The organism is Microcoleus sp. ARI1-B5 (assembly GCF_036705795.1).
Classification (GTDB): Bacteria; Cyanobacteriota; Cyanobacteriia; order Cyanobacteriales; family Microcoleaceae; genus Microcoleus.
Genome location: NZ_JAUBVK010000002.1, coordinates 298935 through 356605 on the forward strand (window position 1 = coordinate 298935; position 57671 = coordinate 356605).

The window sequence follows — 57671 nt, forward strand, 5'->3', positions numbered from 1 at the left end:
AGAGCTAATACCGTAGAAAGATGTCTTTTTAGGCGGAAAGGGGGAGGATCAGCTTGTAATCATAAGACAAGGAAAACCAGAAAAATGAATCCTTCATTCAACTGGATTTGGGCGCGATCGACTTTAAGTCAAGTTTGAGCCGAGAAGAGCAACGATTATTTTTGCTTATACCTTGACCGCCCTTGTTTTATAGTCTTTCACTGGCCTGCTTTGCAGAGCCCAAATCTGCTTAAACGACTGCTGCTACCTCAGTAATTGGTAATCGGTGAAAATCTCATCCGTCCCTGTTACCTGTTAGATATTCCGAGCAGCGGCTAGGATGGCTCTAAAAGTTTAATTTGGGATGTTGGCGAATTACCGTTACTGTAAAAACTCTGGAGTGTTAAAAATGCTAAAACAAATGTGTTGGTTGCCCAGATTGGGAGGCAATGGAGAAAAGATATTGCACTTGCGCACCGAAGCCCGTCAAGCGTGGCGGCCTTATACAGCTTTTCCGCAGTTCGCTGCCTCCGACTACCGAGAACCGGACGGTTCTAAGGGATGGTCAACTTTTCAGAAGCTGACAACTCAAGGGTGGAATTTAATATCGACTGAAGAAGGGCAGCAGTCGTTTTTTGACCAACAGAAAAGTGCTTAAAAAGACAGAAACCGCAGCAAAAAAAGAAGAGGTAAAATCCTCTTCTTTTTATTAGTGTCTTGGACGAAGTATCAGGGTTTTTTTAACCCTGATATCGTGTCCGATCGATTACCATAACAAAAAGGAACGCACGTGCGGACTTAAGTCCGCTCTCATGCTGCGGACTTAAGTCCGCACGTGCGGACGGCGCGAGATCCCTTTCTATGCTGCAATTGCTACCTTATCCAACACCGGCTGGCGAGTTTTCAAATTAAACCGATATCCGTGGGGGAGGATGTGCAACTTCGCCCCGCAAATCGCCAAAGCCTCATCCTTCAAAAGTCCATCGATATTGTCGTGGAGTTTTTCCGACTCGTCGATGACAGTTACAGCGCCTTCGCCAATGACTTCAACCTCGTCACCGCTGACTAAAATAGCTGTATTTTCGTCAATCCCAAATCCCAAGACTGCTGGTTGCAGCAACAGTGCCGAAACTAAGCGTCCCAGACGGCCTCGCTGGGCGAAATGCTGGTCGATCACAACTCCCGGCAGGAAACCCATTCCCGGGCCCATTGCTACCACATCAACGCGGGGATTTGTCTCGGAGTCTCCTTCAATAATCATCATGTCTGGCATCATCGCCGCGCCGGCACTGGTGCCGCCAACGATCGCCCCTTCCGAGTAGCGTTTGTGCATAGCTGCGTCGAGTTTGGTGTCTTTCAAGCAGCTAATAATCCGCGCTTGGTCACCGCCGGTAAAGAATATGCCAGTCGCTTGTTCTATCGCTTCTAAATAATCTGGATTCCTGGCATCTTCGGGTTTCTGGGTGTCAACAACTCGCACGTCTTCAGCGCCGAGCCGCTCAAACACTCTGATGTAATTATCTCCTACTTCTCCCGGCAGACTTGTCGCAGCCGTCATCACTACAATGCGGGCTTTAGTGCCTCCGGCGCACCGCAAGAATTCCCGCAGAATTTTGCAGTCCCCTTCTTTGTCTTCGGCGCCGCCAATAATTAGCAACTTTCCCTGATTTTCGCTGCTAGCCATATTATCTCCACTTTTAATTCCTTATATTTCAATAAACCATAATCTTTTTTTTCCCGAAAACTGCCAAAAGGTAGAGATTGATACAGAAAGTTTTATTACTTTTATCTTTCCTGGACTCACAAAACTCAAGGGTTCCGGGTTTTTTTTTACTCTTGCCCCGGGCTGTAACGATGTTTTTGGTAAAAAAAAACGAACCCCTCCTGACACATAAAGGAGGGATCAAAAAATGAGTTTACATTACAGTCCTAGACGCGCGCGGGGTCATCAACCGGGTTTCTGACTGGAGTCTTCGCCGATCCTCCTGTTAGTTTCTCCGAGAAACCGGGCTGATGAGCGCAAGTCCTAAATTAGCCCGATCGCCAGTTTAGTGCGATCGCTCGATCAAATTGCTCAATACTGTACGCGCCCGTTCCAAAGGCAGGTGTCGGGGTTTGCCGTTCCAGACAATCTGATACTCGTTGCTGTGTTGACCGTCGCCGTAGCCTGAAATCAGCTTCCGGTGAAATGCTTCCTCAGCTAATTGGTGAACTTGATCCCTGAGAGCAGTTTGTGCGATTTTCATAATTTGCTGCCTCTTAAATCCTTTTTTCCAGTCATAGCCAATTTTAGTTGGCCATGTACCTCTCAAAAGTTATAGCTTTTTTTCCGTAAAGGGCAAGAAAGTAGTCATGAGTAATTTCGTCCTCAGTCATTAGTTATTATTAATTATTAGTCATTAGTACCTAGTCATTAGTCAGGTGTTGAAGGAAGATTTTGCTCCTCTCCCTCTCTTTACCCTGAGCGAAGCCGAAGGGCCCTCCCCATCTCCCCATCTTTACCCTGAGCGAAGCCGAAGGGCCCTCCCCCTCTCTCCCTCTCTCCCCCTCTCCCCCTCTTTACCCTGAGCGAAGCCGAAGGGCCCTCCCCCTCTGCAATATCTATGCCTGCAGGTAGTATCCCATGCACCGACAAGAGAGTTACTGTCAAAAGTTAGCTAAAAGGAGGTTAGAAAATGCTGCAAGAAAAAAGCACCGAGACAGCCCGCGTCAATGCTCGAAAAACCGATGTTTTTGATGTTTTCAACTTCAAACACTATATGGGGCCAAACCCTTATTTAGAAACAGCGGCTTTAGTTTTCGATTTTGCGGTGCCGGGCGATCGCGAACCAAAGCCGATCGCACATTACCATGAAATTATCGGCGATCGCTACCCGCAACTGCTGCACGAAACTTTCTCGAACCACGCCCAACTGTTCGGCCGTACCGCATCAGAAGTAGCAAAACTCGACATGGGTTTGCACTTCCAACACTGGAACGTCAAGCCGTTTTCTCACTTTAGCAGAATCAGCATAGAAGCACTTCACGCCCGCAGCGCCAGAGCCGTAGTTTACGCTGTTTGGGATTGGTTTGAAGCCATCAATCAAAATCAAGATTTCCCCTTAGAAGCACAAATCGGCACGCTGCAAAATATGTTCCGGCAGTCTGTTTACGGAGGCCCGACAGTTTATTCATTAATGCGATCGGCATCCCAAAAAGGCATTCCCGCATTTTATTTGTGGGACGAAGGATTGATGCAATACGGTTACGGCAAAAAACTGGTGCGCGGCTCTGCGACTACCTTTGATTCCGACAGCCATTTAGACTCAGATTTTACCACGCGCAAAGACGATTGTAAAGCTTTTCTCGCTACCTTAGGATTTCCAGTTCCCAAAGGCGATATCGTCTCCACAGAAAACGGAGCTCTGGCAGTTGCGAGAGAAATTGGCTACCCAGTTGCTATCAAACCAGTAGTCGGTCATAAAGGCATTGGCGTCACCGCAGATGTGCGAGATGCAGAGGAATTGCAGGCGGCTTTTAAAAGAGCAGTTAACGCAATTCCCGAAACAGAAGCGGTGCGAGTAATTGTGGAAAACAGCATCAAAGGAGCGGATTTTAGGCTGCTGTGCGTTGACGGCAAGTTTGTTTCTGCAACTGAACGCCGGCCCGCTTGGGTAACAGGGGACGGCGAATCAACAATTCGCGAATTGATCCGCCGCGAAAACCGCAAACCCGAACGTTTGGACACGCCAACTTCGGCCCTGAGCAAAATTCAGTCCGACGAAGCGATGGAAATGTATCTGGAAGAACAAGGGCTGTCATTGGATAGCGTCCTGGAGCGCGATCGCACTGTGTCTCTGCGCAAAGTCGCCAATCTTTCCGCAGGCGGCGTCAGCATCGACGCTACCCGCAATATTCACCCGGATAACATTGTTTTGGCTCAAGATATTGCCCTGCATTTTCGGTTAACTTGCTTGGGGATTGATGTGGTAACAGAAACTCTCGCCAAATCTTGGAAAACCGGCAATTTTGGGATTCTCGAAATCAATGCCGCGCCGGGAATTTTTATGCACCTCAACCCGGCTGTCGGAGAAGGAGTTGATGTGCCTTCGCATATTATCGAAACTTTCTTTGACTCAGGAAAATCAGCCAGAATTCCGATTATTACTTTCAACCGAATTTCGGTTCACGAACTGCAAGAAACAATCGACCACATTCTATTGCAGCATCCGGATTGGACGATCGGTGCTGTTTGTCGCGCTGGACTTTTTGTCAACCGTTCTGAAAAAGTTTTGCATAAGAATTACAATCTTAACGTGCAAACTTTGCTGCGGAATCCCAAGCTCGATTTGTTGATTGCTGAATATCCCGAAGATGTTTTGGAAGCTGAGGGAATGTTTTATCGGGGCAGCAATATGGTGGTGCTGGACAATCCCGGGGAAACTGAGATGATTTTGGTCAGAGAAAGCACTGATGAGGATACTGTTGTGGTGAGGGAAGGAAATAGTATTTCTATTCGCCGCCAGGGGTTGATCGAACAGTACAGTCTGGAGGATGGGGAACCGTTTACGCGGGTTTATTTGAAGGAAATCGGGACGGTTTTGTAAGCTGCGCCTTGCTACTTGGGTAAGGTGTGCATTGCGCACCAGAAAGTTAACTTTCTGGTGCGCAATGCTACTTAGGTAGGGTGCGCCACCAGCACCAAAAAATTAACAGTTAAGTGCAAATTGCTACTAGGATAAGGTGCGCCACCAGCACCAAAAAATTAACAATTAAGTGCGAATTGGTACTTGGGCAAGGTGCGCATTGCGCACCCTACTTGGGTAAGGTCATTGCGCACCCTGTCGTTACCACACCCATATTTTCGCAGAAACCGGCTTTCTGAAGATAAATTCATAATTCGTGCGATCTTAAGTTTTGACACAATCTTGTTTCTGGGCTGTGGCTCGTGTTATTAAGGAATTTCACAAGTCTTTAAACGAATCGCACTCCGGTGCCAGAAGCTGTGGGAATATGAATGTTGCGAGCAATTGGTTTAATTCGCTGACGAAAAGTTTACTGTCGCACCGTCGCTACATTCCAGCAGCGCTGACTCTTTGCATCGGTACGGGCTTGTCATTGGCAGCCGCGGCCGTTGTTTGGCATTGGGAAAACCAGCGCCTGGAAGCTGAATTTCATCAGCAAGCCGATCGCCTGAATGCGGCATTACAGCAAAGTATCAACAAAAACTTAGATTTTCTGTACTCAATTCAAGCATTCTACAGCGCATCTACTGAAGTTAGCAGACAAGATTTTAAGCAGTTCGTTCAACCTGCACTTTCGAGAAATTCTGCTATCCATTCTGTTAACTGGATTCGGCGCGTGCCTGCTGCCCAAAAATCAGCTTGCGAAGCGGCAATTCGAGCCGAAGGTTTTCCGGCATTTCAAATTTACGAGCGAGATGCTGACAAAAAGCCAGTTAAAGCAAAAGCGCGATCGGAATATTTTCCAGTTGCCTACAGAGAAGCACTAGAAGAAGATAACAAAGTGCTCGGTTTTGATGTTGCCTCCAGCCCCGATCGCAAAGCAGCTTTAAAGAAGTCGGTGAATACCGGGAAAATAGCTGCTTCCGGGCGGATTAGATTAGTCAGCAACGATCGACCGGGATTGCAAGTATTTCTGCCATTACTGGGCCGCACAACGAATGGCGATAACTCGGTCAACGACCGCGAAAACCTAATCGGAGTTATTGCGGGTGTGTTTCAGATCGCCAGTACGGTCGATTTCTCTTTAGAATCGCTGAATTTAGACAACATAAATTTTTATCTCTACGACAACTCCGCGGAGGGGAAAGAACGCTTTCTGGTGCGCTACGACTCGCAAGCCAAGCAGTTGATAGATAACCCAAAACAGGAAAAGCCGGAGTTAACTAATCTCCGGGGGCAAATCTGTCAAAATCCTAGTGCTTGCACTCGCCTATCTAACGTAGCAGACCGCCAGTGGATGCTGTTAGTTTTGCCCGGGAATGGGTACAATAATCTCAGGACGCATCAGGGTTCGCTGTCAATTTGTGCGATCGGGCTTTTGATGACTGGCAGCTTGACGATTTACCTGTTGATGTCTCTAGAACGTACCGCAAAAGTAGAACAGCAAGTGCGCGATCGCACAATTCAACTAAAAGAGCGCACCGCCGAACTAGAAACGGCACTGAAAAATTTGCAGTCAGCTCAACTTAAACTAATCCAAACTGAAAAAATGTCCAGCTTGGGGCAGTTGGTGGCTGGAGTAGCCCACGAAATTAACAATCCTGTCAACTTCATCTCTGGCAACCTGATCCATACAGGCGAATATACTCTAAACTTGCTGGAACTTGTCGAAATATACCAGCAGCAATATCCGAACCCAACGCCAGAAGTGCAAGCAAAACTAAAAGAGATCGATTTGGAGTTTATCAGTGAAGACTTGCCTAAAATCCTAAAATCTATGAATGCAGGAGCCGAGCGCATCCGCCAAATCGTGCTTTCTCTGCGGAATTTTTCGCGCTTGGACGAAGCAGAAATGAAGTCTGTGAACATCCACGAAGGCATTGACAGCACCTTGATGATTTTGGATAGTCGGCTGAAAGCTAACGGTGATTTTCCCGGCATTAAAATCATTAAAGAATACGGATCTTTGCCCTTGGTGGAATGCTGGGCAGGACAATTAAATCAGGTATTTATGAATGTTTTAAGCAATGCTATTGATGTTTTATATGACGAAACTAATAAAGATTTAACTAGGAAATCTCCCTCAGATTCTGGTTTTTTACCTGCGATTCGGATTCGCACTGAACTTTTAAGTTATAATTGTGTATCCGTGCGAATCGCTGACAACGCAGCGGGCATGACGGAGAATGTCAAAAAACATTTGTTTGAGCCGTTTTTTACTACCAAGCCTGTAGGTAAAGGTACTGGATTGGGATTGTCTATCAGCTATCAAATAGTGCAAAAACATCAAGGTTCGCTCAGGTGCGTATCGGCTCCGGGGGAGGGAGCTGAATTCTGGATTGAGGTGCCGGTGCGGCAACAGTCCGAGCAATCTGTTTCTCAGGTTTCACCTGGGGTAAATGTCATACCATTTTAGATTTGAGATTTGAGATTTTAGATTTGAGATTTGGGAATGACTTAGGATCGCGAATTAAATAATTTACACTCTTGAAAGTGGGATGGGCGTCCCGCCCGTCTATAAGGGACGGGCGGGACGCCCATCCCACAAGAACAATAAAAATTGTAAGTTATTTAATTCTCATTCCTTAGTGTCTAATGGTTTAGATATCCTGTACAGTTGCATTATCTCAGTTTTGCCTTTGCAGTGCTGTCCTCGCTCCCGAGCTGTACAATACTCGGGAGCGACGACAGCACTGTTAAAAAATACTTTTTGTATTCATTGAGATGCTCTGGTTAGAGTTATTAGCAAGCACATCCTAATTTACATTTAAATATTACCGAAAACAAATATCTGGGATTTTACCCGCCGGGACAATTTATAATTGTCGTAAGGCCTGATTACCAATTACTAATTACCAGAAAGAATTGGATTAAAGCCCGCCCGCTTGAGCGGGAGAAATTAAAAGCAGACTATTCATTACTCCAATCCTCTGCCTTCCAGGTAGAGGTCGCCCTCAAGCGGTCAACTGTCAACTGTCAACTGTCAACTGTCAACTGTCAACTGAATGAAGATGTCTTTACAATTTATTAGCATTCCGCCAACCACCGATCGCAAACCTGCCGCTTTGATTGTCGCTTTGCACGGATGGGGTGCTAATGCTCGGGATTTGACTTCCTTAGCACCGGCTTTCAATTTGCCGGATTATCAGTTTGTGTTTCCAGACGCCCCGTTTCCCCATCCCCACGTAACGGGCGGCAAAGCGTGGTATGAGCTTCAAAACAAAGATGCTCAGGGATTGGTAGAAAGCCGCCAATTGCTGAGGGAATTGTTGCTGTCTTTGGAAAGCAGCACGGGCGTACCTTTGTCTCGCACGATTTTAGGCGGCTTTTCTCAAGGCGGAGCGATGACTCTGGATGTGGGATTGACTTTGCCTCTAGCGGGTTTAATTTGTCTGAGCGGTTATTTGCACCCGTCGATTTCAACCGTTGCTGGGAGTGCTTTGCCGCCTGTTTTAATCGTGCACGGTACTCGAGATACTATTGTGCCCGTTAGTGCTGCTGTGCGATCGCGCGACAGTTTGACTGCTTGGGGAGCTGCGGTGCAGTATCGAGAATTTAACATGGGACACGAGATTCTGCCGGAAGTTGTAGATTTAATGCGAAGTTTTGTTGTAGAAACTGTGTCGAAATCTGATTAAAGGATTAGTATATAGTATGGCGGAAGTCTCGGGCAGGGGAAAAAAATGAAAACTTTAACCAAAGCATCGCGCGATATTGCTGTACTTACTTCTCAGGACGTGGCAGAATTGGCTGTCCGTTTGGAAGTTGACGATTATACAGATCCTTTTGAGGGATTGAATGATTGGCATTTGTTGCGATCGCTTGCCTTTCAGCGGCCGGAGATGGTTGAACCTTATATCCACCTTCTGGATATGGAAGCTTACGACGAAGCATAGGCTTAAAAATCTAGCTCTAAAATTTCGACAGAATTGAGGAAGAAGTTAACAGCATATTTTGTTGTGAATTGAACAGATGAGTTATGGATTTTTGTCTGTTTTCATCTTAACTTCTTTCTTGATTTTTTTTATGAAAAAATGACCGGCGCATCGATCGGGTTTTTGACAAAAATACGGCGTGATGCCCGATAGATATGGGTAAAAAAAAACAGGTTGATGAAAGTATTTGTGCAAGTCCTGATGAGAAAATGACATCGTTTCCGTTTCTATCGGCATAATAATTTTCGGAGTGCAGTGCGAGCGTCTCGCTCGCTTGCTTATATCTTTTTAGCGAGCGTCCCGCTCGCACTACTATAGTACAATTCCAATGTTACCGGATTTAATATGACATGAAGGGCAGACGAATTTTAATCGGCGTTAGCGGCGGGATTGCGGCTTATAAAGTTTGCGAAGTAGTTTCAACTTTAGCGAAAGCTGGAGCTGAAGTTAAAGCTATTCTTACTGATGCAGCTCAAGAGTTTGTAACGCCTTTGACTTTTGCTACTCTTTGCCGCCATCCTGCTTTTACGGACAAAGATTTTTGGCAAGCAAGTCACGGGCGCCCCCTGCATATTCAACTGGGAGAATGGGCGGAAGTTTTTGTTATTGCTCCCCTGACAGCTAATACTTTGGCTAAGTTGGCGGGGGGTTTTGCTGATAATTTGCTGACTAATACTGTCTTAGCTTCTAATTGCCCAATTTTGCTGGCACCGGCGATGAATACGGATATGTGGGAACAGCCGGCGGTTGCCGGTAATTGGCGGGAAGTGTTGACTTATCGGCGCTATCATGCTGCGAATCCGGGGGCGGGAATGCTGGCGTGCGATCGCGCGGGTGTCGGCCGCATGGCAGAACCTTGTGAGATTTTGCCTCATATTGAATCGCTGTTGTATGCGAAGGGCGATCGAGATTTAGCGGGTAAGCGGGTGTTAATCAGTGCGGGAGGAACGCGGGAACACCTCGATCCGGTCAGGTTTATCGGCAATCCTTCCAGCGGCAAAATGGGCATAGCTTTGGCGCAAGCTGCACTGCACCGCGGCGCGACAGTGACGCTGGTACACAGTATAAGTGGCGAATTAGCGCTGTCAGGTGTGCGGGCGATCGCAGTTGCGAGTGCGGTCGAAATGCGGCAGGCGATGCTGCAATGCTTTCACGATGCGGATTTGACGGTGATGGCGGCGGCGGTAGCGGATGTGAGACCTGCCGAGTACAGTAGTGAGAAATTGCCGAAGCAATCGCTCCCAAATTCTTTACCTTTGGCACCGGTAGCGGATATTTTGGCAGAGTTGGGAAATTTGAAACAGCCGCACCAAAAATTAATCGGGTTTGCAGCACAAACTGGGGATATTGTCAAACCGGCTTTGGAGAAATTGCGGGCGAAGAAACTGGATGTAATTGCCGCAAACCCGATCGATAAAATGGGTGCAGGTTTCGGTAGCAATACCAATCAAGCAATTTTGATTAATTCAGAAGGAAAGCAAGTAAAAATAGCATCTTGCAGCAAGTTAGAAATGGCTCACCGGTTGTTAGACTTTGTGAAGGATGCGTAAGGGCGATCGAACAGCGATGGTGTTACCAATTTCGGATTTTTCGTGTTCGCGGGGGCGGGTTTATTATATTGTTGGTCGATCGCATAAATGGTTGGTGAAACCCGCCCCTACGATGGCCTGTAGGGGCGGGTTTTACGAATAATATTTAATACCCGCAAACAATCTATATAAACCCGCCCCCGCACAACAGATAACCTACATCAACCTTTACTGCGATCGCAATGAAATTAATCTGCAACCTGCTATAAATTAGCAGGTTCTGGCGATAATTCTGATGTCACCTCGTTTGATTCCGACTCAGCCGACAACTCAATATCTGCTACACTAATTTCTAGTTTAAATCCTAGGGCTTCGAGCAGTGCTACCAAACTATAGATTTCTGAACCGTTACTTTCTGAAAGCATCTTGTCAAGCTTTTCCCATTGAAATTTAGCTTCCTCTGATAAATTGTTGAACTTGAGCCGAGAATCTACAACATCTTTGAGTACCATCTGGAGCAATTTAGGTTCATCCCTTGCTTCTGTCAATGTCACCTCGATATAACCTGCTGCTTCTCGGGCATTTCTCAGAGATTCGATCAGAAATTCTTGGTAACTTCTACTCGTTGGTGCCTTCACGTCTTTCATAGTCTCTCCAATATTGAATAGCTTTGCCAATATCTCGCTCTTGAGTGCTTTTATCTCCGCCTATTAGCAGAAGTACAATTGTCAGCCCGACTTGTCCAAAGTAAAGCCGATAGCCCGGGCCAAAGTCAATTTTTAGTTCAAAAACTCCTTCTCCAACGGATTTACAATCTCCTAGATTACCAGTCATGACTCGCTTAAGCCTTAACCGAATCTTATTTTTGCCTGTGGTATCCCGGAGCGAGTTATACCAATCTTCAAAAGGACTTGTCCCATCTGCTCTCAGGTAGTTGCGTATCTCCCTGGGTTGTACTTCCATGATTTTATCGTACTTGCTCAACAATTTCTATAATAAGCGCGTGAAGCGTAGCTATCCCGAGCGTGAATCGGCACTGCATTCCCAAAGCCAATCATACTTAAGATAGAGGCATTCGCTCGACAAAAAGGTAAACTTTGTTGCAGGAAACTTTAATTAAAACAGGGAATTGTGAATGAACTTTAAATCGATCGCAAAAACCAATCTACTATTCGGCAGCCTGATAATTAGCCTCGGATTGCAAGCACTTCCAGCCGCAGCCCAAGCAGTCACCGACGCGCAAATTTCCGCCCTCGTTGAAGCCCTGCGACAAGCCGCGCCGCCGCAAACCGCAAATGACGGAATGTACAGTCAGTGGCAAATTTTGCCAGGGAATATTTCCCGCTGGGCCAAATTCTGTACCAAACAAGATTTAACACCGCAACAATTTGAAGCCGACGCCACAAAAGCCAAAACAATTGTTACTTGTATCGTGGGCGATTTGCTGCGCGACGAATACAAAGCTAGCGGTAACAATGAAACAGCCGCTATCCGCCGCGCCGCTTGCTGGTGGATGACTGGGGAATCCGCAGCTTGCAAAAGCGGCGCTACTGCTACTTATGCGGACAAAGTTGTCAGCGTTTACCAGCAGCAGCGGCCGAAAAAGTAAGGTTTGTGCTGCGGGATTTAGATTTTTTTGACCGCAGATAGGGGCAGATAAACGCAGATGAATTGAGATTTTTAGCAGAGGTGCAACCAATCCTATCGAGCCATCGGATGTAGGTTTTGGGCTGTGTAGCCTTCGGGCAAGTTAGAAATATGGGTTGCCTTCTGCTAAAAAGCAAGCTATAATCAGTAATGTACGACCGAACTGTTCGATAAAGCAGTGTAGGCCGCGCCAATTTTTTTCATGTTTCGTTCGCAAGAACAAGAAGAGAACCCAACAACAGGGTTCTCTTTTAATTTATGGATGAGTAACTTTTCCTTTGATTTTAGCTTTCAATCTTGAAGCAATTTCTGGTTTGATTGTTAATTTTAGCTCTGGGTTTTGCGCTGATGGACAGATAATAGCAATTTGATATCAAATTCAATTACCCTATAAACGCCAAAGATTCTTGAGAACATTAATCAGCTCTTTCTGTCGTCGAGCGATTACTTCTGGCGTCCATTCCTGTTCCCGCAGCACTTGAGTAGTAAGTACAAAGGGTGAAACACCTGTTTTAGTGGTGAAATACTTCTGCTTTTTCACATCAAAATCATAATTTTGTGCCTGACTGTTTTTCCCTGAAGATAGCAAAACTAAGTTGCCAAGACGATGCACATATTGATCTCGCTCTTGCTGACTAGGAAACCACTTCATCCACTCACTATTAGCGCCGGGATTTTGGGGAAGTACGTGTTCGACAGTAATATTGGAGAAGTTGTAAGATGCTTCACCTTCTGACAGAGCAGCATCTAAGCGTAACAAGACATAACGACGAATTTTTTTAATTAGGTAAAGGTCACTATCGAGGACTTTAAGGATATTGTTGGACTCTTCAGGAGTAAACTGGAGCGGTGAATTGGAATTGAATAAGTCTTCCTCTCGTTCTATAGCAGTGAGCAATCGGCTGTAACGTTCAATGCGCTCATTGATATTGGAGCGGACAATCATTAAACCTGCGGCTAGACGGTCTAAGTCAGTAAAAAAAAGTACCAAATTATCGGGGTTATTACGATTGCGCGATAGGTAAAAAATTGCAGGCGGTATCCAGTCAAAATTATCAATATTGTCTAAAAATTTAAACAGTTGATTTATTTCTTCTGCACGCCAAACACTTTCATACCTTAAGTTCAGAATTTCTGAAAAAGCATTAGCATAAGGAGCTAAAATTTCATCAATAAATTGCTGAGGCTCAGCCGCAGGATTGATATTTTCCTGAAAATCTTTAAGGACACTCTTGTTGAGTTTTTTCTTTTCCTTAATCATGCGAATATGAGAAAACAGGTCTTTGAATAACTCGCGTCCCAGATCCTCCTCGGTATCTTCCCACTTTTTAGTATATTTTTCTTGTTGCCCTTCGGGTATTTTTCCGATAATGTCAGCTTTCAATATATCAGTTACGGAAAGATCTAATCCCCTATTGTTCAACACAGAGAATATCCGATATGCAGAGTCAAAGTCAGGCGTAGAAACCACTACTAAGAAGCACTGAGTAATGATGAACTGGGCAAGGCGTATACAGCACTGTTCGCCTATTGCATGGAAACGTTGCAAGAATAAATGTGCATTTTCTTTAATCAGCTTCTGACTATCCATCAGCTCAGCACTCTTCAATTCTTTGAGCTTGTTAATACCACCTTCATTTTGAATATATGCCTTGAAAAAGTCTGCATCTCGCTCGCGCAAAGTCAGACGGTAACGATTAGGAGTGCCCGCAATTAAGCTGCCTTTTTGGTATAGAAAAGTGGTCAAATCATTGGCGTGTTCTGTTGGCAATGATGCCCTGAGAGCAGCTAGTAGTATGGTGAGGGTGGTTAGACGTTGCTGACCATCTACAATTTCAGCGGCTGGTTGCTCCGATTTAATCAAAACAATGCTGCCTAGAAAGTAGGGGTTGAGTTCATCAATCGTCTCGTTACCTTCTCCCAAGAATGTTAGCAGGTCTTCCAGCAGTTCCCCAGCTTCCTCCTTTGTCCAAGCATAGGGACGCTGGTAGAGGGGAATGAGGAACACAAAGTCGTCGCTAAAGATTTTCCTAATTGGGTGTTCCTCGCCCTTGATGCTGACACGGTTCATGCTTGGTTCCTGTGTTAGGTGTGGTTGGTAATTGCTTTCCGAAAGTCAATGTTACCTGTTACTATAATACCATGCTCAAGCTTGGAAACGCTAACTCTCAACTTAGCCTGTGCAGCCTGGTTTCATTCATCTCGCCGCAAGTTTCAATCTGCGGCTGAATTACTCTTTCGCCTGACTTCTCATCAACTTTTGCACGCTCCCCAAAGCCCGGTTTAATTCGTAACTCTTTCTTTCCGAATTCTGCAAAAAAGCCTGCTGTTCTTCTTCAATCATTAACACATCCTGCCGCACCAATCCATCTAATAACTTTTGAGCCGCACCGAAACAACTATCTTTGATAAATTTGCGAAACCACACAGGCAATTTGTGCAGCCGCCAAAACGCATTTAATGAGGTAAAATGAATTAAATAAGCGCGAGTTGCTGTCTCGCTTACCGGACAAACTAAGCAGTAAATTTTAAAGTCGCTTCCCAAAGTAGAAACCCAGTGCGGGTAAACGTAACTCACATCTAGCGGTTCCGGGTGCAGCTTGCGCAGAGATTTAAAAAATAACTGGGAAATTGACCAGATTTTATCTATTTTGTAATAACTTTGTGCTTGATAGCGAGCAGTTACTTGATGCTCGTCTTCTGCTAAAGTATCTAACACTGGATTTGCCCAAGCTTGCAAGTCTTCGTGCAAGTGCCCGTGGTACATATCCATCAAGTTTTCAATTAAAAATGAGTAATGAGCCTGACAGTCTATAACTGAAACTGTGGCAATATAATTGAGATGTTCCCACTCGGGCAAATCCAATAAATCTATTTTTTCGGCTTGGGTTTCGTCGCCGGGAAACAGCCAGATAAAACCGTTTTGTTCTTTGACTGGATAGTAGCGAATTTTGCAGTTAGGTAGCTTTTGATTTTCGGCTAAATAATCGACTTCGGCGCATTCTCCCCTTGCATTTAACCGCCATCCGTGGTAAGCGCATTCGATTAAATCGCCTTTGATTTTACCGTGGCTGAGTTTAACTTGTCGGTGCGGACACCTATCTTCTAAAGCGTTGATTTTGCCTGCACTGTCGCGGAAAAGCACGATCGCCCGATGCCACAATATCACAGCTAGCGGCTGACTCTGTACCTCTGTGCTGCGGGCGACTGCGTACCATTGCTCCAAATTAATCCCCAACTCGCGGATGTGAGTTTTTTGTTCCCTTGCAGATACCGATTCGATCGCGTTATTTTGCATTACAAATTTTCCCAAATTACGCCCATAAAACAACCCAATTTTACAAAATAACAGCCGGGAAAGCAACGACCGTAAATTTTTTTAAATCTCCCTTCTGACAAATACTTGTCGCTGGCTAAATGGTTCAACCAGCTTGGCGACACTCTAAATTTTAATAATCTTGAAGCATTGCGAAATCCGTATTTGGAACAGTCGGGAATAAAATCTCTCGCTGCACCTACTATGTAGCCGATTGTAGCCGGTGTTTCAACTTCCGATACATTATCTAAAAAGACGATTTTACCCTGCCGATTTAACAATTTTTTAATGGCACCGAGGGCGGCGGGGAGGTTGGGTATGTGGTGAAAAGTGGCGGCACTAACTATTAAATCAAATTTGCGATCTAGCGCTAATTGACTGGCATCCATTTGGATGTATTCGATATTGGGGGCTGAGCGTCTTTGACGGGCGATAGCCAGCAGTTTGGCTGACAAATCGACCCCCACTACCTGCTCGTAATACTTGGCTAATTCAAAAGCAAGAATGCCCGAACCGCAGCCAATATCTAATGCTGTACCTTTGCTGGCAGACAGGTTTTTAGTAAAGAAATCGTTCTTGCTTTGCAAGGTGGCAGCGAAATCGTATTCTGTTGCAAAAGCATCAAACGTTACAGATTTATTGCGAATTTTCCAGTTACTCTTCAGCATCTATTATTGCTTTATACTCATTCAATATTTTAACCGCAGATGAACCCAGATAAACGCCGATGATTTTTTTGTTCGCAAGCTCTGCCTTTTCTCCTCAGCGAAACCACACCCACAAACCTTGATTCAGTTGACAGTTGACCTGGGACAGTTGACAGTTGGTTCTGAGCGACTTGTGCTGTCGTTCGACTACGCGGTAACTGAGCTCCGTCGAAGTTCATGCTACCGCGTAGCCGAAGCAAGTCGAAGGATTGACAGCTACCTCTACCTGGAAGGAAGAGCCTTGAAGTAATGAATAGTCTTCTTTTAATTTCTCCCTACAAGGCTTGGGGCTTTAAACTAATTATTTCTGGTAACATATAGCCTTTCTCAGAAAGATGAGGTACGACTGGGCATAGGCCTCCGTGGCCTCCGTGGCCCGCGCAGGGAATAGGGCATACCTCACCACGCGATCGAACCGCTATATCTGAATTCCTACTAATATTACGAACAACATCAGCAGAGCGATCGCTCCTAATCATCTCATCAAGGTGTTTGAGCGTTCGGACTTTAGTTTTCCGATTATATGACGACTAAAGTCCTAACGATCAAACCAATTTGATTGTGGCTGCAAACCTTAGATTTTCAGCACGCCTTCGGGGTTCACCGTCAAGAGCGATCGCCTTTGCAAACCCTCCTGATATAAAATAGCATTAGCAGCCAACAAACCGCTGCTCACCGCCCTTTCCATTAAACCGCAAGGAAACGGCATTTTTACCCAATCTCCGGCAAACAAAAGATTCGGAACAGCGCAGCAAGTCTCGGGCCTTTCCGCATAACTACCGGGCGGATAACCCGAGAAATTATTTTGGTTTACCAGTTCCCGGTGCAGCAGATTGGCTGCTTTTAATTCCGGTACAATTTCATACAATTCTTGCTCGAAAGTAGCGAGCAAAACTTCCTGGTTGGGGAATTCTTTCTCTTTGTAACAATAAGCGTGCAGTTCCACTACGCTACCGCCAGTTTTCTGATGCCACTCGATGAACTGATCCTGAATTTTGTGGTAAAGCGTGATGCTGTCAGTCAGTTTGTAGCCGGAAAGCGAAGTAAAATTGCTGTGTTCCCAGGGGAATTCGCGATCGAACCAAAAACGGCCAACCGCAAACGGATCGGCTATTTTCAATTCCTCAATTCGGCTTTGCACCTGCGGATTCACCTCACCGCTGGCCAAACTAAACAAATGCTGCATCCCCGGAACATCCGCCGCAAACACATAATAATCAGCCTTCAATGTTTCCCCCAGATTTTGCGGTTGCAACTTATTAACCGCTGCGGCTAACTGTATCTCATCGACTTTTTTATCAACTACCTTAAATCTCGGCAAATCCCGCTGAGCAGGCCCGCTCACCACTCGCCCTTCGGCATCAAAAACTGCCCCGTGACAAGGACAGTGAAATTGACCGTCGTTTTGTTTCTGAACAGTGCAGCCTTGGTGAGTGCAGGTCAGAGAAATTGCCTCTTTTCCTCCGGGTGCGGCGGCAAATACGCTGTCGCCAGCGCCGAAATATTCCGTAGAGTTGCTGTCAGTTAACAGCGCGTTTCGCTTCACCCAAAAAGGTACTTTACTTTGCACTTCTCCCGAATGGTAAGTCAGAGAATCAATCTTGCCATTGTCCCAGTGAATATTACTAACTGCGACATCTGTCAATACTTTGCCACCTTTGCTTTCAATGGATCTGGCAATCGGCTGCACCAAACTCGTGCCCATATCTTGCCGCGTGCCGTTGAAGGCCAAACCTTCGGGATTTCCGAAAAAGTAAAAGTGGAAAAATTGCATTAATTCTCCCACGCTCAATTCGTCGGGAGCGTTGAGGCTGGATTTGGCAAAAGGCAGAAAATACAAGTCGTAAAGTCCGCGCGGGAATTCACCTTTTACCCAGTCGGCAACTGATATATTGTCGAGGCGAGCGAAACTTTTTTGAGTTTGAAAACCGCCGATTTCCCGAAATACTTGCCAGTGAGCGGGTTTTGTAAGATTGATTCCCCACTTGAGCCGATTCGGAGAAGATATCCCCAAATCAACTATATTCCAGGGGAAAGCTGAATGGTTGGGACGGAAAACTTCTGGTTGGTATTTGCCGTCTCGAAAGACAACGGCGTAGGATTCTAAAGATACAAAGTTATCGGTAATTTCTAGTTCTTCAACCACACTTTTGAGGTTGTAGTATTGCGGGAAAAAACCGTGAAAACCGTGTTCCATCATGAAGGTTTCGTTCCCGACTTGTATCGGCCAACTAGCAATTTTGCCGCCGAGTTGGGGCGATTTGTCCAACAGCGTCACGGCGAAACCCCGCTGAGACAGTTCGTAAGCACAGGCGAGCCCGGCTAAGCCTGCGCCGACAACTGCAACGGTTTTGGGTTTATTCAGCATTCGCGGCAAGTCAAGAGTATCTTGCTGGAAAACGGCGGGTTCGGGCTTGGACAATCGAGAGTAGCCCAGCAGCCCGCCTGCGGCACCGACTCCGAGGAATTTGAGGGCGGTTCGTCGAGAAACTGGTGGAGATAGCGGTGGATTGGTTGATTCACTCATAAAGCTGGTTCAAACAAATAGGTCGTCCGATTTTCGATTTCAGATTTTAGATTTTAGAGGCGATTGGCGAATGCTTCCGGGGACTTGTACCTAAAAACATCTCAAATCGGCTGTTCTCTCTAAAATTATTCTGCGATGGGGTATACGCCATAAGCCATACATCATAAGACCTAAGACATGATACTGGAAGAAATACTCAGATTACCGAGGTGCAGTGAGTCGATCGCGCGTTGGCGAAGCCCTCGAAGAGGATCGCAAATTAATCTATCTCAGGTATGATGTCTTCAGGGCTAATGTAAAGTAATCTTACGCCCTCCCCACCAAAACCCAACCGTACAATCTATCACCTAAAATTCATAGACTTAAACCAGTGACAGTTAAACTATTGTCGAAATTGCGCCGCCGAGAGTTTCTGAAAGCTTTCTCACTTGGCTTGGCCGCCCCTTTTTTCTATAACAGTGCCGCACATTCTCAAGACAATTCAAATCTCGCAAAAAGTGGGAGCGCCACCAATCCCACAGCCCGAGAAAACCAAAAACCCGGAACCGCAGACTGGGAGTTAGAAAATCCTGCCACCAAGCGAGAAATCGAAGGTTACGCATCTCTGACCAGCGTCAATCTCGGCGGCGAAATTAAATTATTTGTCAACACTAAAGAACCCAATTATACAATAGAAATATTCCGCACCGGATGGTATGACGGACTCGGCGGCCGCCGGATGAACGACCCAATTGTGCGCAAGGGAATCAGACAGCCTCCGCCGAGAGAAGATGAAGCATCGGGACTAATAGAGTGCGATTGGAAAGACCCGTATATTTTGCGAATTCCCGATCGCCCTTCCGACTGGACGAGCGGCATTTATTTAGCCAAACTCACAGCCAGCCGAACGTCCAAGCAAAGTTATATTATCTTTGCAGTCCGGGATGACGATCGCAAATCCGACATTTTATTTCAATCCAGCGTTACCACATTTGTGGCCTACAACAATTGGGGCTACAAATCGCTTTACCGCTGGAACAGTAAGGCCAAACAAGCCTACAAAGTTTCGTTTAATCGGCCCTACGCCATGAGTCCCAACCGCAAAGCAGCTTACGGCGTAGGTGCGGGGGAATTTCTGACAAATTTTCAGCCAAAAAGGAGAACTTCGAGCGCTGGTTGGGAATACAATATGGTCAGGTGGCTGGAAAAAGAAGGCTACGATGTTACCTATGCCACCAACATTGACACGCATTTTAACTCCCGGTTGCTGTTGTCTCACAAAGCATTTTTGTCCGTAGGTCACGACGAATATTGGTCGCGAGATATGCGGAAAAATATAGAAGCAGCTAGAGATGAAGGCGTCAGCATCGGCTTTTTTGGTTCCAATATTTGCTACTGGCAGATCCGCCTTGAACCCAGCCGGATTACTGGCGAAGTAAACCGAACGGTAGTTGCTTATAAAGAAATGGCTGATTTAGACCCTATGGGCGGATTACAAAAAGAATTAGGCGCAGTTAATTCGGTAGTGGAAATATCTAATAGTGGGGAATTAAACTATGAAATAGACAAACCAGACAGCGCTCAAATAGCAACAAATTACAATAAATCCCCAGCACTTTATTCTTTAGTAACAACTCGCTGGCGAGACAGCACTCTCGGCAGTCCCGAAGATGCTTTAATCGGCGTTATGTACGAGACATTTCAAGTTAATTATGATATTGTAATTGATAAAAATGCTCCAGATTGGCTGCTAGAAAAAACAGATTTAAAACCGGGCGACAAGTTACCGGGACTGTTGGGTTATGAAGTCGATCGAATGTTTGGTAATGCCCCAAAAAATATAGTTCGGATCGGCCATTCTCCATACCCTCACGGCGGGGGCACTCGCTATGCTGACATGACGGTTTATACAGCAGATTCGGGGGCGAAAGTATTCGCGACCGGTTCGATGCAGTGGGCGTGGGGATTGGACGATTACAATGCGCCGCAGTTGCGATCGCCAGTCTTAAATGCTGGAGCTCAGCAGATAACGCGAAACGTTTTGGCAAAGCTGTTAAATTCAGCTAAACCTGGAATTATCTAATAACTAGATCGACAAAAAAACTGTAGGGTGCGCCGGACCGCGCACCTTACCCTTATATAGCAATACGCTTGGGATCGGCCCGGGGCTCTGGCCTCGGATAAAAGCGAGATTTTTCAATGGTTTCAGGCGATTGTTGACACGGCTTTGGGCACGGCGCCGTGTTTTGTGCCCGATATTTTTACTAAACTGAAAACCCCTATATGTCACCGATTAAACAATAAATAACTGCTGTATAGGAGTTTTACCGATCGTTAGATTTGCCGTCAAACACCTCTCTGAGTAACGCCAATCCTGCCAAAACTATCTCCATCTGCTCCTCTGACAAGTCCTCGAACATTGGCGAAATATTGCTACAGGTGAGCGCTCGAATTTCTTCGAGCCTAGCGCGACCAGTTTCTGTCAGTTTCAGCACTACCGCTCGCCGTTCCTGAGGATGTTCTTTGCGGTCTACAAAATTTTCCTTAACCAAGCGCTCGCAAATTGCAGAAGCAGTCGGTCGAGTCACCCCCAAATAATCTGCTAACTTGGATAAAGAGGAACCTGGATAGCGGTAAAGAAACATGAGACTGCGAAACTGAGATATCGATAAAAAGGGTTCTCCTTGATTTCGCATTTGGGCTCGAATCGACCCCACAATCAGCGGAATGATTTCCACTACTGCTGCAGCGCAGCGATCCGGGGTGATGCCTGTAGAGGATTGTTCCAAGTTCATCTTTCTTCCCGCTTAAAAATCTCCACCATTGCTGTAGTCAGCAAGGTGGCGTGAGCAAAAGGGATGCTCGGTTGGTGCAGCATACAAATCAAATTTCATGTTTGAGTAAAAAACCTTCGCCTCAACACACGCTCTCTTGGAAGCTCTCGCACCTGCGGGCGAGGGTGCTTCGGTGGCTTATTTAGGTTTTTAGTTTACTTTTCCCAGGAGGGTGTACGTCAGTATAGGCGACTGGGGCATTTAATTATGGATGCTCGATCGCTAATTTTCTTTATAGACAGTACAGGTATTCGCTCTGCACCGCAATTGCAGTAATACTAACTGTTAGGTTTTCTAACAGTTTAGAATTAATTTGTTTGGGGAAATTTGTCAATTTATATGAAAATCGTGGGTAAATTTGGGAATTTCATCTGTTTATCAATCGCTGACTTGAATTTGCTGCAATTAACTGCTGCGCGCGGGTATTTTCATTTAGGGAGCCCGAAAGGTTGCTTTTAATTTGCGGCATATTCTTTTTGGGTTGTCGATCGCTCAAAATGGCGATCGATCGCCGATGTGTAAAGTTATCTAAAAAAATAAGTATTATTACATATCACTTACGTATTGTCGGTGATATATGTCACATTTATTGGAGCGCTCGGGAAAAGTGCGATCGGTTTTGGAGTTTTTACCGCCGATATTTCCCGGGCGGGATGCCCGTGCCACAATTAACAAAGATGAGTATAAAAAAGTGGAAAATTGGGTTTTTATTGGCAGGATTAACAACATTTTTGTGCTGCGTACAAGTACCTATATTCGGGAAAATTGCTGGTGCGATCGCAACTCAAGTAAACAGCAAAACTGAAATATACCGCTGCCAACTTGTCACCGCCCAAAATATCGACTTAGCCGATCTCTACCACGAGGCTTGCCATACTTTGCTCCCAGTGATAGAGCTAGTTAAATTTGATGGTTCCAACTTAATTTACAACCAAAGATATCGCACATAAAAAGCAATTATTGAAAAATTTACCCACACTGAAATCCCCGCATAATGGGTTGAGAATTTTAGGGTATGTACGGGATCTGACTGATGCTTTGAAGAATTTACAAATCATGTTGAATCGCAGTTTAGCCACCCCCAAAACTTGCAGTTGGATGCCGAAAACAGCAGTCTGGCACTACGTTTGACGTGTTTGTTGACGCCAATCCACGCGGGGGATTGCCCCCTACAGCAGAAGCTGTGGTTCAGTTGACAGTTGACAGCTTGCCCCGAGCGAAGCCGAGGGGTTGACAGCTTGCCCCCCGAGCGAAGTCGAAGGGTTGACAGTTGACTGCTTGAGGGCGACCTCTACCTAGAAGGAAGAGGATTGGAGTAATGAATAGTCTGATTTTAATTTCTCCCTCAAAGGCTTGGGGCTTTCAATCAATTCTTTCTGGTAAGTCCTGGCCCACTACCTCGATCGCCCCGTGCACGCCGATATCCCTGGGCCCGCTGCGTGAAGCCTTCTCAAATGGTAGCTATCCGGTAGGGAATCCCCCATTTATTGTAAACTTTTGTAAAGTTTCGGCAATTTTTGCATAAAACTTGGGGAGGGTGCCTGAGATAAATGCAGGGGAAGCGAGCTGGGTGAGAGTTCGATCTCAAACCCGAATTTCCGCTGCTTCAGGTTCAAATGTATTGGTTGTTACATTTATTTTTGGGTTGGAGTCTTTAAGAATATGCCACAGGATGCGATCGAGGGTGTTGAAATCAAGGCGGGATTTGCGATTGGAGGGGAATCAATTGCCGCTATTTCTCAAAATAAGCTGCCGTCAACCTCATTAAATGTTATGTATTCTCCTGGCATTGGCGGCACTGCCGGCACTGAAAAGGAAGAAATTTTCACAAGCAGTATAGATATTGCTTCAGACGAGTCTGTTAAAGATAAATTTTTGTCAATTCCAAACGCTGTTGATATTGGGGTTGGGATTGATTTTCGGAAAAAAGAACCTGATGCAAGTCCTCCAACTGATATTGATTTGCTGACAGGTATCAAAGTAGTTGATGCGAATTCGATCGCAGATGTTGTCCTTGGCGGGAAAAAAGCGGATGTCGAGAGAGATCCACTGATTAATCCTGTTGCGAGTGATAAATCGCAATCAATTTCTAGCACTATCGATCCCAAAAGTAGCGAGAAATTGGATTCCAAGTCGATCGCGCCATCCGTCAAATCAGAGCCGGTTGTTGAGAAATTGGCTGAAAAGTCGATCGCGCCATCCGTTAAATCGGAGCCGATTGTGGAGAAATTAGACTCCAAGTCGATCGCGCCATCCGTCAAATCAGAGCCGGTTGTTGAGAAATTGGCTGAAAAGTCGATCGCGCCGGAAGTTAAATCGGAGCCGGTTGTTGAGAAATTGGCTGAAAAGTCGATGGCGCCGGAAGTTAAATCGGAGCCGGTTGTTGAGAAATTGGATTCCCAGTCGATCGCGCCTGAGACTCAACTTGCATCTGCGGTTGAGCAATTGGAGTCCAAGTCGATCGCGCCATCCGTCAAATCAGAGCCGGTTGTTGAGAAATTGGATTCCAAGTCGATCGCGCCATCCGTCAAATCAGAGCCGATTATTGAGAAAGTGGATTCGGGCGCGATCGCGCTTGAAACTCAACCTGCATCTGCTGAGAAATTGGATTCGGGCGCGATCGCACCTGAAACCAAGACTGAATCTGAGGTTGAGTCCAAGTCGATCGCACCTGAAACCAAGACTGAATCTGAGGTTGTTGAAAAGTCGATCGCCCTTGAAACCCTACCTGAAACTGCGATTGTTGAGAAGTTTGATTCCAAGTGGATCGCGCCTGAAACCCTACCTGAAACTGCGATTGTTGAAAATTCCATCGCACCTGAAACCAAGACTGAATCTGAGGTTGAGTCCAAGTCGATCGCGCTTGAAACTAAGACTGAAACTGCGATTGTTGAAAAGTCGATCGCACCTGAAACCAAGACTGAATCTGAGGTTGAGTCCAAGTCGATCGCGCCATCCGTCAAATCTGAGCCTGTGGTTGAGAAATTGGTTGAAAAGTCGATCGCGCCATCCGTCAAATCTGAGCCGGTTGTTGAGAAATTGGTTGAAAAGTCGATCGCCCCTGAAGTTAAATCTGAGCCGGTTGTTAGTGAAAAAGAAGTTTTAACCGCAGAGAGCGCAGAGAGCGCAGAGGGAGGAGCAAGAGAGAAAGTAATCAATGAAAAGCTCGTTAAAAATGCCGAGAATCCGGAGGTAGAAAAAGGCGTAGAGACAGCAGTTATGCCAATTGTATATCCTGCACCAAAGCTGTGGAAGCTCACCTTTGATACTGGTGTTTTCAAAGTCAATAATCCCAATGGCTTAGTCAAATTTGATTATCTATTTGACGGTGGCGACTATCAAGGAGAACTGGGCATTTTCAACATCCAAGGCATGAATCTGTTCGACCGTCAAGATGATTTTATCAAAGAAGCGGCGCGTCGCGCAGCCAGCAATTCGGCTGAAGGTTATGTCGTCATCAATGATTTAACTGAAGGTGCAAGATTTAGCGGCAAAGTCAGTTACGAGGATAATTACAACAAAGGGAATTATCAAGGAATCAAATCCTTTGCCATGAAGTCGGGTGACGAATTTGCTGTGATGTTAGTTCCCAACGGAACCGTGCAGCAGGTATGGCAAAATCCCACTCTGGGCGGTAACTTGCGGCCTTTATTCTCCTTAGGGACGGCGAATCCTAACGATGAGTTTTCGCTGAGGCAAATTGCCGATGTTACTGGCGATGGCAGTACCTTTGCGATGGAGGATTTGCGGGCAGACATCTGGACAGACCGCGATTATAACGATATCACGTTTAAGGTCACGGGAGCGACTGCGAAGGCTCCTTTGTTGGCTGGGGCGATCGCACCCGATCGCGACTGGACAAAAACTGATTTTGGCGGAGACTTAGTTAAGTACGCTAAATCGGAAGTAGATTTCAAAGGCGATAACAATACTATTGCCAAATCGCTGTCCGATCGCGTAAATTACAGCGTCCAAAGAGCCGAAGTTCTGGACAACTACGAACCGGAAGCTTTGGCCGAAACTAAACAGTGGGTAGTCGGCGTTACTGCGGGGAAATCTCCTGAAGATTTTGCGAATTTATTTGAAGCAAAAAATCTGGGTGCGACGGGACACATCCCCAACACTTATATCTGGGAATTGCCCGCAGATGTTGCGCCAGAACAAGTAAAAACTCGATTGGACAATCTCAACGGTGTTGAATTTGCTTATCCGCTAGTTGCGATCGAACTCAAGCCGCAATCCATACCCAACGATACGTTATTTAAGCAACAGTGGAACTTGCAAAATACCGGACAAACTGGCGGCACTCCCGGCGCGGATGCTAATGTTACCAAAGCTTGGGATACTGCGAAGGGGAAAGGAGTTGTCATCGGGATTGTCGATGACGGTTTGCAGCACACTCACCCGGATTTGCAAGACAGGTATCGGGCAGATTTGAGCCGCGATTTTAATGAGATCAGTAACGGCGTTTACGACAAAGATCCGATGCCAAATCCTAACAATCCCCACGGGACGGCAATAGCCGGAATTGCCGCCGCGACAGGCAATAATAACTTGGGAATTAGCGGTGTTGCACCGGAAGCATCTTTAGCTGGTTTGCGATTGATTGCTGGGAAGGTAAATGACACAAATATTGCGGATGCTTTGTCTTATCTCAGGAATGATATTGACATTTACAACAACAGTTGGAAAGCCAACCAACCATTTTTGGCATTGCCGATGGCGGAATATGAATTGGAAATGGGGGCTACCAAAGGTCGAGATGGATTTGGCAGTAATTTTGTATTTGGTGCGGGGAATGACAAGCAGCTTGAGAGCAATGTTAATTTTAACAGTTTTGCGAATTCCCGTCACGCGATCGCCGTTGCTGCGATCGACCACAACGGCGAACAAACATCCTACAGCGAAGAAGGCGCGCCAATCTTAGTATCAGCTTACTCAAAAGGGCGTTTTGAGAATTTTGCCTTGAATGATAGCAAGGCTAAATTACCAATTCCCGATAACGCGCAAGTTATCTCTAACCTCACCTTTACCAACATACCGGGAGTCATAACTGATTTATCTGTCCGTTTGGATATTCAACACAATCGCAACAGCGATTTAGATGTGTTTCTCCTGAGTCCATCCGGTAAAAGAGTAGAACTATTTACCGATGTTGGTGGAAGCGGCCGCAACTTCCAAAATACTTTGCTGTATGACAGTGCAGAAAAATCCATTACTGAGGGAATTGCACCTTTTAGCAGCAGCTACGGTTTCCGGCCGGAACAACCGCTATCGAATTTTGCAGGTGAAAATCCCAACGGCATTTGGAAGTTAGAAATTACTGATGACGAAACAGGACAAGTTGGCACGCTTAATAATTGGGGAATTAATATCAGCACCAACGGTGTTGTTACTACGGATTTGATGGGTGCGGACGGTCAAAGTTCCGGGAATTATACTTACAATGCTGGCGGTACTTCTTCGGCTGCGCCTTTAGTTTCCGGGGAAATTGCTTTGATCTTAGAAGCAAATCCGACGTTGACAAGGCGAGATGTGCAGCACATTTTAGTCAACACGGCGAAACAAAATGATGCCTTCGATTCTGACTGGCAGAAAAATGCGGCTGGCTACAATATCAATCATAAATATGGATTTGGCGCAGTTGATGCAGCCGCCGCCGTTGCTAAAGCTAAAACATGGACGCCTGTCGGTACGGAAATTGCCCTTCGTTCTCCAGAAATATCGGTGAATGCGGCGATTCCTGACGGTACCGAGACAGGAGTGGAACGGACAATTAGATTCGATGAAAATATCACTGTGGAATGGGCGGAGGTGATGTTTGATGCGACTCATACTTTCCGGGGAGATTTGAATGTCACGCTAATTTCTCCCGACGGTACGGAATCGATTTTGGCTAAACCAAACAATGATAACGGCGACAATTACAGCAAATGGGTGTTTACTTCTGCCCGCAATTGGGGAGAGTCATCGGTGGGAGATTGGAAGCTGAAAGTTTCGGATGAGGTGACAAAAGAAATAGGTACTTGGAATTCTTGGCAATTGAATCTTTTTGGGACTAAACCGACGGTTTCACTGGTGGCGACTGATGCCAATGCTACCGAAGGGGAAGATCCGGGCGAGTTTACTATTACTCGCACTGGGAATACTAAATTGCCGCTGACAGTGAATTACGTGATGAAAGGAGCTAATAATTGGTCGTACCCAGAAGCAATTAATGGCAGTGATTACAACTCTTTAAGTGGCCGTGTTACGATTCCAGCAGGTCAATCTTCTGTCAAAATCCCCATCCAAACTATTGAAGACACGATTGCTGAATGGCCCGAACAAGTCGGAATGCACTTAAAGACAGATAATTCTTACCAAATTGGAGTAGCTAATAGTGGCACGGTGAAACTTTGGGACAATGAAACACCTGAAGTTAAACTTTTTGCAGAATGGTATTCTGGGAAAATTGGCAATTACCAGGAGAATAACTATGCCTCTGAATCCGGGAATACGGGTTCTGTGACATTCCGGCGCATCGGTAGTTTAGCCAAAGATTTGACGGTAAACTTCTCGCTAACTGGAACTGCTACTGAGGGTACAGATTACAATTACGAACCTCAGTCTGGAAGCATAATCATTGTTCAAAATAAGTACGGAGGCACTACTATTCCTGCCGGCCAGCAAGATGCTTCTTTGATATTGAAAGCGATCGACGATACGTTAGTGGAAGGGCAAGAAACCGCTATACTTACACTAACTCCCAACGATAACTACAAAGTGTGGGATAGTGGGGTAGTAAAGACCGTAATTTGGGATAATGATGACAAACCAACTGTGTCGATCGTAGCTACAGATAACACAGCTTCTGAATACGGCGATCCGGGTCGATTTACCATTACTCGCACGGGCAGTACAGCTAACCCTCTAACATTAGATTACTGGGTAGAGCCTGTATGGGAACCGCGCGCAAAAAATGGTATAGATTACCAGTTGTTGGCTGACCAAATTGTGATTCCTGCTGGTGCTTCGTCAGTCACAATTGACGTGTTTCCTATTGATGACAGTGAATCGGAATCAAAAGAGTTAGTGCGTTTATTGTTCAAGGAAAGTTCGCAATATGCGATATCCAAAGATGAAGGTGCTGAGGTTACGATTATTGACAATGACAATCCAACAGTCGAGTGGAAGCGACAATCGGGGATATCGACAAGTGGTTACGATTCGTCGAATGGTATCGCAGTCGATCGCACTAACAACATTTACACCGTCGGCCGCACTTCTGGCAATGTAGCTGGCACCAATCAGGGACTGTATGATGCGTGGGTATCCAAGTATGACAGCGCGGGACAGCAAATTTGGAAGCGACAAGTCGGAACTACTGCTTATGATGCTGCTAGCGGTGTTGCTGTGGATAATATTGGCAACGTATATGCGATCGGCTGGACAGATGGAGAAGGCGGCAATACGAGCGATCGTATTGGCTGGATTACCAAGTATGACAGCAACGGCAACCAAATTTGGAAACGTCAATTACCAAATTCCAATTATGACATTTCCAACGGTGCAATTTCTCTTAGCAGCGACGGCAGCATATATATCGTCGGCCGCACTACGGCTACTGCACCGGGAACCAATGAAATCAATACCGATGCTTTGGTTGCAAAATACGACAGCAACGGCAACCCGCTGTGGGTGAAACAAATAGGAACGGCTGCCTGGGACGAGGCTAAAAGTGTCGCCGTTGACAGTGATGGCAGTATCTACATCGCCGGACAAACCAAGGGCAATTTGCAAGGAACAAATGCTGGCGATGCTGATGCCTGGTTAGCCAAATATGACAGCAGTGGCAACCAAATCTGGAAGCAACAAATAGGGACGACTGCGGAAGATGAAGCTTTCGGCGTTGCAGTTAGTAACAACGGTCATGTATACCTATCGGGACACACCCAGAATAAATTGGGAGAGAGCTTTGTCGGGAATGTCAATGAATGGACTGGCGATTTCGAGGCTATGCGGAATGCCTTTTATCAAAATGATAACTCTCAATTAGGTGGCATTTATTACGGAGGCACAGATGCTTGGGTTGCCCAATTTAAGGCAGCAGATGGTGCATTGAATTGGAAGCGCCAGCTAGGAACATCCGCCTACGACTCCTCCACTGGAGTTGCTACCGACATTCACGGTAACGCCTACATTACCGGGCGCACCCGTGGCAAATTGGGAGAAAGCTATGCAGGCGGCGATGATGCTTGGGTTGCCAAGTATAACGTCAACGGTGCATTGCAGTGGAAACAGCAATTGGGAACAGTTGGCGATGATGTTTCTAACGGCATTGCTGTTAGCGGTGCCGGGGTTTATATCGGCGGCGTTACTTCCGGGAATGTCGGGGGAAATAATTTGGGAGGTGATGATGCTTGGATAGCTAAATTGTCTTAGTCCGACAGTTTGATATTTGGATAACCCGACAGTCCGACAGGGGTTTAAACCCCTGTCTCATAGCTAAAGTCCTCTGAAGAGGACTAATACCACATAGAGGTTTGCGGCTGCCTTTATTATTAGTCCGCGCAGGCGGACTTTGTTTGTATAGAAGCGGTTTCAACCGCCGAATATTATCGGGTATCTAACCTTTTTTTGAAGGCAGATAAACCGCTAAGAAGGTTAGGAGTTGCTTGATTTATCAAACCATTAGTCTTCCTTCTTCCTTCTTCCTTCTTCCTTCACATTCACTCATTACCAACAGGGAGATAACAACAATGGCTGACGAACAAACAACTTTCAATTGGCAAATTCAGCGAACAACCTATCAAGGTTTGTACGGTCAAGAAATTCAGACAGTTCGAGGCGGTTCCATTTCCATAACCTCGGACAGCCTGCAAGAGATATCTCTGGATTTCTTGTGGGGAAGTAGAATCAGGCGCAGTTGGGGATATAACCCGATCGACCCTCCAGATATTGACATTCCGGCGGGATTGTTTCAGCAACCTCCAAGTCAGTTAAATTGGTGGCAAGTTCGCTCTCAATCAGCAGGACAAAATCCGTCGCCCGATCCGGGAATAGAATTATTACCTACTGATGGAAATACTGTTTCTAGTAGCGATGTTTTCTATCTAGCTTTGGGGGGTAATGTCGATCCGAATGTTGTGTTCCTAGATAGGATAACTAGAAGGTTTACTAGCAGCAATCCGAGTCTCGATGATGCTGTATTTGATGTAATAGTCAAACAACCTTATACAGTTTCTCAGGTGGAGACAAAGCCGGGTATAGGTGTTCCTCCGGGTAACGATCCGGGGTTTCCCAATCCACCTGAAGCTGTGCCGGAACCGAGTTTAGTTTTCAGCAGTTTGGTTTTCGGCGCTGTCAGTATTTGGATGCGGAAACAGCGGGGGAAATTGAAAGCTGGGCGCAAGTAAATCGCCGCAAATTTCATGGCCTGTGGGGGCGGGTTCGCCAACAATATTTGATCCCCGTAAATAATATTGGTAAACCCGCCCCACCACACCAATAACCTGCATGAACATTAATTTTGATCGAATCCGACTTAAATACCCCCTTTATTCTTTAGTCCGCGAAGGCGGACTTCGTTTGTCTAGAAGCGATTTCAATCGCCGAATCATAAAAAGGATGACTAACCCGGATTTGATATGAATCGCCTCTAGTCAGCTAAAATGTGATATCATATTTTTGTCTTTCATACATTAATCTGCAATGAATAAATCGCCCTTGCGCGTCCAATTTTTGGCCGCCGTTGCTTTCTCTGTTTTAACGGCTTCTCCAATATTAGCTGCGAGCACTTCCAATACAAGTTCAGCCACTAATTCTATTGTTAAGCCTGAGACATCTGTGCAATTAGCGTGGGGAAGCAGAATCAGGCGCAGTTGGGGATATAACCCGATCTAGCCTCCAGATATTGACATTTCTGCTGGATTGTTTGAGCAGCCTCCAAGTCAGTCATTAACCTGCACTGATATTTTGCATAATTCACCAGAGTCCGGCAGGGAATTAATTCCCTGCCTCATAGCAAAAGTCCTCTGAAGAGGACTGTTAAGATGTGTTTGAAAATACTGTTTTTTGCTCGATTAATAGCGACTTATATACTAACCCACAGTCCTCACAGTCCGGCAGGGAATTAATTCCCTGCCTCATAGCGAAAGTCCTCTGAAGAGGACTGTTAAGATGTGTTTGAGAATGCTGTTTTTTGCTCAATTAATAACGACTTATATACTAACCCACAGTCCTCTTTAGAGGACTTTCGCTATGAAACAGGGGTTTTCAACCCCTGTCGGACTATCGGGCTGTCGAGAGATCGAACGATCGAATTGTCGAAATGTCGGACGATCGGATTGTCGAAATGTCGGACGATCGAATTGTCTGACTGTGGTACTATGGTAAAATCGGGCGATCGTCCGATCGGCTAGTCCGGTGAATTTATGAGAAGATAATTGAAAACTCAGCTAAAAAATCAAGAAAAATATTTATGGCAATGTGGCGGCTGTACTATCATTTAGTTTGGGCAACAAAAGAGCGACATCCTTTGATATCTCCTGCAACAGAAAGAGAACTTTATTCATATATTACTGGCAAAGCGGACAGTCTCAATAGCATTGTCCACGCGATCGGGGGCACGGAAAACCACATCCATTTAATAGTTTCTATTCCTCCGACACAATCGATCGCTGAATTTGTGAAAAATATTAAAGGTAGCAGCAGCCATTATCTCAATCAAACTTTCCGAAATCCAGATAAATTTGGCTGGCAGGAAGGATATGGAGTATTTTCTTTAGGACAAAGACAGCTAGAACAAGCAGTCCCTTATGTTCTCAATCAAAAGGAACATCATTTGCAAAACACTGTAAATTCGCATTTAGAACAGATTACTCATGAGGACGATCGGCCTGCCCGATGGCATCCGAATCCACCCGAAGGTTCATAGAAAACCATCTAATAGCGACTTAAATACTAACTCGCTTGCCTCACAGTCCGGCAGGGAATTAATTCCCTGCCTCATAGCAAAAGTCCTCTGAAGAGGACTGTAAGATTTGTTGGAAAATGGTGTTTTTTGCTGGATTAATTGCGACTTAAATACTAACTCGTTTTCCTCACAGTCCGGCAGGGAATTAATTCCCTGCCTCATAGCGAAAGTCCTCTGAAGAGGACTGTAAGATTTGTTGGAAAATGGTGTTTTTTGCTGGATTAATTGCAACTTAAATACTAACTCGTTTTCCTCACAGTCCGGCAGGGAATTAATTCCCTGCCTCATAGAAAAAGTCCTCTGAAGAGGACTGTAAGATGTGTTGGTAAATGCTATTTTTGGGTCAATTAAGATCGACTTAAATACTAATCCACAGTCCTCTTTAGAGGACTTTCGCTATGAGACAGGGGTTTTCAACCCCTGTCGGACTATCGGGCTGTCGAGAGGCTGTCGAGAGATCGAACAATCGAATTGTCGAAATGTCGGACGATCGAATTGTCGAAATATCGAAATATCGGACTATCGGGCTATCGGACTATCGGGCTATCGGACTATCGGGCTATCGAGAGATCGATCGCAATATCTGGCGATCGGGCTAAAAGAATGATAAAATATTTGGGTTTTTCACATCCGAACCCACGATGAACAAATCGCCCTTCCGCGTCCAGCTTCTCACCGCCCTCGCTTTCTGCTACCTAATCGCTCCCCCAACATTAGCTCAAATAGTCCCAGATACAACTCTCCCCATCAATTCCACCGTTACCAATAGCGAAAATACGGATATTATCAACGGCGGTACTAAGGCCGGCAGCAACTTATTTCACAGTTTTAGAGAATTCTCTGTGCCCACCGGCGGTACAGCTTTTTTCAACAACTCTCTAGATGTTCAAAATATTATTACTCGCGTCACTGGCAGCTCAATTTCTAATATTGACGGCATTCTCAAAGCTAACGGGAATGCTAATTTATTCCTGCTAAACCCTAACGGGATTATTTTTGGTGAAAACGCTCGACTCAGCATCGGCGGTTCTTTTTTGGCAAGCACTGCTGACAGTTTGATATTTGCTGACGGCACGCAATTTAGCGCCAAAAATCCCCAAACAACTCCTCTATTAACCATCAGCGTGCCAATCGGTTTGCAATTGGGAACAGCTAACCCAATTGTCGTCCGAGGGCCCGGTCAAAATTTGATTCCAGATGAAGAAACAGGTGCGATAGTTCGGGAAGATAACAGCGTTGTTGGACTTGCCGTAGAAACTGGCAGAAGTTTGGTGTTAGCAGGCGGAGATATCCAACTGCAAGGCGGCAATTTGACGGCACCGGCGGGACGCATTTCGCTGCTAGCAGCGCGCAGCACAGAAGTGAGAACTCCTAACGGCGCATCTCTTCTCACTTCAGATATTTTGCCTCTGGCTGCTGCCTCCCCCGGCAATATCGAAATGTCCCAAAAAGCAACTGTCGATGCCAGCGGGACGCGGGGCGGGGACATTCAGCTTGCAGGGCGCAACATCAGATTGACGGAAGGTTCGGCAGTTTTGAGCTTGACGAGAGAAGCACAACCGGGAGGGAATCTCAATGTCACCGCTGCGGAAGCTATCGAAATCACCGGCAGTCCCGACGGTCAACCCAGCGGTTTTTTGTTGGAAACTATCGGCGAAGGTAGCGGCGGGAATTTGCAGATTGCGGCGCGCAATTTGTTGCTGCGGGATGGCGGACAGGCAACTACTTCTACATTTGGTAACGGCAGAGGAGGTAATGTGAGAGTTGATGTATCTGAATCCATAGAAGCTATCGGTACAACTCCCGATCCTGATGGCGAACCTAGTGGCTTATTTGCTCAGACGCGAAGTGCCGGTAGAGCAGGAAATTTGACCATAAATACAGGCAGGTTGCTTGTCTCTGATGGCGCTTTTGTATCAACAACTGCTTTCGGCAGGGGTAATGCCGGGAATCTTACTGTTAATGCTTCCGAATCGGTAGAAGTCATTGGAATTTACACTCCCAGCAGTCGGCTACTTGCGGGTTTGTCTTCTTCGACTGAAGGAGAGGGTGCAGGAAGCGACTTGAGGATTGATACAAAGAGATTGATTGTTCGAGATGGCGCACAGGTATTTACTAATACATCTGGCGCGGGGAAAGCAGGAAATTTGCAGGTGAATGCTTCCGAGTCAATAGTAATTAGTGGTAACAACGAACAGGGAAGTAAGATATTGACACAAGTAGAATCTATAGCAACGGGAAACGGTGGCAATTTAACTGTTGAGACCCCACAATTAATAGTTCGAGATGGCGCACAGATATCATCTTCTACCTTGGGTGCAGGTCAGGGAGGAACTGTAACGGTAACTGCCAGAGATTCGGTTGAACTAAGGGGAACTTCATCTAATGGTTTTCCTAGTGGCATAATTACTCAAGTTGATGAGGAAAATGCAACAGGAAACGGCGGCAATGTGACTGTAAACACCCGACAATTGCGGGTATTAGACGGCGCGCAAATATCGGCAGGCACTCGCGGTATTGGCAGCGGCGGAAATGTTACTGTCAATGCTAGAGAAAGTGTGGAATTGAGCGGTACTTCTGAAACTGTAGACTCTGAGACAAATCGACCCTTCACCAGCGGACTGTTTGCGCGCACTCGCGGTTCGGGCAATGCCGGGGGCGTCAATATTTTTACCGATCGCCTGACAGTACGCAACGGCGCAGAAGCAGCGGTTGATGCGCGTTTGGGAGGCGGTAACGCGGGAAATTTGGAAATTCGATCGCGCGAAATTCGGTTGCTCGATCGAGGCGTTTTAACGGCGGAAACGGCTGTGGGCGAAGGCGGCAACATCCGCATCAATGCTAGCGCGATTGGGATGCGCGATCGCAGCCGCATTTCCACAACCGCAGGAACGAGCGATGCACCGGGAAACGGCGGTAATATTACCATCAACACCGATACACTTGCCGGCGTCAGAAATAGCGACATTTCCGCTAACGCTTTTGAAGGAGCGGGCGGTAGAATTGCGATCGACGCTCAAGCTGTTTTAGGATTCCAAACACCAAGCCGACAAGATTTAGAAACTCAATTAGGAAATAATTTAACTCAATTTGACCCGCAAGATTTGCCCAGCAGCGACATTACCGCGATATCGCGCACCAACCCCAATCTCAGCGGCACCGTCGAAATCAACACACCCGATATCGATCCGAGTTCCGGTTTAATAGCCGTCCCGCAGCCGGGAGTTACCGCAATTATCCAAAACCCTTGCAATCGGGGAAACCGCAGCAGTTTTGTGAATGTCGGGCGCGGCGGTGTGCGCCCGACTCCCAGAGAAATTGTCAGCAATTCGGGCGCAAATTCGGGCGATAATTTGGAAACGGAATTAGTGGAGGCTCAAGGATGGGAGCGAGATGCTAATGGTACGATTAGGTTGGTGGCTCGATCGCGCAACGTGACACCTTACAGCAATTGGCAAACTCCGGTTAAGTGCGATCGATAGTTGACAGTTGACAGTTGACAGTTGACAGTTGTCCGAGAAGGGTTAAAAACCGCAAAGCCCGCCAGAATTATTTCGTTTGTGCGAGAGTCCCACAGGGGTTAAAAACCCCTGTCTCATAGCGAAAGTCCTCTAAAAGAGGACTGAGATTCCTTACATTTTTAGTCGGATTTCGCAGACAATTTATGTCAAATTCCACAGTCGGTTTTAACCGACTTTTGCTATGAGGCGGGGGTTTAAACCCCCGCCGGACTGTCGGACAAGCGCGTGGCCCAACGATCGTAATTCCTGTAGGGCGAGTTCACCAACCATCTTTCATGATATGATAACATAAAGGTTTTGAACTTACTTACAGTTGCATTTCTTTTAATTTCTAAATTACACCAACACCAATGAATGCAAAAAAGTGGAAAACCAGTTTAATAATAGCAGCAATAACAGCATTTTTATGTAGCTTCCAAATACCTATTTCCGCTCAAATTCCCAGAACTCCCAAAACCAACACCCAACTCACCGCCGCCCAAAATCTCCAATCAGCCGGACTTTACCGCCAAGCTTGCAATAGTTTGCTCTCAGTTTTAGAACTTACCAACTTCAACTGCCAAACCTTAATCGACAATCAACTATCTCCTACCGAAAAAGCAACTATTGAAAAATTGCCCAATACCGAAATCAGCGCATCGGGCTTGAGAACTTTAGGCGACGTGCTGCGCGTGACTGGTGCTTTGAAAACTTCGGAAATTATGTTAAACCGCAGTTTGGCAATAGCCCAAAACTTGCAGTTAAGTCAAGCTGTCAGCGCCGCTTATCTGAGTTTGGGAAATCTCCAGCGAGCGATCGGCAAACGCCAAGAAGATATCCGCAAAAATGCTAAGGTTAATTATGCCAAAGCTTTGGAATTGTACGAAAGGGCGAGCTCCCTTTCTACCCAAACCGAACAGTTGCAAGCTAAATTAAATAAACTTAGCCTGCTTGTGGAAACTCAACCCGAATCAGATATCGGGAATTTATGGCAAGAAATCAAGCCAACAGTTGACAATTTGCCCGCCACCACTGAATCCATTTATGCTCGCATCGACTTTGCGGAAAGCCTGACTTGCTTGAAAGTGCAAACAAGGGATTTGGACATCGAGAAAATCTTACTACCTTTGCCGCCCGCAGTCAAACACTGTGCTTTGCCAACCAAAAGTAAAACAGTAGCAAACCCGGAATTAATTTATGTTGCAAAACTCTTGGCATCCGCAGCAAATGATGCTACTAAATTAGGCAATTTGCGGGCAGAATCCTATGCCAAAGGCAGTCTCGGCGAATTGTATGAAATCACCGGACAAATATCGGAAGCCAAACAATTAACTACCGAAGCTTTAGGCATTGCACAGTCGCTCCAGGCGGCGGATATTGCCTATCGGTGGCAGTGGCAATTGGGCAGATTGACTGTGAAAGATGAGGGGGACAAAAAAAGTGCGATCGCAGCTTATCAAACATCAGTTCAAACCCTCCAATCTTTGCGCAAAGATTTAATTGCCGTCAATCCCGACGTGCAGTTTTCCTTCCGAGACAACGCCGAACCAGTTTACCGCGAACTCGTAGATTTACTCGTGACAAATGAGGGAAATACTGAACCAAATCAAGCAAATTTAGAACAAGCAATCCAACAAATAGACGCACTCCAGCTAGCAGAAATTGAAAACTTTTTGCGGTGCAATTTATCTCCTACTATTGCGATAAATAAAATACCCGACAAACAAGCAGCCCTAATTTATCCAATTATCTTAGAAGACAAAATAGCAATTATCTTTCAAGTGGCAGGAAAGCCGCTGACATATCGCGAAACTCGCGTACCTCGCAAAACAGTAGAAACGGCTCTGCAACGACTCCGAAACCACTTGCGCAAACCAGGGAACAACCCTCAAGTAATAGCTGAAGCCGCAAAAGTCTACCAATGGTTGATGGAACCGCTGAAACCAGAACTCGACAAAAATACTCAAATTGAAACATTAGTATTTGTACTGGATGGCGATTTGCGGAACATCCCAATGACAGTGCTTTACAATCAGAAAACCGAGCAGTATTTAGTAGAAGATAAATATGCGATCGCAATTTCGCCGCAACTCACACTTTTTGCACCTCAACCGCTACAACAAAAACTTAAAGTCTTCGTCGGCGGCATCGGCCAACCGCAAAACATTGACGGTAAAAGCTTTGAAGTTATCCAAAAATTAAAGGAAGAATTAGAAGGAATTACCAAAAAAGTACCCGCCAGTCAACCTCTGCTTGAGGCAAATTTTACCAAAGCCAATATTCAAAATCAACTCCAAACAGGCAACTTTTCAGCAGTACACTTAAAAACTCACGGCGAATTCAGTTCAGACCCCGATGAAACGTATATTGTGGCTTACCAAAAACTGCTCAAAGGTCAAGATATCGCTAGTTTAATCGAAACAGGTACAGAAGAGCGATCGAGCGATATTGAATTGCTAGTTTTGAGCGCTTGTCAAACCGCATCGGGAGACAACCGAGCAGTTTTAGGACTTGCGGGAATTGCCGTGCGTGCGGGGGCGCGCAGCACTTTGTCAACTTTGTGGGAAGCGCAGGATGCACCGAATACCGAACTGATGTTAAAGTTTTATGAGGAACTGTCGAAACCTGGAATGACTAGGGCAAAAGCGCTGCATCTCGCACAGAAGTCTCTCTTTGAGAGACATCAGGCGACGAATATTTGGGCTACATACATTTTAGTTGGCAATTGGCTCTAAATTCTGAGGACTGAAGTCCGAACGATCAAACCTGTTTGATCGTTCGGACTTTAGTCCTTATTCACCACAACAGGGCCCGCTAGCGGTTCTTGACTTAACTCTTGTTCTCCAATGAACTCTAACAATTTATTCCAGTCTCTTCTCAATTTTTCATCGGTTGGTGAAGCCAACAGCAAATTGCCCAAATGAGTCAGCGAATCGTACCAAATATCAGGTGCACCGGTGTTACTCAGGCGGTCGGTTTCAGGCGTTGCGGCTACCCTTTGCACCCATCCCTCTACAGCCAAATCTGCTCGATCATTTGTATTTTCCCGGCAGTATATTCTCACATACCAATGATAAAAGTTCCCCTCTGCCAAAGCATAGTTGCCAGATGCAGGCAAACTAATATTCACAATTCCAGGAGTTTTTGGTAGCTGAAAAGAAGTTTCGTAAATTAAAGTCTTCTCGTCTTGAGTTACCAGCACAAATTCTCCCCTTTTTATATCTTCGGCAGCATAGGGTATGTAAAACCAAAAGGTAGGATGGGCAGAAGTTGTCAAACGGTCATTTTTGTTGGGTATTAAAAGAGTCAGTACCTTACTTGTGCTTTTGCACGATTTAGACGGGTCGAGTCCTCCGCCTGGTTTAGTATTAGAATCGGGAGGTGTGTTAGGTGTTTTCGATACTTTCGATCCGGCCCCCGGTTTAGTGTTTTTGTCGGGGGGCGTGACTGGTGTTTGTATATCGGGTTTTCTCTTGGGTTTGGCGTTTTGGGCGATCGCGATTTGATGATTTTTCGCCAAATTGTTGTCTGCTAAAATAGCATAATTTGCCGAATTTGCCATCGCTGACGCAGAATCGATCGCCCAAATGAAACCCAACACTAACTTCAACTGCATTTGATACATAAAACCCCTCTTCTCTCCCAGTCGCCGTCCGGCGGACGCAAGTTTGACGCTTACGCGGTTTCAACCGCCGAGGCTTCGTTTGTGCTTATTGAGATCGATCGTACACAAACAAGATACAACCCGTGGAAACTAAAGCCAAAACCGCAGGAACCAAAGGCATCCAGCCCCCAAAAGCCAGAATTACAAGAGAACCTTGATACAGCACAAAAATCATAGCACCAAGAGCGATCGCCAACACCAAGAGCGATCGGCCGCGCCCAACCAACAGCCCGCCAGTCAAAGCCACCAGCCACACAAAAACAGCATCTCCCCACTGTATCCCTTGCCATTCGGGCAAAACCCACAATAGCGGCCTTTTATCAATCACAGCGCTGAGGATTTGACTCACCATGTGAGCGTGAATCCAAACTCCCGGCATTTTACCGTAAGGAGTATCAGAATCCTCCCTAGAAACCTCCGAAGTGTGGCCAATCAGGACAATTTTACCCTTGACTAAATCAGAGTTTATTCGGCCTTCCAATACTTCTTGCAGCGTCGCTTTAAAAGCTGGTTTCGGGTTGGCGCGGTAGTTGAGCAATACTTGACTGACTGGCGCATTTAAATTTTGATAACCTCCTGTACGAGTCGCCAATCTTTTGAATGTAACATCGCCAATTCGCCACTCTTGATTGTGAGTTATCTGTGATTTTATGCCTTGATTTTCCACAAACCGCAGAGCCAACAGCAAGCTGAAGCTTTGGGGAGCTTTACAATTATTAGTGAAATTAGAAAGATTGGGGTGATAGGAGAGAGGTTGACGGCGAATGCTGCTACCTTTTTCGTTGCGCGCTTCATCGGGCGTTAAATCGCTAAAACCAACTTGATTTGTTAATTTAGCTTGAGATAATTCCGGCGGCGGATCGTAGTTTTTATCAGTGGAACCGTAGCTGCATACAGTAATAATATTGGGCTGGGTGTCGAACAGGGAAATTAAATTTTTTCGTCCCGGCTCTCTTGGCGCATTGCGGTGCATATTCAAACCAATTGCTAAAGGTTGAAACTGCTGCAATTTGCCGATCGCCTTTGCTAAAGTAGCATCATTTTGCGGATAGCCGTACTTCTCGGCATCCTTGTCTGTCACTTCCACAACCAACAACCGATTGTCGATTAATTCCGGTTCGCGCTGGCTCATTAGTCGATCGAACGCCGCCAATTCCCAGGGTTCCATCACCCCGAAATAGCGCGCTCCCATCACAGCCCAAGTACAAGCCGCACTCGCCAATATCACCGACACCAAACCCGAAAAAACATTAACCGGCGGCTTTTCTGGGGGAGTACAAACAGCAAGAGAATCCTTCGCACTTGCAGGGGCATCGGGCTCGATCAGAAAATCGCTCCAAACCGGGGGCACAGCCGCCGGATGCTGCCAAATTACAGGCAACCAACTAGCACAAGGAAACTCATTTTCCAAACCCTCCAACCGATGCCGCGCTTCCCTCGCTGCCGCATACAAAGGCTTGCCATCCACAAACTCTGTCAGAAAATACTTTAAAAATTCTTGAGCTACAAAATCCGGCACCAAGTCCCGCATTAAAATCATTTGCGGAATCATCTGAAAATCATCTAATTTCGTAGCCAAACCCAACCCGTCGCAGCAGTTAAAAATTGCCAGTTGCAAGCCCTTTTTTACCGCTTTTCTCAAACCAACCCACATCTCATCAATTGTTAAACTATCATGGGGATTGATATAAATTTTCCCCGTATCGCCTTCTGTTTTGCCGTGTCCAGCAAAAAATATGATATCCCAAGATTCTTCCCAAAGTTCGTCATTAATTTGCTGGCGTTGTGGTTCTACTAAAAATGTTACGTCAGCATTTGATAAATTAGCCAGGATTTCCTTGTCTGCTTCTACATTAATCCCCTGACTGTCCCCCAGAATTGCTAAAATTTTTACCTTGGGTTTGCGTACTGGTTTCTGCAAAAACTCGGGTTTGGCAAAGTTGAATTGACTCAGCGAAGGTTCAGCTTTAGGAAAACTTTCAAACAAATCCCACAGATGCCAAGGCAGAGCGTGCGAGTGCTTATCTTCGGTACGAATTAATACCCTAATATCTTCGTCAACATTTAACCTTTCTCTCAGCCGCGTGTCAATTTTCCGAAACTCTTCAGACTTCAGCCAAGCATTCATGGCGATCCTGACTTTTTCGGCAGATTCCTTACATTTCTTAGACCAACTTCTGGTGTTTGTTTCGATCAGCTTAACTCGCCAAGCTGAATCCGAGGCTGTCGGTTGTGGTTCGGTTTCCGACTGCAATAGCGAGTGTAGCGAATCAAAAACTCCTTCCTGTCTGTGCCGCGCTGACTTTGCTAAAGAGCGATATTCTTGATGCCAGTGCTGTTCTATCAAAGCTGCTAGAGCCGAATTTGCTGGCAAGTTTTTGGTAATTTCTTCCCAAGAAACAGCGCCATCCTCTCTCATTGCTAAAGTAGCTCGAAAACCTGTGTTTTCTAAATTTCCGTCCAGCCTGATCTCGACTAACTTGCCCACAGTTTACACCCCCTATTAATGGTTGATATTTGACGGTTAGGCTACAAAAACTTCAGTCTGGCTGAAATCGCCATAAACCACTTTTACGCTAAAAGTTTCTCCATGTTCCGCACTCAACTTAAACAGCAAACTGTCGCTTTTACTGGCTCTAGCTTGTACGAGAGTTTTGTCTCGATCGTCCAGCACCATCAATTCCACATCTTCCGGCAAGTCGGTTTGAAGGGTCGTTGGAACAAGCTCTACCGAAATATCGATATCTTCCTCGTCCGTTGGCATCAATTCCACCGCCAAAGCCACCTTTTCTCCCTGTTGTAAGTCCACAATTTTCCAGCGTTTGACCGGGAAATGCGCATCTCGATCGCTCCTAAATTCTAAGGTTTTAGAACTTCGGAAACTAGCCTGCCACCTCGGTTGAGCTGCGAACAGCGTTTCCGCAGTCTGCCAGCCGATATCGAAGACATTGTGCAACCACTGACTGAGTTTTACTGGCTTGGGTTCGTGCAGGTATTCTAGCAGGTTTTCGATCGATTCCAACTCGCTCAGTGCAACTTTTTCTCGATCGCCATTTTTGACAAATCCCAGAAACTTTGCCTCTTTTTGCGATTGGGCGATCTCCACGGCAATGTAACCGATTCTGTCCGATCGCACATCTGCCGGAATCGAGACAAAATCTTCACCCGGGCCTACCCAGCGGCACTCCAATTTCCCAATATCTTTGACATCCAAATCCGCAACATCCATGAATTTCTGGACTACAGGATTCCAAATATCGCTGGCGGCCAAATCAGTCTCTATTTCCAAGCACTGAAAGTAAAAATCGACTGCGTGGACTGCCAATGTATTCATGTAAACCTGTTTGGCTTTGGCGGGTTCGGTTTGTTGCTGGGAGAGGCTTTGAGCGCTCCGGTGGGCTGTTCTGCCGATCGGCATTGTCAAAACAAAATCAACTTCTGTGTTATTCATGATTCATCTCTGCTTTTGGTACTTAATGTTCTACAAGTATTCTTTGAATCTGGGCATGAATTGCGGCAGACACCTCCGATAAAAACTGGTCAAAGTCGGAAGCTTCACTCCGAACTCTTCAGATAATTGCTGCCAGCTCATACCGTCTCCTCTCTTCAAAAGTAACATTTGAAAATTGATTTGTGGGTGTCTTCTCATCACTTCGCTTTTCAAAGCACCGTCCGGATCTGCTTCAATCATCTCCCTGAGAGCTGTTCCGGCTTCATAAGAGTCAGTTTCCCAAGATTCTTTCAATTTCCTCTTCATCTCTGCGTATACATCCCTGTCGTTCCGACCTAAAATCTTAGGAATAGCTTCATTAAAACAGCGCTTATTCATCAGGAAGTTAACCCACTGTCTGACTTTGCCTTTGCTGGGGTTATAGGTGTCAATTTTGGTGAATATACACAGCATTAAATCCTGTTTTGCCTCAGCATAAATTTCCTCGTAAATCTCGCGAGTAAAGTCATTCAGTCGCGGCAAACCAACTATGCGGAACCCCTCGATTTGTGTAACTAGCTCGGTCAAGACTTTTCGCCTCTCTACAATGTTATGTTTGTGCTGTTGAGCTGCGATCGCCAGTCTCTCTAATTTCTCGTCAATTTCATCGTTTGTGGACATCTTTGAAACCCAAGTTTACTGAGAAAAATTGCCTCAGACTGCTGTTGCAGCCGGAGTTAAGTCAATTGTGTTGTTCGATCGCGCCCGCCCGGTGCTGCTGTCAAAGCCGCCTCCCGTGCATTGCCTTCTGTTTGTCTATCTCTGGCAGTCCCCGATTTTTATGCAAAACTTCTGCATAATTTACAAAACTTTACATAAAGCGCGAATTTCTTGGCGCGGGGGCTGGAGTTGGTTGTGGCGCACTCTACGTCAGGCTCAGGCGGTGCTTGCGGCGCACCCGGAGGGCGATGTTTGGCGTTTGTGTTCGGGGTTCGGCGGTGCGCGCGGAACACCCGGAGAGCGATGTTTGGCATTTATTGTGAATGCTATAATCGGGCTCGCCAGCACAGTTAAATATTCGCACAAAGCGAAGTCAGCAAGTGAGCGGGACGCTCGCACTCGGAAAAAATGCTTTTTACTGCGCCGTCAACGCCCCAAAACCATGCACCACCAATCCCAGCAGCACCGCCAAAAACACGCGACTCAGAAAAAACTTAAAACAGCTATCTTTTACTGTTTGACAGCAATATTTTTTTGCTGGAGCACCGCAAACCTCCCTACAATTGCCCAAAAAACAGACCCGGGCGGACTTAACGGGCAAGAAATGAGAAATTTGCTCGATCGCGGAAACCTCACCGAAGCCGTAGCCAGAATCGAACAAGACTGGGAAGAAGACTATCAAAAATACTTTGAACAAGACTTTGCAGCCCGCGAGAAAACCGCCGAAGCCATATCAAAAACTCTCTCCCGCCTAGCAGCTCAAACCAAGAAAAAACCAGCTTTAATTTACGCCATCCCGCGCACAGACCAATTAGAATTAATCTTAATATTGCCCGATCGCCCGCCAGTTAACCGCAGCGTCCCCGAAGCCAAACAACAGACACTGCTGTCATCCGTCAAAGAATTCAGCAGCGAAATCACCAACCCCGTCAAACTCAACACCACCAGCTATCTAGAACCAGCCCAAAAACTTTATCAATGGATAATTGCACCCCTAGAAACAGATTTGCAAGCAGCAAAAATTGAAACCTTGCTGTTCTGCGTCGGCGAAGGTTTGCGAACCGTACCTCTAGCAGCAATGCACGACGGAAAGCAATATCTGATCCAAAAATACAGCCTCGCCCGCATCCCCGCCTTCAAGCTCACAGACAGCAATTACGCCGACCTCAAAAACTCCCAAGTCTTAGCAATGGGAGCATCAAATTTCTCACCAACGGCGAACAAACAACCGCTACCGGCAGTGCCGTTAGAATTAAGTGCGATCGCCCGACAGTGGCCAGGTCAATCCTTTGTCAACGAAGATTTTACTATCGTAAACTTGCAATCGCAGCGCTTGCAACAAAGATACCGCATCATCCACCTCGCGACTCACGCGGAATTCCGCCCGGGAACCCCAAATAATTCCTACATTCAATTTTGGGATACCCAACTGGGCCTCGATCAAATGAGAGATTTGAAATGGAACAATCCGCCGCTGGAACTGTTAGTATTGAGCGCCTGCAGAACCGCCTTGGGAGACAAAGAAGCAGAACTGGGATTTGCCGGTTTAGCGCTGCAATCCGGAGCAAAATCTGCCCTCGCCAGCTTGTGGTATGTCAGCGATGCGGGCACTCTGGCGCTGATGACAGAGTTTTACCAGCAGTTGAAAGTCAGCAAACCGAAAGATCCTCCTATCATTAAAGCTGAAGCTCTCAGGCAAGCACAAATTGGTGCGATCGAAGGTAAAGTCACCATAGAAAACGGTCAACTGCGGAGTTCTAGGGGCGAAACTTCTTTACCTCCGTCTATCCCGAAACTCGACAGCAAAGATTTATCCCATCCTTATTATTGGGCCGCTTTTAGCATTATCGGCAGTCCTTGGTAGGTGGGGGAAAGAAACAGGCTTTTCGGCCTGTTCCACAATCGGAAATCTGTAGGGAAACGGCATTGCCGATTGGTGTCAACTTAACGCTAAAGTCCTTGATAAATCTCACTTTTAGCGGAGTCTAGATCCCCCTAAATCCCCCTTAAGAAGGGGAGTAGGGGTCGACTTTGAGAATGCTCTTGTTCCCCCCTTAAGAAGGGGGGTTAGGGGGGATCGGGGCCTAATAGTCAAACAGTAGACCGGTACTAAGTTCGCAGCTCAAGTTGACACTAATAGACATTACCGTGTCCGGCGCGGGACTCTACGGATCGACAGCTTATCACCTCGGAGGCCCGCCCCATTTCTAGGCTTTGCGGGACGATCGGCGAATGAGTACACTAATAACTTGTCCCGGCTTGGGGCCTCGCTGCGGCGGACTCTAATCCCCGACGGCTGCAAATCCCAACCGATACAAGGTGTGGATGGTTTCTGACACGGCGGCGGGGGAACCGACAACGGTTATCTGCAGATTTCTTGTTCGGATACTGCACAGCCGTCATTTGGACGCTCGGACAAGTTATCATCGTCAGGCAAAAATTCCTGTGACATAATATGGTCTCCTAGTTTTTGGTTTTTCTTGCGAGGAAAACCCAAAAACCCAGCCGCCCCGCACAGTAACGCAAAGCAGGGCGGCTACAGAGAATGTTATTCTCAATTAGCCTCCATACTGGTGTACTCAGTTTGGCGGTAGCTGTCCATTGCTGCTGGTAACAGCTTTGGGCAGCGCAACTAGATTTTCGGGCCACGCTGGCTGCTTCCTCGAAGAGCAAAGCAACCTTAATTTCACAGCGTAGCGGCTTGTGGGGCCGCCGTCAATGGATTTTAGATTTTAGATTTTAGATTTTAGATTCAAGAATTGTTCTGTTTGGTAAGTCGATCGCTCTTGGATGGCGATAATTGTACGCAACGATATAGCAACCGCCACTACCGGTATTGAGATAAATATATAGAATCAATATATGCTAAGACCCTTTAGCATAAACAGTTTGATGCTCGTACTATGTAACTGTCAACCCCTCGGCTTCGCGGGCGGGCAAGCTGTCAGCCGTCCCAGGTCAACTCTCAGCGGTCAGCGGTCAACTGTCAACTGTCAACTGTCAACTGTCAACTGTCAACTGTCATTTGATGCTCGTACTATGTAACTGTCAACCCCTCGGCTTCGCGGGCGGGCAAGCTGTCAGCCGTCCCAGGTCAACTCTCAGCGGTCAGCGGTCAACTGTCAACTGTCAACTGTCAACTGTCAACTGTCAACTGTCATTTGATGCTCGTACTATGTAACTGTCAACCCCTCGGCTTCGCGGGCGGGCAAGCTGTCAGCGGTCCCAGGTCAACTCTCAGCGGTCAGCGGTCAACTCTCAGCGGTCAGCGGTCAACTGTCAACTGTCAACTGTCAATCGAGCCTCTTGACCGAGACAACTGATAGGCTATAAAACATAAAGTAATTCAATATCTGTAGCTGTCGCTCAACAAACCACCACCAACCTGTGACGAATCAAGCGGGAGCATTTAAGGGGAAACAAACATGAAAAAATTAGAATTTTTGCTACAGAAAGAAGGCGATCGCGCCTGGTTGCCCCTAGAAACCCCCGACGTGGAAATTCTAGAAGGCAAATACCGCGTCGTTGCTCGCATCCAGCACCCCAACACCGACATCGAAATTCGCATCACCCATACATCCTTCGACGGATCGGTCCCGCAGCGGAAAATCCAAAGCCGATCGGCCCGCACCAACCCCGAAGGATTAGTCGTGATCATTCCCTACACCCGTCTTAAGCCCGGAATCTGGGAACTCTCCTGCTTGCCAGATCCCAAATCAACACCAGCAAAACCTTGGCAGTACGGCGTTCAGTTGGAAGTATTGCCCGCAGAATCGGAAACCTCCGAACCCCTACCGCCGATCGACCCCTCGGAAGCCGCAACCTCATCCTCAGACTCAAAAAACGCAACACCAGTCGATCGCGCGGCGCCACAAATCGCGGCCCCAGTCGATCGGCCCGCACCACCCCAACCCCCAGCAGCCCAACCAGCACCGCAGCCGACCAAAATCTACCAATTCCCCCTTCCCCAAACGCCTCAGCCGCCCAAAGCCCCAGTAAAACTCGAACTCGAACTCGTGCTCGATCGAGAAACCTTCGTCACCCAACTCGGCCGCCCCTTAATCATTTCCGGCAAAATCGACATTCCCCAACCGCCCCAAACAACCAGAAAAACAGCACCTCCCATCCCCGAATCCCAAACTCTAGAACTCCAAAAACTCATCGGTTCAGCACAACTGCAAATTTACCTGCGCGATCCCCAAACCTCAAAAATACTCGCCCAAATCCAGCAGCCGATGCCAGAACAAGCTCCCCCCTGCATCTTTGCCTGCGTCACCTACATCCCAAAGGAGTGCAAAAGCCGCCTAATTCTAGGAGAAGCAATACTCAGCAGCGGCGGCGTTACCCTAGCCACCAAACTATTCACAATTACAGCGCGTTTAGAACATTTGCTAGAAGCAATTAAAGAAAATTTCATCGAAGAAAAGCATCAAGCCGAACCATCGCAAGCAGCAGCAAAACCGCCTCGGAGCGCCACAAATCTATCCTTTTTCAAGCTAGTAGAAAAATCCTTAGAGCCTCCATCCCCCGCCGAATCCCCAACCAACCAATCCGCAACCAACGAATCCCTACCGCCTCAACTGAGTTCCCGCCCGACTCCAAGTGCCGGCGGTCTAGAATTGCCGGCATTCGGTAACAAACTGCCCGACAGCAGCCGATCGCAATTGCTCTCTGAAATTTCCAATTCCCCTAAAACTCCCGCAGGGGCGATCGACCAACCAACCAAACCCTCAGACATCCCAACAGCCCCTCAAACGGCCGAAGTTCTGGCGATCGACCAAAAACCCGAAAACACCCCCGAACCAGAAACAACAGCCCCAGAAACTCCGCCAGCACCCTCAAAAGAGGCATTTCAAACCTTAAAAGTCCAAAATAGATTTTGGTCGCGGCTGAGTTCCCTAGCCAGCACCGGCGAATCGCCCGAATGGCTCAAAGCAACCGCCCTGTCGCCAACACCAAAAGCCGCGCCAAATAGCAGCGACGCCATAGCCGTCGTGGAAGAAAGCAGTCCAACCCAGCAGCAACCCGCAACCAGCGAAACCATTTCCGAACCCCAACCAACCGGCCCGGAAGCGAGAGAATTTGTGGTTTTTGACGAACCCCCGCAGCCGAAACAAGTTGCTCAAAAAACCGCAACTGTCGCAGCAGAAGCAACTCCCCCGACTCCCTACGTTTTGCCAGAAGACGAGTTAGTACCGATGCCCATCCTGGAATTGCCGCGCGCCGAAATCCTCGCGGGCCAGGCTGTAACAGTGAAAGTCCAACTACCGGAATTAATGCCCCGGATTTATGTAAAAGTTTGGGTGTTCGATCGGCAAACCTACCTGATTCTCGACGGGCCGCGCTGGATTACCGAATTTACAGCTACCGGCTTGGGAAATATGCGAGCAAGTATCGAGTTAGAGATTCCCTACGGCTGCATGGAAGTCGAATTTGAGGCGATCGCCGTGGAAATGCAAACTCAGCGGGAAAGTCACAAAGTCAGCGTTCACCGCCAAGTTTTACCCCCAGCCGGGCCAACTTTGCCCCTGGATGAGTGAGTTGAAATCAATGCCAAAATTCTGTAAAGGTTTGTAGTGAGGGCTTTAGCCCGGATCAGAGGACTTGCATTCCGAACGATCGAACCAATTTTATTGTCGTCGATTGAGCGGACATCATATAGCAGTGGACAGTTGACAGTGGACAGTTAACAGTTGCACAGTACGGGAATCAAACCATTTATGCTCTTCGGGTATCGGCTCTATTCATGAGGTTATTTATGTCGTCACGCCATGTGGCGGTTGCTATATTAGCCCCCAATCTGTCCAACCTCAACGCCGTCGAAAGCTGTGTCTTCACCAACTTTGCGCCATGCGGTAAAATCTTCCTCCATAGCGGTGCGTTTTTTCTCCCACAGCCCAAAAGCGTCCGCGCCCAGCATCAACCGCAGTGGTGGCTCATCAGCTTCGACAGCTTCAATCATTGCAAGTGCGGCTTTGTGGGGGTCCCCCGGCTGTTTGCCGTCATTGCCGTAAAGATACTGCTGAATCGGCTCGATAACAGGCTTGTAATCGTCGATCGTGTTTTCGGGACGCATATTTGATGCACCTGCAAACTCAGTGCGAAACGCTCCGGGCCGGGCGATCGTCAGTTTAATCCCCAGCGGTTTTACTTCATCGCGCAATGCTTCGCTCAAGCCCTCAACCGCAAACTTCGTCGCACAATAAAGCGCAAAACCACCGATGCTTGCCAACCCGCCGATCGACGTTAGATTGAGAATATGTCCGCTTTTTTGCTTTCTCATTGCAGGCAAAATCTCGCGTGTCATCTCAACAACACCAAAAAAGTTGACTTCAAACTGCTGGCGAATTTGCTCGGAAGAAAATTCTTCCAATGCTCCCAAACTTCCTTGTCCCGCGATGTTTGCCAACACATCTACACGCCCGAATTTTTCGATCGCACTTTTCACAGCTTGTCGGCGATCGTTCTCATTTGTGACATCAAGTTTGAGTGCGATCGCATTATCTTTGTATTGTGCAGCTAACTCGGAGAGTCCAGCGAGCCTTCGCGCCGCCAAAACAGCTTTGTCGCCCCGAGTCAAAACAGCTTCGGCTAACGCTCGTCCAAAACCGCTCGAAGCTCCGGTAATCATATAAATCTTGCTCATCGCAAATTTTGGGTCTGAAACCCCGTCCTTTTAGGACGGCTTTACTTTGTTTTAGGATAGCACTTTCACAAAATGTATGCTAGAATGTGAGGCATGGAAAAAGCTTACTCGTATCGATTTTACCCAACCCCTGAACAAGAGTCGCTATTGCGACGCACATTAGGTTGTGTAAGATTGGTTTACAATAAAGCTCTTTACGAAAGAACTCAAGCATGGTACAAAAGACAAGAAAGAATAGGATACACTCAAACTTCCTCAATGTTAACATCTTGGAAAAAACAAGAAGAATTAGATTTTTTGAATGAAGTGAGTTGTGTTCCTTTACAGCAAGGTTTAAGGCATCTACAAACGGCTTTTACTAACTTTTTTGCTGGTCGCGCCAAGGCTCCTAACTTTAAGAAAAAACATCTGGGAGGTAGTGCAGAATTTACTAAGTCTGCTTTTAAATTTAAAACCGGACAAATTTATTTAGCAAAATGTTTAGAACCCTTACCGATTCGATGGTCAAGGCAAATCCCAGAAGGATGTGAACCAAGTACCGTAACAGTAAGATTACATCCATCAGGGCGATGGCATATTTCAATTAGATTTGACGCTCTAACAATTAAACCCTTACCAGTAACCGATAAAGCAATAGGAATTGACTTAGGAATTAGTAGTCTTGTAATTACCAGTGATGGGGACAAAGTATCCAACCCAAAACACTTAAAAAGATACTACCGTAAACTAGGTCAAGCCCAAAAAAATCTTTCTCGAAAGCAGAAAGGGTCAAAAAATCGGGAGAAGGCGCGAATTAAAGTAGCCAAAATTCACGCCAAAATTACCGATACGAGAACCGACAATTTACATAAGCTGACCGCTCAATTAGTTCGTGAAAACCAAACGATTGTAGTTGAGAATTTAGCGGTCAAAAATCTGGTCAAAAACCATAAATTAGCACCAGCTATCTCAGATGCGAGTTGGGGTGAAATTACCCGTCAATTAGCCTACAAATGCCGTTGGTACGGAAGAACCTATATTGAGATAGATAGATGGTTTCCTAGTTCTAAACGGTGTAGTAATTGTGGGTATATTGCTGAAAAAATGCCGTTAAATGTCCGTGAATGGGAATGTCCTGAATGTGGGAGTTGCCATGATCGAGATGTTAACGCCAGTAAAAACATTTTGGCCGCAGGGCTTGCGGTGTCAGTCTGTGGAGCGAGTGTAAGACCCGAACAGAGTAAATCTGTAAAGGCAACTGCTATGAAACAGAAACCTAAATCGTGAGGTTTGGGAATCACCGTCCGTTTTACGGCGGTGAGGATGTCAAGATTCCTTTCAAACTCCTAAACTCGGCGCAGGCTGAAGCGCTTCGACTTAAAATCTACAGCTTATTCAAGCATCCAATTCTTTTAGCTGTATCCCCCTTATGGCTTAGATAACGCCTGTAGCTCGTGTTTGCGCTCACCTGGTTTGATAGCGCTGAATCTGCCCGCATTCCTCCGTGGGCGCTGAGTATCGGTGGAACGTCGTTATTCTTATAAAAATCTGGATTTGGCGGCGAGAAATCTAGAGATATTCCCGATTTCTCGCCCCGCGCGCAACTCCTTGTCTACTTACCCGCCAACTGCCGAAACTTCTTCTTAAACTTATTCTTGTACACGTAGATCGATCGCTGCAAATCCTCAACTTGCAGCGACATCTCGGCCGCCAAACCCGTGCGGTTCCAAGCATCCTCCTGGCATTTGCGGCGGCAAAAATTCATCGGTTCCGAGTAAACTTTAGATGTCGATAAAGTCGGTTTCGGCCCGCACCAGTGAATCACAGTCGCCTCAGGGCGATCGCCCGCAAGCAGCCCGCTTTCTGCCACCGGAAACCGCTTTCTCAGCAAATCCTGGTCAAAATCCGGCACCAACAACTGCATATCCACATTCTGCACCCGCAGCCGATTTTCCCCGGCCGCCCGGAAAATCATAAAGTTCAAAAAACCCATTTCTCCGTACTTAAATATCCCCGGATTTGCCTCGGTAAAATCTAAAATTTCTATGTATTCTTCCAAGCTAAAAACGTCGCGTTTAGCAAAAAAAGTACCCGTGCAGAAATAGTTCGATCGCGAATCCGACCAGCGAAACTTCGGGAAATGCTTTTCTACGCCCGGAATATCGAAGAAAAATTCCGAAACATCTGCATCCGGGTACTCGTAACAAGGCTTATCTACAGTAAAATCAAATTCTTGAAAATTAGCCAACTTGAGAACATCGCCCCAGACGATCGTATCGGCATCCAAAACCATAAAATTTGACCAAGGACTTTCCCAGAAGGCAATCATTTTAGTTTTGCCCCAACCAAAACTTCTTTTCCTGAGAACCTCTTGGGAAACGTTTGTGCGATCGATAACTCGCACCCCATAGGACTTCTCTAAAGCACTCACAGAAAACGTACCGTCAATCAACAGACAAATCGGCACCTCTCCCAGGAAATATCGAATGCTAGCACAGCAACCCTTAGCAAACAGATAATCTTGGTCGCAGCAGGCAATAATAATACCAAAATCTTCCATAATTCCTCACTCTTTTACTAACTTTCCCAGCCACAGCATTTGGGTTGTACCTGGTTCCAGCAGCTCTATTTTCGAGTTCTGCATTTTCGCCAGCTTAGCACTAAACTCCTGCCTTCGCCCGTAAACAAAAACATCGCTAAAACCGCTGGGAATTTTGGGTATAGTTGGTGTGTCAAGCAACTGAGCTTGACGGCGGCATTGGGGGTTCAGCAACACCAATTGCAGCATCACGTTCGGTTCTAACAAATGACTCATTGACAGTATATTTCCCAGATTGACTTCCGAGATATCACTGACAACCAGCGGCCTTGGGGCGCGATCGATCCAGCGAACAATTGCGGGATTATCCCGGCCCAATTCCTTAGTCCACCAAGTCTCGGCTTGAGAACTAACAGCATTCGACAGCACAGAGCCCGTTAGCAGTACAACTGTCACAACTTTCCACACCTGCCGTTTCCCGCAAGGCACGCCCAGCGCGCTAATTTTAGTCGCTAACAGGTAAGCAACAGCTATTTGCATCCCCAAATAAGTCGGAAATAGGTAGCGAGGTTTAGTCGATCGGATTCCTCCCAATATAACATCCGGCAGCACCACTGCCAGTGCTGTCACCGCCATCAACGTCAGCACAAACAGCCAAACCTGTTTGCTTGTCTGTGAACACAGGAAATAAACTGCATACCCCACGATTGCCAATAAAATTAAAGTCGCTGCTATCAAGGCCATCAAATATATTGAGACCGCCTGAGAAGTAAGCCCAAAATCCCAAAAAACGCGACCGATATTTCCGCTCCAATTACTAATTAAAGATAGCAGGCTACTGTCTCCATTTGCCCAACTTGTTGCCCCACTTACTGCCCTTTTATTCACCCGTAAAATTACCATCCAAGGCAGAACTCCCAGTAAACACATGGCATTTGCTATCAGGTAATTAACTACTTTGTGATTCAACCTAAAACCTTGCAGTACCAATACATAAATTCCGTGTCCGAAGGCAACTAACAGGCTAAACAAGTGAGTGTAAAATCCCAGAAGAGTTGCTACTGCGTAAATGCTCCAACTCAGCTTAGTTTGAAGCCGCATTGCTCGCAGCAGAGACGCACAAGAAACCAAAATCAGCGCCGGCCACAAACTGTAGGGACGCGCTTCTTGAGCGTAAAGCACGTGCAAGGGAGAAACTGCTAGCAATCCCACGGCTATCCACGCCACTTCCGGCGCTGCAAACAATTCTCGGCACAGCCAGTACAGGCCTGGAAATGCTAACAAACTCATCCAAACTGAGAAAATTCTCGTCGAGAAAGGAGAATCACCGAAGAGTTTTGCCCAATACTTGACTGCCACAAAATACAGCGGCGGCAGTTGAGGTTCTTCAATTGCCAAACTTTTAATAGTATCGCCCATTTTTTTTGTTGAATTGGAGCGCTGATATTTGCTCAAATCTTTGGCCGCTACTAACTGAACGCGGCTTATTTCATGCAGCACTTCTGTTTGCGTATATCCCGAAATCCGCAGGGAAGTAAATACTTCATCGTACCAATAAAATTTTTTGTCGATGTTGGCGAAGCGAAAAAACAATCCTAATATCAATAAGACTACTACTAAAAAGCCCAGTTTGCTTTTGATCGAAGTCATAGATGGTGTCAAAAAATATAGATGCTGCGCCTCAATGTAACATACCAGATCGAGGTTGACTGGATTGCCAAATCTACAGGTTGTTCGAGCGCGCTCCAATAACTTGCGGCATTTACTTGTACTGCGAGCAAATTAGCACAGCCATGGATACACTCCTTACTCTCATAAACCGGGTTTTTCAACCAGGGTAAAGGGCATAGGCGCAAGTTTTTCGTCCATCTAATACCAGTTTCCAGTCGAAAATCGAAAATTGAAAATGGTATAACCCGATTGATGCGTTCAGGAAGGCAGGAGTATCAACGGATACTTTGGGAGCAGGATAAATCACATACAAAAGGTGCTTTGAGAGACATGGGCTGCGACCAAAAAATAACGGGCCGTTAAACGCCTTCGCAGCTCTCGGACAAAACTCTAATTTGGGCTCGCACATATTAAGTCGGCTGTCGCTGCCAGACTAGAAAAAAAATGTGTTAAGATAGCGGCAAATTAAACCGGGCGAGGGGCAATCTCCAAAATGACGATCGCCCTGGCAAGTCCCGACAGCAGGGTGCATCAGAAAACCCAAATTTGGTCAAGCCTGAAATTTCGCCTCTAAGGGGTACATCTACCAGCCTTTAGCCCTCCGTTCCCCACTCCAGGCGGGAAAATAGCCCCTTAGAGGCCGCGAGGTTTAAAGTTAGGTTAAAAAGCTTGACATAATAGGATCGAAAGCTGTATAAGGGATGCGACAAGCAGCAAAAATCTTACCTATAACTGTCTGTTAAGTCTGGCATCAGCGAGGACTATCAGTATTTGTCAGTTTGAGGCAGATTGTGGTCGAACCCGTACAACCAGTTGTCGATCGCAGCCACAGCAACTCAAGCTTGTCTTGCGACCTTTGAGATGAAATTAGCAAGTGATGGTATAATCAACCGTAGTGTAATGTGGGCTTGACCTCAATTGAGGCCGGGGCCGTACAAGAGGCCAGCCCTCCAGGTTCAAGCAGGAACTAGACACGCCTACTGTGAATCAACAGTTATGGATAGGTTCTATTCTGGCAGTTATTGTCAAAAGGCAAGCAACCACAAAAATTATCAGTTGGGAATTGCCGATCGAGTTGAATAGAGTGTGAAGGTGTGAGGAAAATGAACAGAACTTTTTGGAATTTACTTCTAGTATCCCCGGCAATTCTGGGGCTATCATCAGTCGTCAGTGCCGCTGCGATCGCAGCAGAAGCTCCAGCAACCGCTGAAGCCAACCAGGTAGCCACAGCTCAGTCATCCGAGTCAAAAATTGCAGCATCAGTTGCAGAACCAGTTGCAGCAGCCCCTGCTGCCCCAGAAAAGCTGGCTTTAAACAGCAGCGCTCCGGCGGCCGAAACCCCGATCGCCAACCCCGCAGACGCCCAAAAACTGGCAGCGATCGAACCAGAAACCAGCGCAGCAGCACTGCAAACAGCAGCGACCGACATCAATGCAGCAGCCCCAATCGCCCCCGCCACAACAGCGGCCGCGACTGAGCCCCTAGCTGCTGCCAACACAGCCGAACCGTCGGCCCAAGCCTCAGAATTGGCAGTGGAAAGCAGCCCGACAGCAACCGCTGCAAAAATGGAAGTGCCAGCAGCAGCCGCTGTCACCCCAGCTACTACCCCAGCTACTAAGGTAGAAATTGCTCAGACAGTACCCGGAGGAATGGGCGGCCCGATCGTCCCAGCAGCACCCCAAGCCCTGCCCGCCGAACAGTCCGGAGCCATGTCCCAAGTGACATCGGTCTCTCAGCTCTCCGACGTGCGGCCGACAGATTGGGCATTCCAAGCCCTGCAATCCCTAGTCGAACGCTACGGTTGTATCGCAGGCTATCCAGACGGCACCTACCGCGGCAACCGCGCCCTGACTCGCTACGAATTTGCAGCCGGCGTCAACGCCTGCTTAGACCAAGTAACCAAGCTAATTAGCTCGTCCACAGGTACCTTCGTCACCAAAGACGACTTAGCCATCCTGCAACGCCTGCAAGAAGAATTTGCAGCCGAACTCGCTACCCTGCGCGGACGAGTAGACGGCCTGGAAGCTCGCACCGCAGAACTCGAAGCCAACCAGTTCTCCACCACAACCAAACTGGCAGGAGAAGCCATTTTTATCGGCAGCGATACCTTCGGAGATGGTGTCGGCCTGCGCGACGACAAAACTGCCACCAACCTCGGCTACCGGGTGCGGTTGAACTTCAACACCAGCTTCACCGGTCGAGACTTGCTCAGAACCCGCTTGCAAGCTAGAAACGTCGCCAACTACGGTACAGCCACTACCACCGGTACGAACATGGCTCGCCTCGCCATCGACGGCGAAGACGGCAGCCAATTCTCCCTCGATCAATTGTGGTATCGCTTCCCCGCAGGCAACGCTACAGTCTACTTCGGCCCGAAAGGACTGAGACTCGATGACGTTGCTGAGCTGAATTCTCCCTTGGAAGCTAGCGGCAACGGTGCTCTCTCCAGGTTTGGACGTTACAACCCCGCAGTGTTCCGCGGCCCGGAAGGAGCAGGTGCTGCTATCAAATACAACTTGGGCGCCGTGAGAGCCACAGTAGCGTATCTTGCCTCAGACGGCGATGCTCCCAATCCAGCCAATGGCCGGGGCGTTTTCGACGGTTCTTTCAGCGCTTTGGGTCAGCTCAACTTCTCTCTGGGCCGAGCTATTGACATTGGTGCAACTTACACCCGCAAATACAATCGGGGAGGCGATGTTGGCATCATGGGCGGTACCGGCAGTTCCTTGGCCAACCGGCCCTTCGGTCAATCATCCACCGCATCAGATAACTTTGGGGTACAACTTAACATCAAACCCAGTTCTCGCTTCCAGCTTGGCGGTTGGTACGGTTACACGAAGGCTCACCAAGAACGCGGCGCAGACAATGACGCTACTGTTCAGAATGGTGCTCTTTTCTTGGCGCTGCCAGATTTTGGCAAGCCTGGAAACCTCCTCGGTTTTATCGCCGGCGTACCGCCAAAAGTTACTGAGAGCGATGTCACCAGAGACCGCAATACCTCTTATCACTTAGAGGGTTTCTATCGCTTCCAAGTTAATGACTTTATTTCGGTGACACCGGGCGTTTACGTGATTCTGAATCCCGAACACAACAACAAAAATGACGATATCTGGGTAGGAGTCCTGCGGACTACCTTTAGTTTCTAAGGTTTCCAGACATCTAGTTAGAGCTAAAAGCGGCAGGCGACTGCCGCTTTTAGTTTTTGGTCATTAGTCATTAGTCATCAGTCATCAGTCATTAGTCATTAGTCATCAGTCATTAGTCATCAGTCATCAGTCATCAGTCATCAGTCATCAGTCATCAGTCATCAGTCATCAGTCATCTTGCCCCCCGAGCGAAGCCGAAGGGTAGTCATCAGTCATCTTGCCCCCCGAGCGAAGCCGAAGGGTAGTCATCAGTCAACCTATTCGATCTGTCTTCTGTCAACAAAATTAGGAATTTTGGCGGC

Annotated in this window: 36 protein-coding genes (1 of these 36 only partly in view); 18 read left to right on the forward strand and 18 right to left on the reverse strand. The window is 46.7% G+C overall.

Features of this window, described 5'->3' with window-relative positions:
• The first annotated feature begins 388 nt into the window (after window positions 1-388).
• Window positions 389-637, forward strand: a complete 249-nt coding sequence (locus QUB63_RS04180; RefSeq protein ID WP_332943540.1) for a hypothetical protein — start codon at window positions 389-391, stop codon at window positions 635-637.
• Between the two features lie 201 nt (window positions 638-838).
• On the opposite strand, the gene QUB63_RS04185 is transcribed toward QUB63_RS04180, so the two are convergent.
• Both QUB63_RS04185 and QUB63_RS04190 read right to left on the reverse strand, forming a co-directional pair.
• Complete coding sequence (locus QUB63_RS04185; RefSeq protein ID WP_332943541.1) at window positions 839-1663, reverse strand: cyanophycinase; 825 nt, start codon at window positions 1661-1663, stop codon at window positions 839-841.
• 364 nt (window positions 1664-2027) lie between these two features.
• A complete protein-coding gene (locus tag QUB63_RS04190; protein WP_332943542.1) occupies window positions 2028-2225 on the reverse strand; it encodes a hypothetical protein in 198 nt (65 codons plus the stop codon).
• A gap of 429 nt (window positions 2226-2654) precedes the next feature.
• On the opposite strand from QUB63_RS04190, the gene QUB63_RS04195 reads away from it, so the two are divergent.
• The 5 genes from QUB63_RS04195 to coaBC all read left to right on the forward strand — a co-directional run bounded on the left by QUB63_RS04195 (window position 2655) and on the right by coaBC (window position 10128).
• Window positions 2655-4565 carry an ATP-binding protein gene (locus QUB63_RS04195; protein WP_332943543.1) on the forward strand — a complete coding sequence of 637 codons (1911 nt, stop codon included), beginning with the start codon at window positions 2655-2657 and terminating at the stop codon, window positions 4563-4565.
• A gap of 406 nt (window positions 4566-4971) precedes the next feature.
• The gene (locus QUB63_RS04200; RefSeq protein ID WP_332943544.1) at window positions 4972-7059 is read left to right on the forward strand and encodes a CHASE domain-containing protein; all 2088 of its coding nucleotides are present in this window, start codon (window positions 4972-4974) and stop codon (window positions 7057-7059) included.
• 595 nt (window positions 7060-7654) lie between these two features.
• Window positions 7655-8281, forward strand: coding sequence for an alpha/beta hydrolase (locus QUB63_RS04205; protein WP_332943545.1), 627 nt, complete (start codon window positions 7655-7657; stop codon window positions 8279-8281).
• Window positions 8282-8326: 45 nt separating this feature from the next.
• On the forward strand, window positions 8327-8539 hold the full coding sequence (gene isiD / locus QUB63_RS04210; RefSeq protein ID WP_332943546.1) for a protein IsiD: 213 nt from the start codon (window positions 8327-8329) through the stop codon (window positions 8537-8539).
• Window positions 8540-8928: 389 nt separating this feature from the next.
• Window positions 8929-10128 (forward strand): bifunctional phosphopantothenoylcysteine decarboxylase/phosphopantothenate--cysteine ligase CoaBC, encoded by a 1200-nt coding sequence (gene coaBC, locus QUB63_RS04215; RefSeq protein ID WP_332943547.1) that lies wholly within the window; start codon window positions 8929-8931, stop codon window positions 10126-10128.
• 242 nt (window positions 10129-10370) lie between these two features.
• Here coaBC and QUB63_RS04220 read toward each other — a convergent pair whose 3' ends face one another.
• Window positions 10371-10754: a helix-turn-helix domain-containing transcriptional regulator gene (locus tag QUB63_RS04220; protein ID WP_332943548.1), complete on the reverse strand. Its 384-nt coding sequence runs from the start codon at window positions 10752-10754 to the stop codon at window positions 10371-10373.
• On the reverse strand, window positions 10726-11070 hold the full coding sequence (locus tag QUB63_RS04225) for a type II toxin-antitoxin system RelE/ParE family toxin (protein WP_332943549.1): 345 nt from the start codon (window positions 11068-11070) through the stop codon (window positions 10726-10728). The genes QUB63_RS04220 and QUB63_RS04225 overlap by 29 nt, the downstream gene beginning before the upstream one ends.
• Window positions 11071-11242: 172 nt before the next feature.
• On the opposite strand from QUB63_RS04225, the gene QUB63_RS04230 reads away from it, so the two are divergent.
• Window positions 11243-11716 (forward strand): hypothetical protein, encoded by a 474-nt coding sequence (locus QUB63_RS04230; RefSeq protein ID WP_332943550.1) that lies wholly within the window; start codon window positions 11243-11245, stop codon window positions 11714-11716.
• Between the two features lie 426 nt (window positions 11717-12142).
• On the opposite strand, the gene QUB63_RS04235 is transcribed toward QUB63_RS04230, so the two are convergent.
• The 4 genes from QUB63_RS04235 to QUB63_RS04250 form a co-directional block, all read right to left on the reverse strand.
• Window positions 12143-13825, reverse strand: coding sequence for a DUF262 domain-containing protein (locus tag QUB63_RS04235; protein WP_332943551.1), 1683 nt, complete (start codon window positions 13823-13825; stop codon window positions 12143-12145).
• A 159-nt stretch (window positions 13826-13984) separates the two neighbouring features.
• On the reverse strand, window positions 13985-15052 hold the full coding sequence (locus QUB63_RS04240; protein ID WP_332943552.1) for an aromatic ring-hydroxylating dioxygenase subunit alpha: 1068 nt from the start codon (window positions 15050-15052) through the stop codon (window positions 13985-13987).
• Entirely contained in the window at window positions 15052-15738 is a 687-nt protein-coding gene (locus tag QUB63_RS04245; RefSeq protein WP_332943553.1) for a class I SAM-dependent methyltransferase, read from the reverse strand. Before QUB63_RS04245 ends, QUB63_RS04240 begins: the two co-directional genes overlap by 1 nt.
• A gap of 613 nt (window positions 15739-16351) precedes the next feature.
• Window positions 16352-18304 carry an FAD-dependent oxidoreductase gene (locus QUB63_RS04250; protein ID WP_332943554.1) on the reverse strand — a complete coding sequence of 651 codons (1953 nt, stop codon included), beginning with the start codon at window positions 18302-18304 and terminating at the stop codon, window positions 16352-16354.
• Window positions 18305-18674: 370 nt separating this feature from the next.
• Here QUB63_RS04250 and QUB63_RS04255 point away from each other — a divergent pair, with 370 nt between their 5' ends.
• Window positions 18675-20366, forward strand: a complete 1692-nt coding sequence (locus QUB63_RS04255; protein ID WP_332943555.1) for a N,N-dimethylformamidase beta subunit family domain-containing protein — start codon at window positions 18675-18677, stop codon at window positions 20364-20366.
• Window positions 20367-20607: 241 nt separating this feature from the next.
• Here QUB63_RS04255 and QUB63_RS04260 read toward each other — a convergent pair whose 3' ends face one another.
• Complete coding sequence (locus QUB63_RS04260) at window positions 20608-21078, reverse strand: MarR family winged helix-turn-helix transcriptional regulator (protein ID WP_332943556.1); 471 nt, start codon at window positions 21076-21078, stop codon at window positions 20608-20610.
• 716 nt (window positions 21079-21794) lie between these two features.
• Here QUB63_RS04260 and QUB63_RS04265 point away from each other — a divergent pair.
• The 4 genes from QUB63_RS04265 to tnpA all read left to right on the forward strand — a co-directional run bounded on the left by QUB63_RS04265 (window position 21795) and on the right by tnpA (window position 32035).
• Window positions 21795-22067, forward strand: a complete 273-nt coding sequence (locus tag QUB63_RS04265) for a hypothetical protein (protein WP_332943557.1) — start codon at window positions 21795-21797, stop codon at window positions 22065-22067.
• Between the two features lie 712 nt (window positions 22068-22779).
• Complete coding sequence (locus QUB63_RS04270; protein WP_332943558.1) at window positions 22780-29541, forward strand: S8 family serine peptidase; 6762 nt, start codon at window positions 22780-22782, stop codon at window positions 29539-29541.
• Between the two features lie 317 nt (window positions 29542-29858).
• The gene (locus tag QUB63_RS04275; RefSeq protein ID WP_332943559.1) at window positions 29859-30515 is read left to right on the forward strand and encodes a hypothetical protein; all 657 of its coding nucleotides are present in this window, start codon (window positions 29859-29861) and stop codon (window positions 30513-30515) included.
• 1064 nt (window positions 30516-31579) lie between these two features.
• On the forward strand, window positions 31580-32035 hold the full coding sequence (gene tnpA, locus QUB63_RS04280) for an IS200/IS605 family transposase (protein ID WP_332943560.1): 456 nt from the start codon (window positions 31580-31582) through the stop codon (window positions 32033-32035).
• Here tnpA and QUB63_RS04285 read toward each other — a convergent pair.
• Window positions 32030-32362 carry a hypothetical protein gene (locus QUB63_RS04285; RefSeq protein WP_332943561.1) on the reverse strand — a complete coding sequence of 111 codons (333 nt, stop codon included), beginning with the start codon at window positions 32360-32362 and terminating at the stop codon, window positions 32030-32032. The genes tnpA and QUB63_RS04285 overlap by 6 nt on opposite strands.
• A gap of 353 nt (window positions 32363-32715) precedes the next feature.
• Between QUB63_RS04285 and QUB63_RS04290 the strand changes: the two genes are divergently transcribed.
• Both QUB63_RS04290 and QUB63_RS04295 read left to right on the forward strand, forming a co-directional pair.
• Window positions 32716-35556 (forward strand): S-layer family protein, encoded by a 2841-nt coding sequence (locus QUB63_RS04290; protein ID WP_332943562.1) that lies wholly within the window; start codon window positions 32716-32718, stop codon window positions 35554-35556.
• 389 nt (window positions 35557-35945) lie between these two features.
• Complete coding sequence (locus QUB63_RS04295; protein ID WP_332943563.1) at window positions 35946-38309, forward strand: CHAT domain-containing protein; 2364 nt, start codon at window positions 35946-35948, stop codon at window positions 38307-38309.
• 50 nt (window positions 38310-38359) lie between these two features.
• Here the strand turns inward: QUB63_RS04295 and QUB63_RS04300 are convergent, their stop codons facing one another.
• The 4 genes from QUB63_RS04300 to QUB63_RS04315 form a co-directional block, all read right to left on the reverse strand.
• Window positions 38360-39199, reverse strand: a complete 840-nt coding sequence (locus tag QUB63_RS04300; RefSeq protein ID WP_332943564.1) for a DUF928 domain-containing protein — start codon at window positions 39197-39199, stop codon at window positions 38360-38362.
• 85 nt (window positions 39200-39284) lie between these two features.
• Entirely contained in the window at window positions 39285-41726 is a 2442-nt protein-coding gene (locus QUB63_RS04305; RefSeq protein WP_332943565.1) for a CHASE2 domain-containing protein, read from the reverse strand.
• Window positions 41727-41762: 36 nt separating this feature from the next.
• Window positions 41763-42689: a DUF1822 family protein gene (locus QUB63_RS04310; protein ID WP_332943566.1), complete on the reverse strand. Its 927-nt coding sequence runs from the start codon at window positions 42687-42689 to the stop codon at window positions 41763-41765.
• A 30-nt stretch (window positions 42690-42719) separates the two neighbouring features.
• Complete coding sequence (locus QUB63_RS04315) at window positions 42720-43349, reverse strand: hypothetical protein (protein ID WP_332943567.1); 630 nt, start codon at window positions 43347-43349, stop codon at window positions 42720-42722.
• A gap of 28 nt (window positions 43350-43377) precedes the next feature.
• On the opposite strand from QUB63_RS04315, the gene QUB63_RS04320 reads away from it, so the two are divergent.
• Together QUB63_RS04320 and QUB63_RS04325 are read left to right on the forward strand one after the other, a co-directional pair.
• Window positions 43378-45252 (forward strand): CHAT domain-containing protein, encoded by a 1875-nt coding sequence (locus QUB63_RS04320; protein ID WP_332943568.1) that lies wholly within the window; start codon window positions 43378-43380, stop codon window positions 45250-45252.
• Window positions 45253-46813: 1561 nt separating this feature from the next.
• A complete protein-coding gene (locus QUB63_RS04325) occupies window positions 46814-48928 on the forward strand; it encodes a hypothetical protein (protein WP_332943569.1) in 2115 nt (704 codons plus the stop codon).
• Between the two features lie 248 nt (window positions 48929-49176).
• Here QUB63_RS04325 and QUB63_RS04330 read toward each other — a convergent pair whose 3' ends face one another.
• A complete protein-coding gene (locus tag QUB63_RS04330; protein ID WP_332943570.1) occupies window positions 49177-50034 on the reverse strand; it encodes an oxidoreductase in 858 nt (285 codons plus the stop codon).
• Between the two features lie 93 nt (window positions 50035-50127).
• Between QUB63_RS04330 and QUB63_RS04335 the strand changes: the two genes are divergently transcribed.
• Window positions 50128-51300, forward strand: a complete 1173-nt coding sequence (locus QUB63_RS04335; protein ID WP_332943571.1) for an RNA-guided endonuclease InsQ/TnpB family protein — start codon at window positions 50128-50130, stop codon at window positions 51298-51300.
• A gap of 325 nt (window positions 51301-51625) precedes the next feature.
• On the opposite strand, the gene QUB63_RS04340 is transcribed toward QUB63_RS04335, so the two are convergent.
• Window positions 51626-52573, reverse strand: coding sequence for a hypothetical protein (locus tag QUB63_RS04340; RefSeq protein WP_332943572.1), 948 nt, complete (start codon window positions 52571-52573; stop codon window positions 51626-51628).
• Between the two features lie 6 nt (window positions 52574-52579).
• The gene (locus QUB63_RS04345) at window positions 52580-54202 is read right to left on the reverse strand and encodes a glycosyltransferase family 39 protein (protein WP_332943573.1); all 1623 of its coding nucleotides are present in this window, start codon (window positions 54200-54202) and stop codon (window positions 52580-52582) included.
• Between the two features lie 1124 nt (window positions 54203-55326).
• Between QUB63_RS04345 and QUB63_RS04350 the strand changes: the two genes are divergently transcribed.
• The gene (locus QUB63_RS04350; RefSeq protein WP_332943574.1) at window positions 55327-57369 is read left to right on the forward strand and encodes an iron uptake porin; all 2043 of its coding nucleotides are present in this window, start codon (window positions 55327-55329) and stop codon (window positions 57367-57369) included.
• A 285-nt stretch (window positions 57370-57654) separates the two neighbouring features.
• On the opposite strand, the gene QUB63_RS04355 is transcribed toward QUB63_RS04350, so the two are convergent.
• On the reverse strand, window positions 57655-57671 hold the final stretch of the coding sequence (locus QUB63_RS04355; protein ID WP_332943575.1) for an FIST signal transduction protein. The gene runs 1237 nt beyond the window's last position; the window shows 17 of its 1254 coding nt (coding positions 1238-1254); its start codon lies off the right edge, out of view; its stop codon occupies window positions 57655-57657.

Bases quoted from the DNA above. Each gene is read 5' to 3' on its own strand.
- QUB63_RS04180 (WP_332943540.1), top strand. From the start codon at position 389: ATGCTAAAACAAATGTGTTGGTTGCCCAGATTGGGAGGCAATGGAGAA.
- QUB63_RS04185 (WP_332943541.1), bottom strand. From the start codon at position 1,663: ATGGCTAGCAGCGAAAATCAGGGAAAGTTGCTAATTATTGGCGGCGCC.
- QUB63_RS04190 (WP_332943542.1), bottom strand. From the start codon at position 2,225: ATGAAAATCGCACAAACTGCTCTCAGGGATCAAGTTCACCAATTAGCT.
- QUB63_RS04195 (WP_332943543.1), top strand. From the start codon at position 2,655: ATGCTGCAAGAAAAAAGCACCGAGACAGCCCGCGTCAATGCTCGAAAA.
- QUB63_RS04200 (WP_332943544.1), top strand. From the start codon at position 4,972: ATGAATGTTGCGAGCAATTGGTTTAATTCGCTGACGAAAAGTTTACTG.
- QUB63_RS04205 (WP_332943545.1), top strand. From the start codon at position 7,655: ATGTCTTTACAATTTATTAGCATTCCGCCAACCACCGATCGCAAACCT.
- isiD (WP_332943546.1), top strand. From the start codon at position 8,327: ATGAAAACTTTAACCAAAGCATCGCGCGATATTGCTGTACTTACTTCT.
- coaBC (WP_332943547.1), top strand. From the start codon at position 8,929: ATGAAGGGCAGACGAATTTTAATCGGCGTTAGCGGCGGGATTGCGGCT.
- QUB63_RS04220 (WP_332943548.1), bottom strand. From the start codon at position 10,754: ATGAAAGACGTGAAGGCACCAACGAGTAGAAGTTACCAAGAATTTCTG.
- QUB63_RS04225 (WP_332943549.1), bottom strand. From the start codon at position 11,070: ATGGAAGTACAACCCAGGGAGATACGCAACTACCTGAGAGCAGATGGG.
- QUB63_RS04230 (WP_332943550.1), top strand. From the start codon at position 11,243: ATGAACTTTAAATCGATCGCAAAAACCAATCTACTATTCGGCAGCCTG.
- QUB63_RS04235 (WP_332943551.1), bottom strand. From the start codon at position 13,825: ATGAACCGTGTCAGCATCAAGGGCGAGGAACACCCAATTAGGAAAATC.
- QUB63_RS04240 (WP_332943552.1), bottom strand. From the start codon at position 15,052: ATGCAAAATAACGCGATCGAATCGGTATCTGCAAGGGAACAAAAAACT.
- QUB63_RS04245 (WP_332943553.1), bottom strand. From the start codon at position 15,738: ATGCTGAAGAGTAACTGGAAAATTCGCAATAAATCTGTAACGTTTGAT.
- QUB63_RS04250 (WP_332943554.1), bottom strand. From the start codon at position 18,304: ATGAGTGAATCAACCAATCCACCGCTATCTCCACCAGTTTCTCGACGA.
- QUB63_RS04260 (WP_332943556.1), bottom strand. From the start codon at position 21,078: ATGAACTTGGAACAATCCTCTACAGGCATCACCCCGGATCGCTGCGCT.
- QUB63_RS04265 (WP_332943557.1), top strand. From the start codon at position 21,795: ATGAGTATAAAAAAGTGGAAAATTGGGTTTTTATTGGCAGGATTAACA.
- QUB63_RS04270 (WP_332943558.1), top strand. From the start codon at position 22,780: ATGCCACAGGATGCGATCGAGGGTGTTGAAATCAAGGCGGGATTTGCG.
- QUB63_RS04275 (WP_332943559.1), top strand. From the start codon at position 29,859: ATGGCTGACGAACAAACAACTTTCAATTGGCAAATTCAGCGAACAACC.
- tnpA (WP_332943560.1), top strand. From the start codon at position 31,580: ATGGCAATGTGGCGGCTGTACTATCATTTAGTTTGGGCAACAAAAGAG.
- QUB63_RS04285 (WP_332943561.1), bottom strand. From the start codon at position 32,362: ATGAGGCAGGGAATTAATTCCCTGCCGGACTGTGAGGAAAACGAGTTA.
- QUB63_RS04290 (WP_332943562.1), top strand. From the start codon at position 32,716: ATGAACAAATCGCCCTTCCGCGTCCAGCTTCTCACCGCCCTCGCTTTC.
- QUB63_RS04295 (WP_332943563.1), top strand. From the start codon at position 35,946: ATGAATGCAAAAAAGTGGAAAACCAGTTTAATAATAGCAGCAATAACA.
- QUB63_RS04300 (WP_332943564.1), bottom strand. From the start codon at position 39,199: ATGTATCAAATGCAGTTGAAGTTAGTGTTGGGTTTCATTTGGGCGATC.
- QUB63_RS04310 (WP_332943566.1), bottom strand. From the start codon at position 42,689: ATGAATAACACAGAAGTTGATTTTGTTTTGACAATGCCGATCGGCAGA.
- QUB63_RS04315 (WP_332943567.1), bottom strand. From the start codon at position 43,349: ATGTCCACAAACGATGAAATTGACGAGAAATTAGAGAGACTGGCGATC.
- QUB63_RS04325 (WP_332943569.1), top strand. From the start codon at position 46,814: ATGAAAAAATTAGAATTTTTGCTACAGAAAGAAGGCGATCGCGCCTGG.
- QUB63_RS04330 (WP_332943570.1), bottom strand. From the start codon at position 50,034: ATGAGCAAGATTTATATGATTACCGGAGCTTCGAGCGGTTTTGGACGA.
- QUB63_RS04335 (WP_332943571.1), top strand. From the start codon at position 50,128: ATGGAAAAAGCTTACTCGTATCGATTTTACCCAACCCCTGAACAAGAG.
- QUB63_RS04340 (WP_332943572.1), bottom strand. From the start codon at position 52,573: ATGGAAGATTTTGGTATTATTATTGCCTGCTGCGACCAAGATTATCTG.
- QUB63_RS04345 (WP_332943573.1), bottom strand. From the start codon at position 54,202: ATGACTTCGATCAAAAGCAAACTGGGCTTTTTAGTAGTAGTCTTATTG.
- QUB63_RS04350 (WP_332943574.1), top strand. From the start codon at position 55,327: ATGAACAGAACTTTTTGGAATTTACTTCTAGTATCCCCGGCAATTCTG.